We start from the raw sequence: 57,671 nt of genomic DNA on the forward strand, positions 1-57,671 counted from the left end.
ATTCATCAAATACGGGAACCTTAGTGGGAAAATTTTCTGCTATAGTAGACGACAATATTAGAGAAAATGGAAAATTATACAATATAAGATACATGCTTGCTGGGAATCGTTTTCATTATACCAAAGATGCTTTTTATACGAATTTAATTCCAGTAGTTCAATTCAAATTTCGGGATGAAAATCTTAGAAAAAACAAAACTGAGTTTATTCAACTAAGACAAGTTTATGTCCAAAGAGATAATTCACCTTTTACAATAGACACAAATACCGAAAATTATAATATTTTTAATGGAAAATACGGTAACTATCAATCAGAAGGTACAAAACATTTCTCTTTACTAAATGATATACAAATTTCTAATTCTTTTGGGAAAATTTCGACAGAAATACATTATAGAAAACTATTTGAAAATAACCGACAAATAAGTTTTCGTTTTTTTGCGGGAGCTTTCATGTATAGTAGCATCAAATCTGATTTTTTTAGCTTTGGTTTGGATAGACCTAACGATTATATGTTTGATTATAATTTATTAGGAAGAAGCGAAACAACAGGAATTTATAGTCAACAATATGTTTATGCGGAAGGCGGATTCAAATCTAAATTAGACACAAGATTTGCCAATCAATGGATGACAACAGTGAATGGAACATTTAATGTTTGGAATTGGATACAAATTTATGGTGATGCCGGCATGCTTAAAAACAAATACAATAGTGCTAAGTTTGTCTATGATTCGGGGTTTCATCTCAATTTAGTACCTGACTATTTTGAGCTTTTTTTACCAGTATACTCTTCAAACGGATTTGAATTGAATCCTAATAATTATGGTGAAAAAATTCGTTTTGTAGTTACATTAAGTCCAAAAACATTAGTATCATTATTCACCAGAAAATGGTTTTAATATAAAAACGTTAAATTTATTACGAAATTCACAATCAAAACTACCTTAATTATAAATTCATTAGTTTTTTTAAACCAAAACCTTTGATAAATTACTAATAATTAAATAAATCAACACTTCTGTATTGTTTTATAAAACCCTTTTAATTAAATTTGTTGAATTATCAATTTTGATTTGACTTATATGAACACATCAACAACAGCTGAAGTAGTGTCTTTTGAAGATTTTAAAAAAGAAGTAATCAACGATTATAAAATAGCCACAATTAGTAGAGAATGTAGTTTACTTGGAAGACGTGAAGTGCTAACAGGTAAAGCAAAATTCGGAATTTTTGGCGATGGTAAAGAAGTGCCTCAATTAGCATTAGCAAAAGCATTTCAAAACGGAGATTTCCGCTCAGGATATTACCGCGACCAAACGTTTATGATGGCAATTGGTGCTATGAATATCGAGCAATTCTTCGCTGGTTTATATGGTCATACTGATATTAATTTTGATCCAATGAGTGCTGGACGTCAAATGGGCGGTCACTTTGCAACCCATTCATTAGATGAAAACGGAAATTGGAAAAACTTAACCCAACAAAAAAATTCGAGTGCTGACATCTCTCCTACTGCTGGGCAAATGCCGCGTTTGTTAGGATTAGCTCAGGCTTCAAAAATATACCGAAATGTTTCAGGTATCAACCAAACCAACTTCTCCGAAAACGGAAACGAAGTCGCTTGGGGAACTATCGGAAATGCTTCTACTTCGGAAGGTTTATTCTTCGAAACTATCAATGCTGCTGGTGTTTTACAAGTACCAATGGTAATGAGCGTTTGGGACGACGAATACGGAATTTCAGTGCACGCACGTCATCAAACCACAAAAGAAAATATCTCTGAAATCTTAAAAGGTTTCCAACGTGATGAAGAAAATAACGGTTACGAAATCTTACGCGTTAAAGGTTGGGATTACCCTGCTTTAGTAGAAACTTACCAAAAAGCATCTCAAATTGCTCGTGAAGAACACATTCCTGTTTTAGTTCACGTAAGCGAATTAACGCAACCGCAAGGTCATTCTACTTCTGGAAGTCACGAACGTTACAAAAATGCTGAACGTTTGGCTTGGGAAGCAGAATTTGATTGTTTAGCTAAAATGAAAACTTGGTTAATTGATAACAACATCGCTACTTCAGAAGAATTAGAAGAAATTGATAACCAAGCTAAAAAAGACGTTTTAGAAGGTAAAAAAGCAGCTTGGACCAACTTTACAGCTCCAATCAAGGCTGAACAACAAGAATTAGTTGGTTTATTAAATACAATTGCATCACAAAGTGAAAACAAAGTATTTATTGAGAAAATCGCTAATGATGTTGCTTCTATAAAAGAACCAATTCGCAAAGATATTTTAGTTGCTGCACGAAAAGTGTTGCGTATGATTATCAAAGAAAATTCTCGTGCAACTTTAGCGACTTGGATTGAAAATTATACGGAGAAAATCCAACCAAAATTCAGTTCACACCTATTTTCGCAATCGGATAAAACGGTTTTAAAAACGAAAGAAGTAGCTCCAACTTACGATGCAACTGCTGAAGATGTGGATGCTCGTTTGGTTTTAAGAGATAACTTTGATGCTATCTTTTCAAAATATCCAGAAACGTTGATTTTTGGTGAAGATTCTGGAAATATTGGTGATGTTAACCAAGGTTTGGAAGGCATGCAAGAAAAATACGGAGAATTACGCGTTGCCGATGTCGGAATTCGTGAAGCTACCATTTTAGGTCAAGGAATTGGAATGGCAATGCGAGGATTACGTCCGATTGCTGAAATTCAATATTTAGATTATTTGTTATACGCTATCCAAATCATGAGTGATGATTTAGCGACATTACAATACAGAACAGCGGGTCGTCAAAAAGCACCGTTAATCATCAGAACTCGTGGGCACCGCTTAGAAGGCGTTTGGCATTCAGGTTCTCCAATGGGAATGATTATCAATGCGATTCGAGGAATTCACGTTTTAGTACCAAGAAACATGACCAAAGCAGCTGGTTTTTATAACACATTGTTAGAAACTGACGAACCTGCATTGGTAGTAGAATGTTTGAACGGCTACCGTTTAAAAGAAAAAATGCCAACGAACTTAGGCGAATTCAAAACACCTATCGGAGTAGTTGAAACAATTAAACAAGGAACAGACATTACGTTAGTTTCTTACGGTTCAACTTTACGTTTAGTAGAACAAGCAGCAAATGAGCTAGAATCAGTTGGAATTAGCGCTGAAATTATTGACATTCAATCGTTATTACCTTTCGATATCAATCATGATATTGTGAAATCGGTTGCGAAAACGAATCGTTTATTAGTAATTGACGAAGACGTTCCGGGTGGAGCAAGTGCTTACATTTTACAAGAAATTGTAGAAAATCAAAATGCCTATAAACATTTAGATAGCGCACCGCAAACATTAGCTTCAAAAGCACACCGTCCTGCTTATGGAACAGATGGAGATTACTTCTCAAAACCTTCAGCAGAAGATATTTTTGAAAAAGTATATGCCATGATGAATGAAGCAAATCCAACAAAATATCCAAGTTTGTATTAATGAAAGTTGCTGTCATTGATAATTACGATAGCTTTACCTACAATTTGGTTCACTATTTAGAGGATTTGAATGCGGAAGTTACTGTATTTAGAAATGACGAATTAGACCTAACAGATTTAGAAAAATTTGACAAAATACTTTTATCTCCAGGCCCAGGAATTCCGGATGAAGCTGGCTTGTTAAAAGAAATAATTATAAAATATGCTCCAACCAAAAGCATTTTAGGAATTTGCCTTGGTTTACAAGCAATTGGAGAAGTTTTTGGTGGGAAATTAATAAATCTTGAAAAAGTGTATCATGGTGTAGCAACCAAAATATTTATAATAGAAAATGATACACTTTTTCATGATATTCCAAGCGAAATTATTGTAGGCAGATACCACTCATGGGTTGTAAATAAAACAAATTTACCCGAAGGTTTAATTATAACTGCGGTGGATGCAAATGAGCAAATTATGTCTTTAAAACATAGTACTTATGATGTAAAAGCAGTACAATTTCACCCAGAAAGTATCATGACACCTTATGGAAAACAAATCTTAAAAAACTGGATTATCAACTAACTATCTTGTGAAAACTAAAGTATTTCCTTTGCTCAAATTGGCATCAAAAGCATAACCTTCATAGTTAAAACCTTTTAAATCATCAATAGTTTCAGCATTGTTATCTATAATATAACGAACCATTAATCCTCTAGCTTTTTTTGCAAAGAAACTTATCATTTTTAGTTTACCATCTTTGTAATCTTTAAATTCTGGCGTAATTACAGGAACCTTCAATGTTTTTATATCGACAGCGCTAAAATACTCATTACTAGCTAAATTGATAAACAATTCTCCTTTTGAAAGTTCTTTATTTAAAGTATCTGTAATCGTTTTTTTCCAAAATTCATATAAGTTTTTCTTTGTACCTATTTGGATTTTTGTTCCCATTTCTAAACGATACGGCTGCATTAAATCCAAAGGTTTTAAAAGACCATATAATCCTGATAAAATTCTCAGTTTTTCTTGTAAAACCAATACTTTTTCAGTTGATAATGAATAAACATCCAAACCTGTATAAACATCACCATCAAAAGCATATACAGCCTGACGTGCATTTTCTGGAGAAAAAGGTATATTCCATTCTTGATTGCGTTGCCAATTTAACTCAGCTAACTTATCTGAAATATCCATAAGCTCCATCAGTTGCTTAGGCTTTTTCTTTTTTAAAGTTTTCTGAATAGTTACAGCTTTAGACAAAAAAGCCGATTCAGTATAAGTAGTAATCGGTAATTGAGTTTCGTAGTTCAATGATTTAGCTGGCGATATAACGATTTTCATAGATTGGTTTCTTTCTGTTTTTCAAAAATACGAAATTATACAGATGTTGAATGAAGAGAACAATAAGATTTTTTTATATCACAATAAATACCTTTTAAAATAAACTTTATCGCATAAAAAAACTCCGATGAAAATCGGAGTTTTTTTATCTATTGATTCATCGAAATCAGAAATTCTTCATTATTTCGAGTTTTCTTAAATCTATCATGAATAAAGTCCATAGCTTCTACTGGATTCATATCTGCTAAATATTTACGCATAATCCACATTCTATGTATTGTATTTTCATCTAACAACAAGTCATCACGACGCGTACTTGATGAAACCAAGTCAATTGCTGGGAATATACGTTTGTTAGCAATTCTTCTATCCAATTGTAACTCCATATTACCAGTACCTTTGAATTCTTCGAAAATTACTTCATCCATTTTAGAACCCGTTTCGGTTAATGCCGTCGCAATGATACTTAATGAACCTCCATTTTCTACATTACGAGCAGCTCCAAAGAAACGTTTTGGTTTTTGTAACGCATTCGCATCCACACCACCACTCAATACTTTTCCTGATGCTGGCTGAACTGTATTATAAGCTCTCGCTAAACGCGTAATCGAATCTAATAATATTACAACATCATGACCACATTCTACTAAACGTTTTGCTTTTTCTAAAACAATATTGGCAATTTTAACGTGCTCTTGTGGTTCTCTATCAAAAGTGGAAGCAATTACTTCTCCACGAACGCTACGTTGCATATCGGTTACTTCTTCAGGACGTTCATCAATCAACAAAACGATTAAATAAACTTCTGGATGATTGGCAGCAATAGCATTCGCAACATCTTTTAACAACATGGTTTTACCCGTTTTTGGTTGGGCCACAATCATACCACGTTGACCTTTTCCAATAGGAGAAAATAAATCAATAATACGTGTTGAAACAGTACTGTTTCTATCGGCTAAATTGAATTTTTCTGTTGGAAAAACAGGTGTCAAATGTTCAAAAGAAATTCTATCACGAACTACTTGCGGATCATGTCCGTTAATTTTCAATACTTTTACTAATGGAAAATATTTTTCACCTTCTTTTGGCGGACGCACTACACCTTTAACAGTATCTCCCGTTTTTAAGCCAAATAAACGAATTTGTGAAGTAGATAAATAAATATCATCAGGAGATGCTAAATAATTGTAATCTGACGAGCGTAAAAATCCGTAGCCATCAGGCATCATTTCTAAAACACCTTCACTTTCAATAATTCCATCGAACTCATAATCAGGCTCTCTAAAATTTTGCTTTTTATTTTGATGTGGATTCTTATTGGTATTGCCATTGTTCCCATTGTTTCCATTATTTCCTTCATTACCATTGTTTTTCTTGTAATCAGGATGGTTTGGGTTGTTTTGATTGGCTTTATAATTAGGACTTTTAGTTGTGCTCTTATCGTTTTGAGTAGTTTCTGTAACTTCAGGAATTTCAGTTGATTCTGTTGCTACTTTTGGAGCTTCTTCTTTGTTAACTTTATGTGGTAAAGTTTTCTTTTCTTTAAAATCTTTACGAGGTAACTTATTATTAGGATTTGGAGTAAATTCTTTTGGCTCTATTGCCTTAATTTCTTCAACTACCTCCCTTTTTTCAGATTTTGTTTCTATTGGTAAATCTTTTAAAGGTTGAGAAAACAAGTCTTTTTTAATTTGTGGTGACTTGGTTGTCTCTTTTTTAGGTAAAATTCTAGCTCTTTTTTCTTTAGGTTGTTCCGTTGCTGGAATTTCAGCCTTAATTACTTCAGGTTTTGCAGCCTGCAAGTCTAAAATCTGATACACCAAGTCGTCTTTTTTTAACGAACGGTACTTATTGATTTTAGCTACTTTTGCAATTTCTTGCAAATCAGAGAGTTTCATCTCTTTTAATACTTCAATATCAAACATGGATATATTTTGAATAAAATGGTTGGTTGATTAAAAACAAAAAATGATAAGATTTTTTTTGTAGTGTAAGCTGTCGCAGAATGAAGTACTTACGACTAATACCATGCAATAGTACGAATAAATTTGGAAATAACAATAGTTTAAATTAAAAAGAAATACTATTTTTGCTCAATCAAAAAAGAAAATAATGTTACAACGTATTCAATCACTTTATATGGCGCTTAGTGCAATTGTCACTGGAGCACTACCTTTTGTTTTTGAATTATGGACGCTAAAAACTGATAATCAAACTACTGCAGTTTTTATAACTTCTTCAGCATTGTATTTAATGTTGTTTGGTTTGGTTACAATTTTGACCATTATTAGTATATTTAGTTTTAAAAAGAGACAAAATCAATTTGTTTTAAACAGATTGAACATGATATTAAACTTTATTTTACTAGGATTTTTTGTGTATCGCTCGCTAAACGTATCCGGAGAAACCATGGTTTCAGAGAAGGGTATTGGGATGTTTCTTCCTGCAATTTCTATCGTTTTATTAGTCTTGGCAAACAAGGCAATAAAAAAGGACGAAGATCTCGTAAAATCTGTTGATCGATTACGATAAACCTATCATCTTAGTTTATTAGTGCGTTAAAAATCCGAAGCGAAAGTTTCGGATTTTTATTTTTTACCCAACTCAATCACTTCTAAATTTTGAATTTTATCCCCTTCAATTTGAAAACGCAACATTGTTCGTACTTGATGAAATCCATATTTTCCGCATGCGCCAGGGTTCATATGTAGTAAATTCAACTTCTTATCAAATTGCACTTTTAAAATGTGCGAATGACCACAAATGAATAATTTTGGTGGATTTTTAGTAATTTCTGAACGAATAGCTGGATTGTACTTATCAGGATAACCGCCGATATGCGTAATCCAAACATCAACTCCTTCACAAAAAAATCTATTGTTCAACGGAAATTCTATACGGGCTTTGTCATCATCAATATTGCCATAAACACCACGAAGAGGTTTTAACTTTTTAATCGCATCTGTAACTACTAAATCACCAATATCACCTGCATGCCAAACCTCGTCGGCTTCGTTAACGTATTTTAAAATAGCATCATCTATATGACTATGGGTATCTGATAAAAGCAAAATTTTCTTCATTAAAAAAAGTTTTAAAGTAACAAAGTACCTAAGTTGCAAAGTTGGTAAAAAATATATTAGTCAAAGTCCTTTTTTTTGTATTTATTTAAGAAAACTTTGAATTACAATACATCTTTTTCTTTGTAACTTTGCGACTTTGAAACTTTAAACTACATTTTGAGATATTTCATAGAATTTGCCTACAACGGAAAAAATTTCCACGGATTTCAGAGCCAGCCTGACGCTTCGTCGGTACAAGAAACTCTGGAAAAAGCCCTTTCTACACTTTTAAGAGAAACTATCGCAATTGTAGGCGCTGGGAGAACCGATTCGGGTGTGCATGCCAAACAAATGTATGCCCATTTTGAAACCGAATTGGAATTGGATTCTAGTTATTGGTCACATAAATTAAATTCGTTTTTACCGCCATCGATTGTAGTGTATCGTATTTTCAAAGTAGCTGATGATGCCCATGCGCGTTTTGATGCAACTTCTAGAACCTACGAATATTACATGCACACGTTTAAAGATGCGTTTATTACGGATGGAAGTTGGTATCATTCGCATCATTTGGATTTGGACAAAATGAATGAAGCGTGCCAAATTTTGTTTGAATACATTGATTTTGAGTGTTTTTCGAAAGTACATACTGATGTGAATACTTTTAATTGTAAAATTTCAGAAGCACATTGGAAACATTCAGGAAATCAGCTTATCTTTACCATCACTGCTGATCGATTTTTACGTAATATGGTAAGAGCTATTGTAGGAACAATGGTAAACATTGGTTTAGGCAAAATCGAAATAACCGATTTACGCACAATCATCGAAAGTAAAGACAGAGGAAAAGCCGGATTTTCAGTTCCAGCACATGGTTTATACTTAGTAAATGTTGCCTATCCGTACATAAAAGAAAGAGAAAAAATTAATGAGTAAAATAAAAACATCATCGTTTACTAAATTGTTAGCATACGCAAAACCTTACAAAGGAAAACTATACTTTGTAGTTTTTTGGGCGATATTCTTAGCAATTATGACGGCTTTAAGACCTTTTTTATTAAACTTTACTATTGATAATTATTTAGTAGATGCTAAAAAAGAAACTAACATAATCCAACAATATTTTGATGAATTTATGCAATTCTTCTTTTCTGGAAACGACAATCCTACTAATTTGAAAGTATTAGTAATAGTTATGTTTATTGCTCTTGTACTCGAAGGTATTTCTCAGTTTTACTTCACTTATCTAGCCAATTGGTTGGGACAAGACATCATTAAAGATTTACGTAATAAACTATATAACCATATTGCTTCATTTAAAATGAAATACTTTGACAATGAACCTGTTGGAAAACTAGTAACTCGTTCGGTTTCAGATATTGAATCTATCGCCAGTATCTTTAGTCAAGGTTTGTTTATGATTGTAAGTGATGTATTAAAAATGATTATTGTAATTATTTTTATGCTGGTGGTAAATTGGAAAATTACAGGAATTGTTCTTCTAATAATGCCTGTAATATTAATTGCTACAAACATTTTTAATCGAAAAATGAAAGTGGCTTTTAATGATGTTAGAAATGAAGTGGCTAATCTAAATACTTTTGTTCAAGAACGATTAACAGGCATGAAAATCGTACAACTGTTCAATAGAGAAAAAATTGAACATGAAAAATTCAAAGAAATTAACGAAAAACACAACAAAGCTTGGTTAAAAAACATACTGTACAACTCCATCTTTTTCCCTATTGCCGATATTATTTCAAATATTAGTATTGGTTTAGTGGTGTATTTTGGTGCCATTTGGATTATTAATGGCGATACCGACACAACTATTGGGCAATTAGTTGCTTTCAATATGTACATTACCATGTTATACAACCCATTACGTCAAATTGCAGATAAATTCAATGTGATGCAAATGGGAATTATTGCAGCGGATAGAGTGTTTGAAATTTTAGATACCGAAGATAACGTGCAAGATAACGGCACTATTGAAGCTTCTCATTTTAAAGGAACTATCGAATTAAAAGACGTTCGTTTCAGTTACATCAAAAATGAAGAAGTTTTAAAAGGAATCAATCTTCAAGTACAACCAGGCGAAACTATTGCCATTGTGGGAAGTACAGGTGCAGGAAAATCAACCATTATCAATTTATTAAATCGTTTTTACGAAATTGATTCAGGTGAAATTACGATTGACAACCGCAATATCAACGAATATACTTTAGAAAGCCTTCGCAAGCAAATTGCTATTGTGTTGCAGGATGTTTTCTTATTTTCGGACACTATTTACAATAATATTACACTGCATAACGAAACTATTTCAAGAGAAGATGTTATAGCTGCCGCCAAAAAAATAGGCGTGCATGATTTCATTATGACTTTACCTGAAGATTATAATTATAACGTAAAAGAACGCGGTGTAATGTTATCTTCTGGGCAACGCCAATTGATTGCCTTTTTGAGAGCATATGTGAGTGACCCAAGCATATTGATTTTAGATGAAGCGACATCTTCTATCGACACCCATTCTGAAGAATTGATTCAAAAAGCTACTGAAACCATAACAAAAGATAGAACTTCAATTGTAATCGCTCACCGCTTGGCAACCATTGTTAATGCTAGTAAAATCATCGTAATGGATAAAGGCCAAATTGTAGAATTCGGAAAACATAGCGAATTGGTGAATAAGCCAAATGGTTATTATAAGAAATTGTACGATTCGCAGTTTGCTGTGGAGGTTGAATAGTATAGTGTTCAGTATTCAGTGGTTAGTGTTCAGTTTTAGAACGCAGATAACGGGGATTGAAAGGATTATTGTAGATTCTTTTTCTGTTCCTAGTTTCCTTTCTGGTTAAAATAATCACATATTTCCTTTGCGTTTCCTTGCGTAAAACTTTGCGAACTTTGCGTTTAAACTTTTAAAATAATTCCTTAAATTCGCAACTTATAAATAAAACTGAAATACTTTATAAAAATGAAATACGATATCATTGTTTTAGGAAGTGGTCCTGGTGGTTATGTAACTGCTATTAGAGCATCACAATTAGGCTTCAAAGTAGCCGTTATCGAAAAAGAAAATTTGGGTGGAATTTGTTTGAATTGGGGTTGTATTCCAACGAAAGCATTATTAAAATCGGCTCAAGTTTTTGATTACCTAAAACATGCTTCAGATTACGGATTAACTGTTAAAGAATTTGATAAAGACTTCAATGCTGTAGTAAAACGTTCTCGTGACGTAGCAGAAGGAATGAGCAAAGGCGTTCAATTCTTAATGAAGAAAAACAAAATCGACGTAATTGATGGTTTTGGTAAAATAAAACCAGGTAAAAAAGTAGACGTAACTGCTGCCGACGGAAAAGTAACTGAATATTCAGCGGATCATATCATCATTGCAACTGGAGCTCGTTCTCGCGAATTGCCAAACTTACCACAAGATGGTAAAAAAGTAATCGGATACCGCCAAGCGATGACATTACCTGAGCAACCAAAGAAAATGATTGTAGTGGGTTCTGGTGCGATTGGAGTTGAGTTTGCTCATTTCTATAACGCAATGGGAACTGAAGTTACGATTGTAGAATTCATGCCAAACGTAGTTCCAGTGGAAGACGAAGACATCTCAAAACAATTTGAGCGTTCGTTGAAAAAAGCGGGAATCAACGTAATGACGAACTCTTCTGTGGAAAGAATTGATACTGCTGGAAACGGCGTAAAAGCATTCGTGAAAACAGCAAAAGGAGAAGAAGTTTTAGAAGCCGATATCTTATTATCAGCGGTTGGAATTAAAACTAACATCGAAAACATCGGATTAGAAGAAACCGGTATTGCTACCGATAGAGATAAAATCTTAGTTAACGCTTACTACCAAACAAACGTTCCAGGTTACTACGCTATTGGTGATGTAACGCCTGGACAAGCTTTAGCTCACGTGGCTTCAGCTGAAGGTATTTTATGTGTGGAAAAAATCGCAGGTTTACATGTTGAAGCGTTAGATTACGGAAATATTCCAGGTTGTACGTATGCTACTCCAGAAATTGCTTCTGTGGGTATGACTGAAAAACAAGCAAAAGAAAAAGGATACGAATTGAAAATTGGTAAATTCCCATTCTCGGCTTCAGGAAAAGCAAAAGCAGCTGGAACTCCAGACGGATTTGTAAAAGTAATTTTCGATGCAAAATACGGCGAATGGTTAGGTTGCCACATGATAGGTGCCGGCGTTACTGATATGATTGCAGAAGCAGTTGTAGCTCGTAAATTAGAAACCACTGGACACGAAATCTTAAAAGCAGTTCACCCGCACCCAACCATGAGTGAAGCGGTTATGGAAGCGGTTGCTGATGCTTACGGTGAAGTGATTCACTTGTAGTCTTTAGAACAAAGAGAAAAGATTAAAGAAAATAGATTAAATCCGATTTGTGAAAGCAGGTCGGATTTTTTTGTGGATAACTTGGAAAAGGTTTGTAGGAAAATTTGATTATATTTGAGGAAAGTGAACTTTAACAAGCCATTCTTGCCCAATTAACAAGATTTGTGTTTAAAATTTACAAACATTTACAAGTTACAATACATTATATGAAAAAATTACAAAAAATAGAATTAATCGATAAAATTGGTAGAGAACTTCAAGAGAGAATGAAGTTCAGTGAAATTGATAGTTATTTTGAAAGTTACGGAATACCTACCAATCACCAACCAAGTTATAATAGTAAATACGTTTATGTAAGAGAGGTTTTGCCAAAAGTACAAGATGAAATCATATTAGAAATTGCCACCGAATTAGGAATTGAACATAAAGCTGATTATTTAAATTCTAATTTAGTAAAAGAAAGTGAGGCTACATTCTGGAAACCAGGACATTTTAAACTTTTTATTAGTCACTTAGCAAGTTTTAAAGCAACAATTGCAATTTTAAAGACAGAACTTGAAAAATATGGAATTTCATCATTTGTTGCTCACGAAGATATTGAACCAACAAAGGAATGGCAAAGCGAAATCGAAAAAGGACTATTCACAATGGATGCTTTTTGTGCAGTATTAATGGAAGGTTTTAAAGAGAGTAACTGGACCGACCAAGAAGTGGGGGTTGCAGTTGGTAGAAATGTATTGATCATACCAATACGCAAAGGGCTTGACCCCTATGGATTTATTGGAAAATATCAAGGATTTCAAGCAATTGGAAAAAACATAGGACAAGTAGCAGAAGGAATATTTGAAATTATATCAAGAAACGAAAAAACAAAATCAAAATATTTAAATACTCTTGTGGAATTAATTCTACTTTCAAACACAGCTAGCCAAGGAATTGAAAGATTAAATGCACTTAAAAAAATTAAAGATTTACCAAAAGAAAAAATCGAATACTTACAAGAAAAAATAATTGAGAACGAAAATCTTAAACAAACAAAATTTTTAAATCCATTTAACGAAATAGCGTGGAAATATGAACTTGAAGGTTTAAGCCTAAAATCATTTGAAAAAGTAAAAGTACAAGACTATGATGATTTACCATTTTAAGAATGATAACATGAAATTCAAAGAATCACAATAATGACACAACAAATTTTATTACTCATAATGGTTTTAATTGGAGTCTATTATGCACGTAAATATGGAAATAAAGCAAAACGTGACATCGAAAAATTCAATCAGAATAAAGAACAAGATAAGATTAAAAAAACTGATAGCTCAGATTTTTAATCCTTGTCCATAAAGCTAAAAATCCGACTCCATCACAAGTCGGATTTTTTGTCTTTAAGATTCTTTATGAATGGTAAAAATGAGGTTTATGTTCTTTTTACAATACTCATTTTTGCGTTAGTCTGTATCTTTATTTTAATTTCCCTAGGGCATTTATACAATTGCTGTACAGGAATTAACCAATTCCCCTAGGGGAATTAACTCATTTCCCTAGGGAAATTTATTTTTTTGTCCGTATGAATGTAAAAATCAGTACAGAAATGAAGAAAAAACAATTCGCTTCCTCTACTCCACTGAAAAACAAAAACAAAACCGCTATATAAAATTCAACTACAAAACTGAAAATTAAATATTGATTGTCAATATATTACATTTTTTGTAAAAATATATTTATAAAAAATTGTAACTATTTTTTTACTACTGCGTATAATTAGCATATAAAAAATGGAACAATAAAATACCAAATAGGTGTTACTACTCTTAGACTTATTCAAATAAAAATTTGATTCTTCAATATTAAAAAAACTAAGTAAACACAACTTTATTCAATTCCATTCAAAATGTTCATATAACTAAAAAATTTAAAAAGATGACTGAAATTTTATCATTTTGGTGGTTAATTATTTTGATTTTATCCATCGTGTTTTACAAATTTGTTTTAAGAGTTTTCTTTGGTATGGTAATCGTTCCAGAAGACAAAATTGGTTTGGTTACAAAAAAATTCGTGCTTTTTGGTACGGATAAATCTTTACCCGACGGAAGAATTATCGCTACTAAAGGTGAAGCTGGTTTTCAAGCAAAAACACTTGCTCCTGGTTTATATTGGGGAATGTGGATTTGGCAATACGCAGTGGATATGACATCGTTTACTATTATTCCTGAAGGAAAAATTGGATTGGTTTTGAGTAAAGATGGACAAGAAATACCTACAGGACGCATTTTAGCTAGAAAAGTTGATAGTGATAATTATCAAGATGCGACAGCTTTCCTAAATAATGGTGGGCAAAAAGGACGACAAACAGCTTTTATTACAACTGGTTCCTATCGTATCAATACCTTTTTGTTTGAAATAGTAATTGCTGATCAAGTAAAAATATTTGAAAACATGGTTGGTATTGTTACCGCACTAGATGGAGATCCAATTCCACAAGGACAAATTGCAGGTAAATATGTTGATGGGCACAACAACTTCCAAGATTTTGATTTCTTTCTAGAGCAAGGTGGAAATCGCGGTTTACAACCTCAAGTTATGCTTGCTGGTTCGTATTACATCAATACTTGGGCAATTCAAATTGAACAAAATCCAATGACGGATGTGCCAATTGGATATGTAGGTGTCGTAATATCATATATTGGTGAAGACGGAAAAGATGTTACAGGTGATACTTTCAAACACGGAAATATAGTTTCTAAAGGACAACGTGGGGTGTGGATGGAACCTTTTGGTCCTGGTAAATATGCGCTAAATAAGTATACTACCAAGCTAGAACCTGTGCCAACCACAAACCTAGTGTTAAACTGGGCAAATGCTAGAAGTGAATCGCATGATTTAGATAAAAATTTATCGACTATTACGGTGCGTTCAAAAGACGGATTCCCTTTTAATCTAGACGTGGCACAAATTATCCATGTGCCTGCAAATGAAGCGCCAAAAGTAATTGCGCGTTTTGGTAGCATGACCAATTTGGTTTCTCAAGTTTTAGAACCAACCATTGGTAACTATTTCCGTAATTCAGCTCAGGACAGTGATGTGATTTCTTTTTTAAGTACTCGTAAAGAGCGACAAGAATCGGCAAAAAATCATATCAAAACAGTTTTAGATGAATATAATGTAAATGCTGTTGATACATTGATTGGAGATATTGTTCCTCCAGATTCATTAATGAAAACATTAACCGATAGAAAAATTGCGGAAGAAGAACAAAAAACATATCAAACACAAAAATTAGCCCAAGAACAACGCCAAGGAGTTGAAAAGGAAACGGCTATTGCTGATATGCAAAAAGAAATTGTAAGAGCTTCTCAAAGTGTAGAAATTGCACAACGAACAGCAGACGCAACGGTTAAAAAAGCGGAAGGTGATGCAACAAGTTTGAAATTAAATGTAAATGCTGAAGCTGAAGCAACAAAAATGAGAGCAAACGCAGAAGCAGAGGCAACAAAAGCAAGAGCTGGAGCGCAAGCTGAAGCAACAAAACTTAATGCAAGTGCAGAAGCTGAAAAAATTTCGAAAACTGGTCTAGCAGAAGCTGAAAAAATCATGGCTATTGGTAAATCTACTGCAGAAGCTTATCAATTGCAAGTCTCTGCAATGGGCGGTGACAACTTTACTAAATATAAAATCACAGAAGAAATTGGTAAAGGCAACATCAAAGTAATTCCAGATGTATTAATTACAGGGAATAATGGTGCAGAAGGTGGCATTAGTGGTTTATTAGGTATGAAGCTAATGGAATTAATGGACGCCAATAAAAAAGAAGAAAACAAATCTTAATAATTAATTTTAAATCCGTCTAAATTTCTAGACGGATTTTTTTTATTTTTAGTTGAATTCTTAGAAAAGTCTTGTAGCAAAATTGATTACATTTGAAAGATGCTAATTAATAAATAGCTTTTTGTAATAATATAAACGCACAACCGTGGTTTGCTTCAATGGCTACTTCCGGATTTTCCTGCTAAAAATAAGCTACTAAATTGGATGTTTTGCTATATTTGTAATAACTTGATGTTCGTACAAAGGCACTGAGCTCTAGCTACAGAATGTTGCATACAATTTGTACGTTGAACAAAATATAAAAATGGAATTATACTATAGAATAATTGAAATAATTGACGCAAATCTAATTCATTGTCTGATTCCTATTGTCCTGACTTTAATAATTATAAACTACTTATTCAAAGAACGCTTTGAAACTAGAAAATCACTAAGTTTATTTCGTTGGATAATAATTACTTATTCAATGATTACATGGACTTTCTATCTGTTTGGAATGTTTATGAATCCAGAAAAATATTCTTTTATTGACAGAGCAACTGGACCTTATAAAATTGCTTATTGGATAATGTTTTTATGTGCATTATTTTTTCCATTTACTTTATTTTATAAAAAATTAGCAACAAAATTTTGGTATGTTCTTTTAGTCGCTTTTGGAATGAAAATCGGATATTATTTTGAACGTTATGTAATATTTGTAACAAGTCTTCATAGAGATTATAATCCAAGTACTGACAATTCAGAATTTAATAGTTTATCTAATTTCGGAATAGGATTAATTATTATTAAAGGGATAACAATTGCAATTCTGAGCTTAGGAATGTTTGAAATAGTAAAACTGAGAAAAACTGTGCATAAAAGCCGTCTGTAGTAATTGTTAGGTTTTGAGTTACTTCGTAATGTTTTACGAAAATTTAACGAGGAGTTTTAAACTTGTAACCTTTTGTCTTAAATTTACGCAACAGATACAAAACGGCTGAACGTTAATGTCAATATTCATAAACGAAACAAAAACACTATACCTAAACAAAAATGAGATTAAAAGAATTATACCTAATTTTTACATTATCTTCAATATTAAGCTATTGTCAAGATGATGAATATGAAAAGTTATTGAGTTATAGTGATTGTAAAAAGCAACAAAATTTAAGCTTAGAAAAAAGATTGTCAAATTATCCTTTTAACAAAGCAAAAGAAATTAAAATTATATCATTCACTAATATCAATATAATAAGAGATTCTTTAATCGTAGAAACTCAAGATGAAATTCCAAAAACAAATGGAAAAATCGATTTATCCAAAGTAAAAGAAATTGAAACTTTGACGTCTTCTGATATTGATGAACTTTCCGATATATTTTACAACTTTGGTTATAAAGAAAATCCTAAAATTCAGGTTAATATTAAATGTTATGAACCAAGAAATGCAATATTATTTCTAAATGAAAAAGGAGAAATATTTGAATACATTGAAATTTGCTTCGAATGTAAAAAAACAGTTGAGAGTTCTAAAAAAATTAGTCTTGGAGAAATGTGTAATCAAAAATTGGAGATGATTAAACAGATTTTCAAAAAAAGAAATATCAAATTTGGAATAATTGATGAAAAACAACCCTAATAGCAAAAATTCACAATCCATAACCACAAAACAAAATCCGACTCCATCACAAGTCGGATTTTTTTTACTAGTTCTCTTACACATATCCTATTTTATCTGATTAAAAATCACTATATTTGGTTGTAATTATGATGCTTCATGAAAAAATATTTCGCAAACATAATTGAAGTGATAAAATCTTTCTTAAAAGAAGTAGGCGAAATATCCTATTTTGCGGGTCGGTTTTTTAAAGAATTCCTGTTTCCTCCCTATGAATTTAAAGAGTTCTTACGTCAATGTTATTACATTGGCAATCGTTCGCTATTTCTTGTTGGTGTAACGGGTTTTATCATTGGATTAGTTTTTACCTTGCAATCGCGTCCTACGCTACAAGAGTTTGGCGCTGTTTCGTGGATGGCTTCAATGGTGAGTGTTTCTATTATTCGCGAAATTGGTCCTATCATCACCGCTTTAATTTGCGCTGGAAGAATTGGCTCAGGAATTGGCGCCGAATTAGGTTCCATGAAAGTTACCGAACAAATTGATGCAATGGAGGTTTCGGGCACAAATCCTTTCAAATATTTAGTCATTACACGTATATTAGCCACTACTTTGATGTTGCCGCTTTTGGTGATTTTTGGCGATGTATTAGCGATTTATGGTTCTTACTTAGTAGAAAATATAAAAGACAATGTTTCGTTTCAACTGTATTTTAATCAAGTATTCAATATTTTAGAATATAGCGATGTTGTACCAGCAACTCTTAAAACATTTTTCTTTGGTTTTGCCATTGGATTAATCGGTTGCTACAAAGGATATAATTGTAAAAAAGGAACCGCTGGCGTAGGAAAAGCAGCCAATGCAGCCGTTGTATATACTTCTATGCTCCTATTTATAATTGATTTTATTGCGGTTTTTATAACTAATATTTTTTATAAAATGTAATCCATGACAAACGATTCTTCCAAAGCACCCATCATCGTAATCAAAGATTTGCATAAAACCTTTGGCACCAACAAAGTATTGGATGGTTTTAATTTGGTTTTAAATGAAGGCGAAAACCTAGTAGTCATGGGAAAATCGGGTTCGGGGAAATCGGTAATGATTAAATGTTTAATCGGTTTAGAAACTCCCGATAGTGGTACCATCTCGGTAATGAATAAAGAAATCAATACTTTGGAACAAGTTGCCATTGATGAACTTCGCACTGAAATTGGTTTTCTATTTCAAGGAAGTGCCTTGTATGATTCAATGTCTGTGAGAGAAAATTTAGAATTCCCGTTACGAAGACACACCAAAAAATTTGGAAAAATAAAAGATACGACACCTTTAGTTATTGAAGCTCTAGAAAGTGTAGGCTTAGCCAATGCTATCAACTTAATGCCGAATGAACTTTCGGGTGGAATGAAGCGCAGAATTGCTTTAGCGAGAACACTTATTTTAAAACCCAAAATAATTTTATACGACGAACCCACAACTGGTTTAGACCCGATTACTTCAAAAGAAATTATACTTTTGATGAAATCCATACAAGAGAAATACAACACTTCATCAATTATCATCACTCACGATGTCGATTGTGCTAAAGCAATTGCTAACAGAATGATATTATTAATTGATGGAATAAATTATATAGAAGGAACATTTGAAGAATTAAATGCTTCAAACGATCCAAAAGTGCAAGCTTTTTTTAAATAATGAATTATGGAAAAAACAGATAATCAAAAAATACGTTTAGGTTTATTTATCATCATTGGCTCTATCTTATTTTTTGCCGCTATTTATTTTATTGGCAATAAGCAGAATTTATTTGGTAACACCTCAAATTTAAAAGCAGTTTTTGCAAATATTAATGGCTTGCAAGTGGGCAACAATGTTAGATATGCCGGAATTGACATTGGAACCGTTAAAGCTATTGAAATGATTAACGATACTACAGTAACCGTTGAAATGTTAATTGATACCAAAATCATGACGCATATCAAAAAAAATGCAATAGCAACTATTAATTCAGATGGATTGGTAGGAAATATGATTGTTAATATTATTCCTGGTAAAGGAGTTTCACAATTGGTTGCAAATGGAGATTCTTTAAAATCTTATAGTAGAATTGGCGCAGATGCAATGCTAGAAACACTAAATGTAACCAATGAAAATGCAGCTTTATTAACCGCTGATTTATTGAAAATTACACAAGAAATTACCAAGGGAAATGGTACCGCAGGATTATTAATTAATGATACAATAATGGCTCAGGATCTAAAAGAAACCATTCATTATTTAAAGAAAACCACAAAAGGAACTGCAGAATCGGTTGCCAATTTGAACCAAATTATTCTTTCCTTAAATCAAAAAAATAACGTTATTGGAGTTATAAATGATAAAGAAGTTGCTACAAAAATGAAAACCATCATTAGCAATTTAGAAAAATCGAGTGTGGAGATTGACAAAGTAGTAACCAACTTAAATGCAACAGTAGTAAACATAAAAGATGGAAAAGGCGCTTTAAATTATTTATCAAACAATCCAGAATTAGTCCAAAAGATTGATTCAACAATGAATAACATCAATAAAGCCAGTATAAAATTAAATGAGGATTTAGAAGCTCTCAAACATAATTTCTTATTTAGAGGTTATTTCAAAAAACAAGAAAAAGAAAAAGCGAAAAAATAATTTTTCGCTTTTTATCTATTCGTCTTCTGAAAACGTTTGTGCTTTTGAATATACACGCCACTTCTCAACACAATCCAATAAATCTTGCGGAATGGGTGAATCAAAACGTAAAAATTCTTTTGTGATAGGATGTTCAAAACCTAATGTTTTAGCATGAAGTGCTTGTCTTGGTAAGGTTTTAAAACAATTATCTATAAACTGTTTGTATTTTGTAAAAGTTGTTCCTTTTAATATTGCATCGCCGCCATAGCGTTCGTCATTAAAAAGTGTATGCCCTATGTGTTTCATATGAACACGTATTTGGTGTGTTCTGCCCGTTTCTAATTGACAAGAAATCAAGGTTACATAACCAAAACGTTCCAAAACTTTATAATGTGTAACCGCTGGTTTTCCTTTCTCATCACTTTCATGAACCGCCATTTGCATTCTATTGGTATCATGTCTACCAATGTTGCCTTCTACAGTTCCTTCTTCTTCTTCAATATTTCCCCAAACCAAAGCAACATATTCTCTTTCAGATGTTTTTTCGGCAAACTGTTTAGTCAAATATGCCATTGCGTGTTCCGTTTTGGCTACAACCAAAAGCCCAGTCGTATCTTTATCAATACGATGAACCAATCCTGGTCGTTCTGAACTGTTCATTGGTAAATTTTCAAAATGATATGCCAGTGCATTGACTAAAGTTCCTGAGTAATTTCCATGACCTGGATGCACTACCATTCCTGCAGGCTTATTAATAACCAACAATTGGTCATCTTCATACACTATGTCTAAAGGAATATTTTCAGGCGTCAACAATTGCTCATACGTTGGATGCGCTAATACTAAACGCACCACATCGCCTGCTTTTACTTTATAATTGGATTTTACGGCAACATCATTTACTAAAATAGAACCCGATTCTGCAGCTTGCTGTATTTTATTTCGAGTTGTATTTTCAATCATATTCATCAAAAATTTATCCACACGCAAAGGCGATTGCCCTTTAGCAGCTTCAAAACGATGATGTTCATACAAATCGTCTTCTAATTCATTCTCAACCTTATATTCCGCCATTATTCTCTTTAAATTCTTCAGGTTTTACATCTTCAGGATTTGTTTCTTCTGCTGGAGGTAACGTATCTGATGGTTCTTCTGAACTAAATGTTTCTTCACTAAATACTTCTTTTCCGTCGCCTAATACAAAATCTAATATTGAATTCTTTTTGACAATATCACCTGCTCTCAAACGTCTACCGTTTTGATAGATTTGTAATACCACATCTTTTGCAATATGTGGTTTGTATGTAATTTTACCTTCTTTTAATGTCAATGATTTTATAGTAGCTGAAATTTGTCTAAACGTTTTGTCTTTAAATTCTGGAATTTCAATGTTTGTAAATTCGCCAGCATTTAATTTTACATAAATTTTTCGACCATCCTTCACTAAACTTCCAGCTTTTGGATCTTGCTCCAAAATGGTAAATGGTGGATAATCAGCATTAAAATCTACTGTATCCAATAAAAACACTTCTAAATCAATCTCATTTAGTTTTTCTTCAGCAACTTCTAATTTCATTTTAGATAAATCGGGCACTTTAATTTCTTCGCCATGATTGGTTCTAAAATCCAAAAACAAAATCAATAAAAAAGTGAAGGCAGCCACAATAGACGCTGCAATTGCCGCTTGAAGAAAAAACGTTCTACTTGTCAAATATTTAAATAAACTCATACAATAAGATATTTCAGCAAAGATATAAAAATTGAAAACATTATGGGTTTCTAAACACTTTGTTTTCTGCAAAAGTTAAAAACGAAAGTTATTGAAAAATATTTCCTATCGGTTTTAGTATAAATCTGCAAAAATCTCAATAAATAATGTAATTTTGTGTATCACTTTTAGAATTTCAAAATGAAAAACGTTGCCATTATCATGGGAGGTTACTCAAGCGAGTACAAAATTTCGTTAACTAGCGGAAATGTTGTGTTTAACAATATTAATCGTTCAAAATTTAATCCGTATCGCATTCATATTTTTAAAGAAAAATGGGTGTATGTAGACGAAAATGATGCCGAATTCCCAATCGATAAAAACGATTTTTCAGTAACCGTAAATGGTACAAAAATCAATTTTGATGTCGTTTTTAATGCGATTCACGGAACGCCTGGAGAAGATGGTTTGATGCAAGCGTATTTTGAATTAATCAATATGCCACAAACTTCTTGCGATTATTATCAAGCAGCTTTAACGTTCAACAAACGCGATATGTTATCAGTTTTAAAACCTTACGGAATCAAAACGGCTGAATCGTATTATTTGAATTTAGGTGATGAAATCAATGTTGATACAATTTTAGCGAAAGTAGGTTTGCCTTGTTTTGTAAAACCAAATAAATCGGGTTCGAGTTTCGGAATTTCTAAAGTAAAAACTACGGAAGAATTTCTTCCAGCTATTGAAAACGCTTACAAAGAAGACGACGAAATCATCATTGAAAGTTTCCTGGACGGAACTGAAGTTTCGGTTGGAGTTATAAATTATAAAGGAAATATTACCGTTTTACCAATTACCGAAATCGTATCCGAAAACGACTTTTTTGATTACGAAGCAAAATATTTAGGCAAATCAAAAGAAATTACGCCAGCCAGAATTTCGGACGAATTGAAAGTAAAAATCGAAACGGTTGCCAAAAGAGCCTATGAAGTATTGAAAATGAAAGGTTTTTCGAGAAGTGAGTTCATTATCGTAAATAATGAACCTCATATGTTAGAAATGAATACAATTCCAGGTTTAACTACAGAAAGTATTCTACCGCAACAAGCTCGTGAAGCCGGAATTTCATTACCAGAATTATTTGAAAATGCTATTGAATTGGCTTTAAAGAAGTAATAGATGGTTGAAATTCAAGTTCATCACAAACTACTTCAAACTGGAAAAATTAAGAATGGAATTTGTCCAAATTGTAAGAATAGAGATGATTTAGAATATAGAGTTTGCGGCGGAATAAGTCGAATTTTAATTGTTCCAACAGCTCCATTAAGAAGAATAACAAAAGTGTTTTGTAATTCATGTCAAAAAGAATTTAAATTAAAAGATCTTAGTGACGATATAAAACAAGCGGTTAAATATGAGAGAAGTAAAAACCCAATAAAAACACCTATTTGGCAATTTACAGGTATAATTATTTTACTCACAATACTAGCCTTTGGAATTTATACTGGTATTGAAATGACAAAACTTGAGAAAGAATATGTAAAATCACCTTTGAAAAACGATATTTATAAAACAAATATTAAAGGCGAATATTCAACTTTAAAAGTTTATAATGTTACTAAAGATAGTGTATATATATTATTGAATAAATTTTCTTTAGATAGTTACAAAGGTCTTGAAGAAATTAATATTGAAGAAAATTATTCAGAAATAAAAGTTTTATCAAAAAAAGAGTTACAGAAATTATACGATGAAAATCTGATTTACGAGGTTAATAGAGAGTAATTATGAAAAAAGCAATATTTCCAGGTTCATTTGACCCAATTACTAACGGACATTTTGATATTATCAAAAGAGGCGTTTCTTTATTTGATGAAGTAATTGTAGCCATTGGTGTCAATGCTGAAAAAAAATACATGTTTTCCTTAGAAGACAGAAAACGTTTCATTGAAGAAGCTTTCAAAGACGAACCAAAAGTAAAAGTCATCACCTACTCTGGTTTAACCATCGATTTATGTAAAAAAGAAAAAGCTGATTTCATTTTACGTGGATTAAGAAATCCAGCTGATTTTGAGTTTGAAAAAGCTATTGCTCATACCAATCGTGTCATGTCGAAAATAGAAACGGTTTTCTTATTAACAGCGGCTAGAACTTCGTTCATTTCTTCAAGTATTGTACGTGATGTATTGCGAAATGGTGGTGATATTTCGCAATTGGTTCCTGAATCGGTTTTGGATAAGAAATAAACTAGCTTTCAAACACTAGCAACTTTTCTTGGATAATTAAATTCGAAAAGCGAAATTCGGTATTAATCCATTCTAAAGTTTTGGGTTGATAGATGAAAACGTGGGTGAAATCATCTTTGTAATACCAATTTTCAAAAGGTTTTTGATTATTGAAAACTTCTGTTTTACAGTATAATTTTCCTTTCGGAAGTAATAAGCTTTTCAATAATTCAAATTCTTTGTAAGGTTGATGAAAATGTTCCATTACTTCGCAACACGAAACATAATCGTATTTTTGGTTTAAAAGTGATACATCATTCGCAAAGAACAAATCGTAATTCTGCACTTGGAAACCTTTATCGGTCAACATTTTAGCAATAACTGGACCCGTTCCTGAACCAAAATCCAAACCTTTTGCTCCTGGAGCGAAATCTTGTAAAACAGCATTTACAATAGGCGAAACAAACGCTTGATAGCGTTCGTCAAAAACATCATTATTGTGCTTTTCGTAATGTTCTTTCTCTTCTTCAGCGGTTAAAAAAGTATGTTTAGGTCTGAAAATGCCGTCGCAAGTATCACATTTGTAAAATAAATGCTTTGGTTTTTCGCAGAAAACACTTGAGATTCCGTTACATAATGGACAATTCAAATTCATTTTATCCTAAATTTATATCAAACGTAAATTGTCATTTCGACGCAAGGAGAAATCTCATAATTAAATTTACGTTATGTGATTCCTCCTTAGGTCGGAATGACAAAAAAGTTTACTCCTCCTCTTTCTTAATTACCTTTCTTGCTACTTCAATTTTATACTTCTTCCCTTTCATTTTTTCGTCTTTGATGTTTTGCAATAAAGATTTCACTTTTGGATATTTCACAGCTACAAACGAAATAAAATCTTTGACTTCGATTAAGCCAATATCTTCTTTTTCCAATTTTCCTTTTTGCGAAAAGAAACCTACAATATCAATTTTATTTAACTTATTTTTCTTTCCACCACTGATGTAAAGCGTTTGATACAATGGTGCTTTTGGCAACGATTTCGCATTAGAAACATCTAATCTACGTTTGCCATAATCGAAATAATCAGCTTTCTTTTCGGTTTCGTTTACAAGAACGTAAGCGGTTCCGGTGGCTAACATACGAGCCGTTCTTCCGTTTCTGTGGGTGAATTCGTCTTCTTTGGCAGGTAAATGGTAATGAATTACGTGATTCATTTCTGGAATATCCAAACCACGCGCACCTAAATCGGTAGTAATCAAATACGAAACACTGCCGTTTCTGAACTGAATTAAAGCTCTTTCGCGTTCGTCTTGGTCTAATCCACCATGATAAAACGTGGAAATAATGCCTTTTTGAGTCAACATATCATGAATACGTTCCACCGCTTCTCTATGGTTACAAAAAATAATCGCAGCTTCTGAATTCAAAGAACAAATTAATTGAAACAACGAATCAATTTTATCTTTCGATTTCGAAAATACGATACGAATATCTAAATTTTCATTTTGCTTTTCTTTCGGAATAAAATCCAACACTTTCGGATTAACAACCTTAGTATATTTCGGAATTTCCACACCTGAAGTTGCTGAAACTAAAATACGTTTGTTCGCTTTTGTAATTTTTCCAATGATATAAGACATTTCCTCATGGAAACCCAATTGTAACGATTTGTCAAATTCGTCTAAAACATAGGTTTTTACATTTTCGGTAGCAAAACTTCCTCGTTCAATATGATCGGCAATTCTTCCTGGTGTTCCAATTAACAACGCTGGTGGATTGCTTAAGTTTTTGAATTCCGTTTCTATCGAGTGACCTCCATAACACGTATTGACTTTGTAATGCGTACCCATTTTTTTCCAAACTTGCTCAATTTGCAACCCTAATTCGCGTGAAGGTACTAAAATTAAGCATTGCACACCTTTTATGTCTTCTCCTAATAATTGAAAAATAGGCAACAAAAACGCTAACGTTTTCCCCGAACCTGTTGGAGAAAGCAATAACACATTATCTTCATTCAAAATAGCATGTTGTGCTACTTCTTGCATTTTGTTTAAACTTTGAATACCAAGATTCAATAGTACATTGTTAGAATATGGATTTTGACTCATGCGGCAAAGATAAAGCCAATTAATTAAAAATTACGAATTATAAAATTCTACCTCAAAAAGATTCTTTATTTTTGAAAATCAAATACAAATCTGCTATGCGTTTTTTACAAATAAGTTTGCTTTTCTTATCGATTTCTGCGTTTTCACAAAACAATTTTACCACACCTTTTGAACGTGGCAATGGCAATCAATCCACTACTTATGAAGAATGTATTGCGTTTTATGAAAAATTAGACGAAAGTTTTGCCAACATACAAATGATTCACAAAGGCACAACCGATAGCGGAAAACCATTGTATCTGGTACTTTTTTCAAATGAAGGCAAATTTGATTTTGATGAATATTTTACTAAAAATAAAGCCGTAATTTTAATTAACAACGGCATTCACGCGGGCGAACCCGATGGAATTGACGCGACAATGATGTTAATGCGTGATTTGGCTATGGGAAAAATAAAAACGGCTAAAAACACTTTTATTGCGGCTATTCCGGTATATAGTGTGGGCGGCATGCTGAACCGAAATTCGCATTCCAGAGCCAATCAAAACGGTCCAGAAGAATATGGATTTAGAGGAAATGCGCGCAATTACGATTTGAATCGTGATTTCATTAAATCGGATACTAAAAATTCGAGAAGTTTTCAAAAATTGTTTACCGAATTAAATCCTGATATTTTCTTAGACAATCACGTTTCTAATGGCGCGGATTATCAATATACTTTTACATGCATTGCGACCCAACACGAACGTTTGGGAAACAAATTAGGCAATTATTTCATCAACGAACTATATCCTTCTGTGGTAAAGGATATGAACAAAAAGAAAATCGATGTGGTGCCATACGTGAATATTCACGGCGACATGCCTGACAAAGGTTTCGAGCAATTTACTGACACACCACGATATGCCACAGGTTACACGACTTTGTTTCACACTTTAGGATTTGTTCCAGAAACACACATGTTAAAAGTGTACAAAGAACGTGTGAAAGTGACTTATGAATTTATGGTCAGTACAATCAATTTCGCCGATACAAATTGGCAAAAAATCAAACAAATACGAAAAGATGCTTTGAACGAATATCAAGCTGGAATGCAATACCCATTAGATTGGGCAATTGATTCAACGAAAGTGTCTTATATTGATTTTAAAGGCTACCAAGGCGGTTACAAACCAAGCGATATTTCAGGAAAAAATCGTTTATTTTACGATAAAAGCAAACCGTTTACTAAGAAAATTCCGTTTTATGGCAATTATAAGCCTACGAAATTTGTAAATATTCCGAAAGCATATATTATTCCGCAATCGCAATGGCAGGTATTGGATATTTTAAAATTGAATAATATTAATGCACATCGTCTTCAAAAAGATACGGTTATTGAAGTAGAATCGTATAAAATTGAAAGTTATCAAACCTCAAAATCACCTTATGAAGGTCATTATGGACATTACAATACGAAAGTGTCAAAATCAATTCAAAAAGTACAGTTTTACTATGGTGATTATGTGTTTTACACCAATCAACCAGGCGTGAAATATTTAGTTGAAACTTTGGAGCCAGAAGCTGTGGATAGCTATTTTAACTGGAATTTCTTTGACCCAATTTTACAACAAAAAGAATATTTTTCGAGTTATGTTTTTGAAGATTTAGCCAAAGAATTCTTAGACAAAAATCCAAAAATAAAAGCCGAATTAGAACAAAAGAAACAAAACGACAAAGCGTTCGCTGAAAACGGCGCGGCGCAATTAGATTGGGTTTATAGACAATCTCCTTATTATGAAAAAGCGCATTTGCAATATCCGGTTTATAGAGTGAATTAGAGGAAAGAAGAAAGAAAAAAGAGGAAAGAAAAAAGACTGAAGATGAAAATTATTACTTGGAATTGTAATGGAGCTTTTAGAAAAAAATTTGAATCATTAACTGATAAAAATGCTGATATTCATATAATTCAAGAATGTGAAAATCCAGCTGAAACTAAAGATTTAAATTATAAGAATTGGGCATTAAATTATCTTTGGATAGGAGATTCTAAGAATAAAGGAATTGGAATATTTGCAAAAGAAAATATTGAATTAAAACTTCTTAATTGGTCTGATATTTATAAAGATCATAAAGTAAAACACTTTTTACCATGTAAGGTAAATAATGATTTCAATCTAATTGCTGTTTGGACTCATAAAAATAATTCTCCTAATTTCGGATATATTGGTCAATTTTGGAAATACTTACAAATAAACAAATCTCGAATGTCAAACTCAATTATTATTGGAGATTTCAACAGTAATTCTATTTGGGATCAATGGGATAGATGGTGGAACCATTCTGACGTTGTGAAAGAATTAAAAGAAATTGGTATTGAAAGCATTTATCACAATCGTGAAAAAGAGGAAAATGGTAAAGAGACTAAACCAACTTTTTATTTACATAGAAATTTATCAAAACCTTATCACATAGATTATTGTTTTGCTTCTAAAAATCATTTAGAAAAAACAAGCAATTTTGTAATTGAAAATTTTGAGAATTGGAAACACTTAAGTGATCACACCCCTATTATCATTACCTTCAAATAAAAAATCTCTTCTCTTTCTTCTTGTTTCTTTCTTCTAAAATCAAACCACCTTCTCTTCCTCAAACAACAACTTAATATTCTCGTACGAGTTCTCTAATAAAAATTTAATATTATCGGGATGCACCCACTCTACTTTATCGATGCCTTCATCGGCTTGGCCTTGAGGTGTGCCTTCATACTTGGTACGCATTTCAAACCATTGGGTAATTTTTAGTTTGTAGCGACCGTTGCGCTTAAAAATGTGATAGGTTTTTTGTAGCTTTTCAGTAATAACTAATCCTGTTACTCCGGTTTCTTCTTCTACTTCTCTAATAGCCGTTTCTTCAATGGTTTCGTTTTTCTCCATTCCGCCTTTTGCCAAATCCCATTTACCATTTCTAAAAATAAAAAGCACATCACCGTCTTTATTGTAAACCAATCCTCCACCCGCTTTTTCAACAGGTAACTTCGCGCGAAGCGTTTTCATTATCAATTTTTCATCAGGATGATACAGAAAGGCTTTCTGAATTTTATTCTGAAAAATTTTAACAATCAACTTCTTGATATCAACACTTTCCAATAAAAAAAGTTTGAAATCGGTTTCTTTTTGAACCTGATTTGTCAAAAAAAGTGGCTTATCGTTCACAAAAACTTTATACATTTGCAATATGATTTTTAATAACAACACAGCACAACAAACAGCCGAATTGCTTTTACAAATAAACGCAATTAAATTAAATTCTAAAAATCCTTTTACATGGGCTTCAGGCTGGAAGTCTCCGATTTATTGCGACAACCGCATAATCCTTTCATTTCCAGCAGTTCGCAACTACATCCGTGATGAATTTGCCAAACATATTGAAGAAAAATTTGGCAAACCAGATGTCATTGCAGGCGTTGCAACTGGCGCAATTGGAATTGGTATACTTGTTGCAGAAGCAATGGGACTACCTTTTGTATACGTTCGTCCAGAACCAAAAAAACACGGAAGACAAAATCAAGTAGAAGGTTTCTTGCAAAAAGGACAAAACGTAGTAGTTGTAGAAGATTTAATTTCAACTGGCGGAAGTAGTTTATTAGCTGTTGAAGCTTTACGCAACGAAGGTGCTAACATCAAAGGAATGGCAGCGATTTTTACGTATGGTTTCCCAGTTTCAAAAGAGCGTTTTGAAACGGCTAATTTGGATGTTTTCACGTTAAGTAATTACGAAAACTTATTACAAAAAGCAGTTGACAAACAATATGTTTCGGAAAACGAATTGGAAACATTAAGCGCTTGGAACGCTAATCCAGCGGAGTGGAACGTGGAAGTTTAGTTGGGATATGGAAGTTGGAAGTTGGGAGTAAAACTAACTTTTGATTTTTTTCTAACAACCTTTTAAACTCTTAACCTTATAAACCCATAAATAAAAAAATATGAACTTAGAAAGTCCAAAAGTAAACGTAGCAAAATCAGCTGAATATTTATTCAACGCTTTGAACGACGTAAAGAATTTCGAAAAATTAATGCCTGAAAATATCGCAAAATTTGAAGTAATCGATGAAAATTGCTTTGAATTCGGCTTAAAAGGAATGCCAGAAATTAAATTGGTAAAAAAAGGAGGAACTCCAAATTCGCAAATCGTTTTAGGAGCAGCTTCAAGCAAATTACCTTTCACTTTAACTGGAAATTTAAACGCAATTGACGCTGACAACACAGAAGTGCAATTAGCTTTTGAAGGCGATTTCAATCCAATGATGGCGATGATGATCAAAGGACCTATCACCAAATTTATTGAAACATTGGCTCAGAATATGGGGAAATTGTAGTTTCCTGAATAACTTATTAAACACGAATTACATGATTTAATTAATGTAATTCGTGTTTTTTTATGCTCTAAGTTCTCGATACGATTTCTAAAAAGTAAAAATTTGCATTTTTTCTTTTAAAAATCACTCGAAGTGACGGTAGAGTTATTATTGATTATTATTATATTTGGTAATCAAACGATAAAATATGTTATCAAAAACTACCTTCTTTTTTTTATTTCTTTCGTTAGTCGCAGAAATTATTGGCACAGTTGGAGGTTTTGGTTCTTCTGTATTTTTTGTTCCGATTGCAAATTTCTTTTTTGATTTTCATACAGTTCTTGGAATAACTGCCTTGTTTCATTTAGCCAGTAATTTGAGTAAAATTGCTTTATTCAGAAAAGGATTAGACAAAAAATTATTGCTTAACATTGGTATTCCATCCGTAATTTTTGTGATTGTTGGAAGTTACGCCTCAAAATATATACACACCACTTTTTTAGAAATTACTTTAGGAATTTTCTTAGTTGTCATGAGTTTATTTTTCCTAATCAAAGAAAATTTAGTCATCAAACCCGAGTTAAAAGAATCCATAATTGGCGGATCAATTTCTGGATTTGCAGCGGGTTTATTAGGAACCGGTGGTGCAGTTAGAGGAATAACAATGGCGGCTTATAATCTAGAAAAAAGCAAATTTATTGCCACATCTGCTGCAATTGATTTTTTGATTGATTTTACTCGCAGTTTCACTTATTTTCAAAATGGATATATTCACCAACACGATTTGTATTTGATTCCTTATTTGTTTTTGATTGGTTTAATAGGAACTTATATTGGTAAACGTATTCTGTATTATATTCCGCAAGAAAAATTTAAAAAACTATCACTGATTTTAGTTTTATTGGTAGGAATTATTACGATTATTGGCGTTTTTTATTAAAATTAAACTGTTTTCAAAGCCTCAATCAACAAATCAATATCTTCTTTCGTATTAAAATGGCTGAATGATATGCGTAAACTTGGTTTATTTGTTTCCTCAGCTGATAAAAATTCAGCTAAAACGTGTGATGGTTTGATACTTCCGCTTTGACAAGCACTGCCACGTGAAACAGCAATTCCTTTCATATCCAAAGTAAATAACAACATCGAAGTCTTTTCTTCCGATAAAGGCAATTGGATATTCAAAAGGTTATAAAAGGTATTCTCTCCATTGATTTTAACCTCTGAAAATACTTTTTTCAATTGTGAAAAACAGTAGTTTTTTAATTCAGAAATGTAATTGGTGTCGTTTTCTAAATTTGCGCAAGCTAATTCTAATGCTTTTGCCATTCCTACGACTTGATGAACAGCTTCGGTTCCAGCACGCATGCCTTTTTCTTGTTCACCTCCATAAAACAAAGGCTGTAACATCGAATTCTTTTTGATGTAAACAAACCCAATTCCTTTTGGACCATGAAATTTGTGAGCACTCGCAACTAAAAAATCAATTCCCAAATCTTGCACATCTAAACTCGTTTTTCCAATAGATTGCACCGTATCACAATGAAAAAGTGCTTTCGCATACTTGCACAAGTCCGAAACACGTTTGATGTCTAAAATCGTTCCTATTTCATTATTTACATGCATTAATGATACTAATGTAAACTCATCTACTAATAATTTAGCGGCTAAATCTTGATAATCGATATTACCTGTTGGTAAAACGGCAATATATTCCACTTGAATTCCAAACTCTTTTGCTAAATATTCAACCGTGTGTAACGTTGCATGGTGTTCGATTTTAGAAGTAATAATTCGTTTTATCCCCAAATCTTTAACTGCACTTCTCAAAACCCAATTGGTAGCTTCAGTAGCACTTGACGTGAAAATAATTTCTGAAGCTTGTGCATTTAGTAATTTCGCAATGGTTTTTCGCGCTGATTCTAATAACGTTTTTGCACTTCTACCAAAACTATGTGTAGAAGATGGATTTCCATAATCGTTTTGAAGCACATCCATCATTGCTGAAATTACTTCTGGATGAATTGCTGTGGTTGCAGCATTGTCTAAATACACTTTTTTCATTTGAGGCTTTTAATTGTTTTTAGGTCAAATAGAATTTGCACCAGAAATTGGAAAATAATAAAATTAATACAGTGCTCTTTTCAAGTTGCAAAGATACAAATCATTTTATTTTTGAAGTCTTAATTTCTATTTGCATCGAAATTAACAAACTTTAGCAAATTAATAAATTAAAACCTTTATTTTTGTTGCATAAATTCGATTAATAAATGAAAAAACTTATAGTTTTAGCAGCCTCTATTTTCATGCTACAAGCTTGTGATGATGGCGACATTACGTTAGAATCTTTTAATTTTGACACCGTTGCAGTTCAAAATTGTAGCGACAATAATCTTGTTTTTAAGATTAATGATAATGAGTTATTGCTTTTAAATATTCCGGCAGCTAGCTTTGCTAATGAAGAAACACCTGATGGAAGTCCAAGAATCGTAACTGTTAGCGGTTCAAATCAAATTATTTATAGATTATATTCTGGAGATATAGGTTCTAGTACAATTTGTTCTACTCTTCCTCCTGCCACTCCTGTTGTTGAAAAAGAATGGAATGCAACTGGTGGAACCATTGAGATTATAACTAACGCACTTTATGCTTCAGACGGAATTACCATAACGGGTTATACACACAATATTAAATTTGTAAATGTAAATTTTTCAAATTCGGACAACTCATTTAGTTTTACAGAATATATTTTTGGAAATTACGAAACAAATTAAGAGAATTCATTTTATAAAACTAAAGGACTATTCAAAATTGAGTAGTCCTTTTTTTTATTTCTTTAAGTGAAGTTCAAGTAAAATTTTAATCCAAAATCTTACTTTACATTTTGCTTAATATAAACTTCTGTTGCTCCCAAACCATATTTTTGATAGTTTGCATCTTGAAATGAAATGTTGTCATAACGTCCCAATAAAAAATCTAAATCGGCTTTCAAAACACCTTCACCAACACCATGAATAAATACCACTTTAGGCATCCTATTTTTGATTGCAAAATCAAGTTGACGTTTTGCAGTTTCAATTTGTAAAGTTAAAATATCGTAATTGCTCATACCTCTTTTTGATGGTACTAATTTTTCAATATGCAAATCAACTTCTAGGACAAATTCATCCTTACGAGACTTCTTTTCTTTGACAAAATTGCGCTTCTTAGGGGCTTCTTTATCTTTTAAAACAGAAGTTAAACTTTGAGTTGAGAAAAAACCACTTAAATCATTGGAATTATGTGTTTTAACTAATTCATTGACAAAAAATGTCATCGTAAATTTATCGGTAGTTTCTATCGAAATTTCATTGTTTTTTATTGCCACAACTCTTCCCGAAATTGCTTCATCCAAAACTTCAACCTTATCTCCTATTTCAAATTTCTGTGTCATTATCTTCGTCTTTTTTTGAAGGTATTTTTTTCATCAATTGGAATAACCCGTACATAAAAATTGCCATTGCTCCTATCATTAAATATTGATTAGGATTTGGTTTTGATTGTTCAATCATTGCAAAAATTCCAACAGCAGCAAACAATAAAATGTATAAAAATTGCTTCATTATATTTTTATTTAAGAATTCAAAAGTAGTCTTTTTTTTAGGTAAACTTTTAAAAGTAAAACCAAATTTTATCAAAACCTTGATTGAAAAAGATGGACGTGCTTTTCCAATTTAAATTTAATAACAACTCATTAACAAATCGTTTACAACACTTTTTTTGAGTTTGGCACGGCAATTGAAAATACCTAATCAAGCAACCTTTTTAGAAACGAATTTTAAAATGAAGTTGTTAGTTTAATCTTTAAATATTTGTATCATGAAAAAAATTACACTTTTAGTAGTAGCCAGCTTCATACTGGTAGGAAGTATGGCTTATGCGTCAGAAAACCCTGTTTTTTCTGACAAAACAGATAGAAGAGCTTATTCTATCGATTATAGAGATGCAGAACCTATAATTTTTAAAGAGCGAGGAATAGAATTCATGTTGTTTCCAAATGGAGAATTTGATTTTAATACAAGACCATCAGGACCAAGACATACAACAAACGGAACTAGTGGAGCTCCTGGAACAAGAGGATACTATGGCTCATCTGAAAGAGGTGTACGTGTTGAACACGACAACTTTGGTAGAGTAAGACGCGTAGGAAATGTATATATTAACTACGATGCCTTTGGAAGAGTAAAACGTATTGGAACAATTTACATGAGCTACAACAGCTTTGCTGTAACTAAAGTAGGAAACATGAGAATTGTATATGACAGAAGAGGAAGAATTGTTGATGTATATGGCTTCATAAACGCGACAAACAGCGGATACTACTACAATCCAAGAGGTACATACTATTCAAACGATCATGACGACTATGGATATGACAATGATGAAGACTATGATGATGAATACGATGAGAATGACTATTACTACTATCGCAAAGACGGAACAAAAGCAAAAATGTCTGATGAAGACATCAAAGAAATAAAAGTTGAAACTTTAGAAGTAAAAAAAGATAAATAATTGGTTGGTTAGTTTGTTTTTAAAAATCCTGCGGATTCTGGGAAGATGAAGCAGGATTTTTTTATTTAAACACCTTCTTAAAAACAGAATTCATCACAAAATTAATATCTGAAGATATCTTTAAATAATAACTTAATCCTAAATAAAAACCAGATACTAATATTGATTTTAAGGCGATATTTATCACAGGATGAAAATTAAAATCCCAAAAATAAAACACTAAAAAGCTAATTAATACTAAAAACAAAGAAATCAAAGTTTTGTTAGTAAAAGGAAATAATTTCATTTTTAAAACCACAAATAACAATTTGGCTAAACTGTATAAGGTAATTGCTATTAATGTCGCTAAGGCAGCTCCATTTAAGCCAAAATTAGGAATAAAATACATGTTCAATAACACAATGAGCACCACCAATAGCAACCCAAGAATTAAAACAGCTCTGTAATATTTTGAATTAAAAATAATCGCATTATTGTTTCCTAAAATCAAATCGAAATATTTTGACAATCCGATAGTAAATACAACAAATAAACCCTGACTGTATTCAACAGGTAACATCAAATATAATTGGTTAATATTTACTAAAATTCCTAGCAAAATCAATCCTCCAACTACTTGTAACGTTATGGATGATTTTTTATACAAATCGTTCAACTCTTGCCATTTATTTTCGCTCATTAGCTTTGCAGTGATAGGATACGTAATTTGATGCATAGCTCTACTTGGCACAGAAATAACCATTGCAATAAAAATAGCTACAGAATAATAAGCAATATTGTCAATCTTCATATAATGCTTAATCATGTATTTATCAATATCTAAAAGCATATTGGCAATACTTGCAGACAAAATGATAAAAACGGTATAGGTCAAAATTGACTTACTTTGTTTTGGAATTTTAAAATGCAGCACAATTTTCTTGACTTTATTTGCATAAAAAACAATCAATAGTAGACTTATTCCGTAAACTAAAACCAATGAATAAATAAAATCAGATGGTGTAATGTATTCAAAATATACTCCAAAAAGTAAAAGTGTAATTAATATTCGAACGAAAACTTCTTTGACAAAACTTCCAAAAACGGATTTCATGTGCGCGCGCAACCAAGCGTAAAAAATTTCAAAATAGCCCATAAAAATCCCAATTATCGGAATAATCCATACAAATGAATAAATTATTGGATTTTCTTGAGATTCGTAGACAGCAATTGTATCATAAAAGAGATAAAATAATACCATCAAAGGCACAATAAAAAACAACGGAACCAATAACATATACGTTATATAGCTGTTTAGTTCTTGCTCGGTTTTATTGTTCTCGTTGAAAAATTTTATTAGGGTATTTTGAATTCCAAAAGACATAATTGGATACAAAATATTTGCAGCAGACAATACATAGCCTGTTAATCCAAAATAATCTTTTCCTAAAAAATAAGGATACATAAACAGCGTATTCAACGCACCAATTCCAAACCCCAAAAAAGTAGTGATTGTGTTTTTAATTGATTGTTTAATGACAATTCCCATGTTTTGAAGTATGAATTTAGAATTTAGAATTCAGAAGTTTAGCTAACTTTTCAGTTAAGGATTTTCTGCTGTATTGTTGTAAACCAACAGGATACACTTTTAAATTATTTTGTTGAAACTGCTCAAAACACTTCAGAATTTGTTCTTTTAAAGCTTCTAATTCGTCATATTTGAAGAAAGTTCCTGTATTTGTTTCTTTTATAATTTGAGCGAAATCAGCATTTTCTGGTCCGATAGCGATTATTGGTCGTTCTGAAACCATATATTCAAATAATTTTCCAGGAATAATACATTTCGTTTCTTCTGAATCAATTTCTATAAGTAATAAAACTTGAGAACTTCTTTGCTCAATAATTGCTTCATTATGTGGTAAATATCCCAAATGTTTTACAAAACTATCCAAATGAAACTCTTGAATTGCTTGCAAAACCTCAGTACTCACAGCTCCTATTAATTTCAGTTGAAAACAATTAGCAAAATCGGCGTTTTCATGAACCAATTCTGACAAAGCTTTCCACAAAATTCTCGGATTTCTAGCCGATAAAAACGAACCAATATGTGCTAACGTAAATTTTTCATCCAACGGTTTTTTAACTACTTTCTCGACATCATAACCATTGGTAATCACTTCAATTGGCTTTGAAGTAATAGCTTTAAATTCTGTTTTTGTGGTTGGAGAAGTTACTAAAAGTTGGTCACAAGTCGTCATGACTTCCATTTCTAAATTTTTATGCTTTTTAGCTGCCCAAGAACTTAATTTTAATTGTTTGTGATAACCAATAGTTGTCCAAGGATCACGAAAATCAGCCAACCAAGTAATATTTAATTCTTTTTTTAATTGTAAACCAATCAAATGCAAACTATGCGGCGGACCCGTTGTAATGATGGTATCGATTTGATTGTCTTGAAGATATTGTTTCAAGAATTTAACTGAAGGTTTCACCCAAAACACTCGCGCATCTGGTATAAAAACGTTGCCACGAATCCAAAGCATTGCTTTTTCTACAAATGATTGCTTTTTTTGATTTGGAATAATTCCGGAACTGATTTTTTTAGTCTTATTTTTTGAAAAAACCGAAGCCAATCCGTAAGGTTCAAAAATCGGTTGTTTGATGATTAAAGCTTTATCTGAAACTTCACTCATTAATTTCTCATCAATCAAAGGATACGTTGGATTTTCTGGAATATAAACGTGAGGTTCTATATTAAAATCAGGTAAATATTTGACAAATTTCAACCAACGTTGTACACCTGGACCTCCTGCTGGTGGCCAGTAATACGAAATAATTAATACTTTTTTGGTTGGTTTCAAGCTGTATGTTTATTTTACCTATTATTTTTCTTATTCTCCAAATACACTCCTGTTCCTATTAATAAAAGCATTCCTATTGAACTTATTAAAGCAATTGTACTTCCTGTTTTTACTACTTGAGGTTCAAATTTAAATTCGATAGTGTGTTTTCCTGCTGGAACGTTTAAACCACGTAATACATAATTTACTCTAAAAATTGGCGTCTCTTTTCCATCAATTGTTGCTTTCCAACCATTTTGATAATACATTTCAGAGAATACTGCAAAACCATAATTTTTATTATTTGAAACGTATTTTAAATAATTTGGTTTGTGTGATATTAGTTGTATATTAGCTAAACTATCGATTCTAAATGGCAAAGACATTTCAAAGTTTTTTTCATCTTTTTCCTTCCTACTAACAGCTACTTCTTTTGTATTTATTTCATTCAACGCTTTAATTTCTTCATCTGCAGAATTCACTTTTTTTACTTTCTCCACAAACCAAGCATTACCATTCGCAAAAGGATTTGTAATTGGCACATCGCCTTGACCTGTTGGCACAATCACATATTTTACATTTAGCATATCCAAGATAGGATTGCTTTTTGTAAAAGTAAAGGTTTTAAAATCGATTGAACTTCCCAATTCATTGATGTTTTTTTCTACATTATAATCAAATAATTGATCAAATCGTCTTGGTCTTACCGCACTATAACCACCAACAGATTTATGAAAATATGACGTTCTAGCTTGCATTCTACCTTGAATTTCATATACTCTATAATTAGAAGTATCTTTCAAAATATGATTATCAACTTCAGTGGCTTCAAAAGGCATATCTACCTCGCGAGCACTTTTAAATTGGTCTGGATTATTATAAACATAACGCTTATCTACCATAAATAAATCGGCTACCATGAAAAACCCTACAACTACAATAGTCGTTGTTGCTGCTAATTTATTTTTGATAAATAACCAAAGTGCAATTGCGGCCACCGAAATTAATAATCCTGAACGCAATAAATCACTAGTATAAAAATTCATTCTATCTTCTTTAAGTGCATTGATAAAATTGATTCCAAAAGATTTATCTTGACTTTCGCCAAACATCTGAATCAATTGCTCATCCATGGCGCCAGAAAAATTAAAGACCCCTTTTGCTAAAAACAAAATTACTATCAAACCTAAACTGGTAGCAGTTGCTTTCCATAAACTAGACCATTGTTTTTCTTTTTCGGTTGAGAAAAACGACTGTAATCCCATGATAGCCATTACTGGAATACATAACTCCAACACTACTTGAATAGAAGAAACCGCACGGAATTTATCATAAAACGGAACAAAATCGATAAAAAATCGAGTCAAACCGTCAAAATTTTTACCCCACGAAAGCAATAATGATACAATTGCACCCGCAAGAAAAACATATTTTACTTTACGCTGATCATGAAATAATCCTAAAACTGCTAAAAAGAAAACTATGGCTCCAATATAAGCAGGTGCTGCTACAATTGGCTGATCACCCCAATAGGTTTTACCATAATACTCAACTGTTTGTAAAGCTTCAGCTGGAGTAGCTCCATAATTTAGTAAAAATGTATATAACGCAGATTCTTCTCCTAATGTTTCGCTATTGCCACCTCCAAAAAGCCTTGGGGCAATTAAATTAAAACTTTCGGCAATTCCATAACTATATTCTGTAATGTATTCATGTTCCATTGCGGAATTTGTAGTGTTTTTAGAACCATCAGGCTTAAACGTTAGTTCACTTTTTCCACGAATACTAAAATCTGTATATTCTGCTGTGGCCATTAAATTAGTAGCATTTGCTCCTAAAGCTAATATTCCTGCTATCGCAAAAACTCCAAATGTTTTGCCTAAATCTAAATATTCCTTGTTTTTAACTGCTATAACAATATAATAAACTGCCATAATTGCCAATAAAAACAACAAATAATAGGTCATTTGAAAATGGTTTGCATTAATTTCTAATGCAGCGGCTAGCATCGTTACTAATCCTCCTATAATGAATCGCTTTTGAAAAACCAATAAAACACCTGCAACAACCATTGGCATGTATGCAATTGCGTGGGCTTTAGCATTATGTCCAACACCTAAAATTATGATTAAATAAGTTGACAAACCAAAGGCCAAAGCTCCAAAAAAAGCTTTCAATGGATCAACTTTTAACACCATCAATAAGACATAAAATCCAAGAAAATAAAGAAATAAATAGTCAGCTGGACGCGGTAAGAAACGTAAAATATCATCTAATGCACCAATGGCATCATTTGGATATTTTGCGCCTAACTGATAGGTTGGCATTCCTCCAAAAGCACTATTGGTCCAATACGGTTCTTCATTTGACTCTTTTCTAAAATCATTTTGCTCCTTTGCCATACCTGTATATTGAACAATATCAGATTGGAAAATTTTATCACCTTGTAAAACAGGATAAAAATAGATAATTGATACTAAAACAAATCCGATAAGTACCAGTAAATGAGGAACTACTTTGTTGATTTTTTTCATTGGAATTATAATAAAAATAATAAGGTGCTAAAGTAACTAAAAAAAGGATATTGTTAAAATATCCTTTTAGTTTATGGGCAAAATACGATTATTTTATTTCTTCATAATCAATATAATCGCCAACAATTTTCTTTTCCTTTGGTTGTGATTGTGTTGCTTGAGAAGTGTTATTTTGTTGTTGCTCTTGTTGTTGTCTATATTGTTCTTGCATTTTTTCTTGCATTTTATTCACTGCTTTTTGCATTAATATAGGAGCAAAAATGCGCATCAAAAACTTGAACAAATAATAACATAAAATGATGATTGCTATGGTTCTTAACAAACTTGAGCCTGAAGCCATTTCCATATAAAACTGTTTTAAAATTCAAAAATACAGATATTGGTTGGTAAAACTTCAAAATTGTTTCTTAAAATTATTATAAAATAACTATTTTTGAAGATAAATTAAATTATATGAAGTCTCTACAAACACTTTTAGTTCTAGGATTATTGAGTAGCTTTCAATTAACTAATGCTCAATTTACTGACGATATTAACTCAAACCGACCTGGAAGATCTATGATGGCTTTTTCTGTTGGAAAATCTGTATTTCAAACAGAAACTGGAATAAATTATGTAAATGAAAATCATAACACGCTAGACTACAAAGCTAGTGGTTTCATGGCTGAATTTGATTTGCGTTGGGGACTATTTTTTGAACAATTAGAATTAATTGGTGAATTTCAATATCAAAATGATAGCTATACTTCAGACATAATTGACAAAAACAGAAGTGCTTTGAAAAAAACATTGTTTGGAGCAAAATATTTAGTTTACGATCCGTTTAAAAACTATGAAGAAAAGCCAAACTTATACAGCTGGAAAGCAAACCATCGTTTTAAATGGAGACAAATGATTCCAGCAGTTGCTGTTTATGGAGGAGTTAACTTAAACTTTTCAGACAATCCGTTCAATTTTGCACCTGTTGATATTGAAGAGCCTAAAATTAGTCCAAAAGCAATGTTGATAGCGCAAAATCATTTCGGAAGTCGTTGGGTTTTAGTAACAAACATTGCATATAATAAAATAGGAACCGATTTTGCAAGTATTGATTACATTCTTACTTTAACAAGAGGTTTCAACAAACAATGGTCTGGTTTTATTGAAAATCAAGGATTTATGGGCGATTATTATTCCGATGGTGTATTTAGAATGGGTGCAGCCTATTTATTCAATAAAGACATGCAAATTGACGCTTCAATTGGAAAAAATTTAAAAGGAACTCCAAATCTTTTTACAGGTGGAATTGGTTTTTCATGGCGTTTTACCAAAAACTACAAAGAAGTTAAAATAGAAAAAGACAATGGTAGTAAAATGGATAAAAAAATGAAGAAAAAAGGCGAAAAAGAAGCAAAAAAACGCAAAGATGCAGTAGAAGAATAAAATGATAACAATTAAAGAAGCACTTACCAAAAAAGAAATGAAAGATTACGTGATGTTTTCTTTCGAATTATATAAAAATAACCCATATTGGATTCCGCCAATAATTGCAGAAGAATTAGAAACTTTTGATAAGACTAAAAATCCTGCACTACAAACTGCAGAAGCGCATTTCTATTTAGCCTATAAAAACGGGAAAATTGTTGGAAAAGTAGCTGCAATTATCAATTGGGAAGAAGTAAATCTATTAGAAAAAAGAAAAGTTCGCTTTGGTTGGTTTGATGCAATTGATGATATTGAAGTCACTAAAGCGCTTTTAAGCAAAGTTGAAGAATTAGGAAAAAAACACCAAATGGATCACATGGAAGGACCAATGGGTTTTTCTAATTTAGATAAAGTAGGTGTATTGAGTGAAGGCTTTGATGAAATGGGAAATATGATTACATGGTATAGCTTACCATACTACATTACTCATTTTGAACAACTTGGACTAGCAAAAGAAAAAGAATATCAAGAAAGTATATTTTCTTTTAGTAACATTGACCCAACTACTTTTCAGAAATTTAGTGAACTTGTAAAACAACGTTACAATTTAAAGTCTTTGAATTTTACTAAGACAAAAGACATTATGCCTTATGTGGATAAAATGTTTGATCTGTTTAATGAAACATACTCAAAACTCCAATCATTTGTTCCAATAAATGATATTCAGAAGAATTATTTTAAAAAGAAATACATCAGTTTTATCAATCCTGAATTTATAAAATTCATAATGGATAAAAACGATAATATGATTGCTTTTGCAATAGTAATGCCGGGTTTTGCTCAAGCACTAAAAAAAGCTAATGGTAAGTTATTTCCTTTTGGTTTTTACCATTTATTACAAGCTAGAAAACATTCAAAAGAAGTAGTTTTTTATTTAATTGGTGTTACCCCAGAATATCAAAGTAAAGGTGTAACTGCTATTATTTTTGACGAATATTATAAAGTATGTCAAGCCAAAGGGATTGAAACTTGTATAAGAACACCTGAATTAGAGGAAAATCATGCAATCCATAATCTATGGAAAAACTTTAACACGAGAGTTAATAAACGTAGAAGAACGTATAGAAAAGAGTTATAAAAAAAGGGATTCAATTAGAATCCCTTTTTAATTATATAATAAATAAATTACTATTCTACATTTTGCACACTTGCTTCAGCAATTTTAGCATACGTTCCGTTTACTAATTTTTCACGGATAGCTTCAAAAGCTGTTAATGTTTCATTAATATCTTCAATTGTATGCGAAGCAGTAGGAATCATTCTTAATAAAATGATACCTTTTGGAATTACTGGATATACAACAATTGAAAGGAAAATTCCATAATTTTCACGTAAATCATTTACCATAATCATGGCTTCAGGAATTGAACCTTCTAGATATACAGGTGTAATACATGTATTTGTATCTCCAATATTAAATCCTTTTTCTTTTAATCCGTTTTGTAATGCGTTTACGTTTACCCATAATTTATCTTTAATTTCAGATGAATTACGTAACAATTCTAAACGTTTTAACGAACCAATTGTTTGAATCATTGGTAACGCTTTTGCAAACATTTGCGAACGTAAATTATATTTTAAATAATCAATAATATCTTTATCTGCAGCTACAAAGGCTCCAATATTAGCCATTGATTTTGCAAAAGTTGAAAAATAAACATCAATTCCATCTTGACAACCTTGCTCCTCACCTGCACCAGCACCTGTTTTTCCTAATGTACCAAAACCATGTGCATCGTCAACTAATAAACGGAAATTGTATTTTTCTTTCATGGCTACAATTTCTTTTAGTTTTCCTTGTTGTCCACGCATTCCAAATACACCTTCAGTAATGAAAAGAATTCCTCCACCTGTTTCAGTAGCCATTTTAGTAGCACGTTGCAGGTTTTTTTCCATACTTTCTAAATCATTATGTTTGTATGTAAAACGCTTACCCATGTGTAAACGAACACCATCAATGATACAAGCATGAGAATCTACATCATATACAATAATATCATTCTTAGTTACTAAAGCATCAATAATTGACACCATACCTTGGTAACCAAAATTTAATAAATAAGCTGACTCTTTCATTACAAAAGCAGCTAATTCTTTTTCTAATTGTTCATGAAAATTAGTGTGTCCACTCATCATACGAGCTCCCATTGGGTAGGCTGCTCCATATGCAATTGCAGCTTCCGTATCTGCTTTTCTAACTTCTGGATGATTAGCTAATCCTAAATAATCATTTAAACTCCAGTTTAAAATATTTTTCCCTTGAAATTGCATTCTTGGTCCTAGTTCTCCTTCTAATTTAGGGAATACAAAATATCCTTCTGCTTGTGAAGCCCATTTTCCTAACGGACCTTTATTGTTCTGAATTCTTTCGAATAAATCTTTTACCATGATATTTAATAGGTGTTAAAAACGAGACAAAAGTATAAAGAAAAAAGTTTTTATTATAATTTATTGTGTATGAAAATTTATAGCTATAAAAATAATTAGAAAATCTTCTTGTTTATTTCATAAATGGCCTTACATTTGCACCGAACGACACAGAAATGTGGTTACACGTTCATCATAAAAGTCGGGGGCTCCACCTCGGCTTTTGTACTTTTATGACATTAGATACCTCATTAATTTCTCTCAAATAAATCTAAAAAAATTTTATTTCTAATATAAAAAACATATTTTTACAACATAACAATATGTCTATTAGTACAAATAAAATTGCATGAAAAAAATTATTTTAACCACTCTTGGGCTTACACTTTTTTTAGTTAGTTGCTCTACTACTCAAAAAACTGCTTCAAAAACAGTTGATGTTAATGTGTATAAAAACACCATAACGCCTGCCGATTTAAGCAAACACCTTTATATTATTGCAGATGACAATATGGAAGGAAGAAATACTGGAGAACCAGGTCAAAAAAGAGCCGGAGAATATTTAATTAATGAATACAAGAAGATTGGAGTAAGCTTTCCTCCTGGCGCAACAGATTACTATCAAAAAGTACCTTCTGAATTTATGAAACGTGGATTTGCTCCTAAATTAAATGATTCAGAAAACATTTGGACATTTATTGAAGGTTCAGAAAAACCAGAAGAAGTTTTAGTAATTTCAGCACATTACGACCATGTAGGAATGAAAAACGGCGAAGTTTTTAATGGCGCTGATGATGATGGATCTGGTACAGTAGCTTTATTAGAAATTGCACAAGCATTTAACGAAGCTAAAAAACAAGGATTTGGACCAAAACGTTCAATTCTATTCTTACATGTAACGGGTGAAGAACATGGCTTGCATGGGTCTAGATTTTATTCAGAGAATCCATTATTTCCAGTAAAAAACACAATTGCAGATATTAATATTGATATGATAGGTCGTCGTGATACTTTACATCCAAATACAAATAATTATATTTATGTAATTGGTTCTGATAGATTAAGTAGCGAATTGCACACTATCAATGAAGAAGTTAATGCAAAATACACACAATTAGAATTAGATTATAAATACAATGATCGTAAAGATCCTGAGCGCATTTACTATCGTTCAGACCATTATAATTTTGCTAAAAAAGGCATTCCAGCTATTTTCTTTTTTAATGGTATTCATGCAGATTACCATCAATCTTCTGACACACCAGACAAAATTGAATATGATGCTCTTGCTAAAAGAACGCAACTAGCATTTGTACTAGCATGGGAATTAGCCAACCGACCTGAACGAATTAAAGTAGATAGAGATGGTAAATAATCATTCAATCTAAAAAATATTAACTCCGAAATTATTTTTTTCGGAGTTTTTTTTAGCCTTGATAGAAGTGGCATCCTTTTTGTTTTTTCTTTAAAAACAAAAAGATAGAACGAACAGCAAGAATTTGCTCCAAAAAATTTTATCTTTGTCAAAACATCCTTTTTATGAATAAAATTACCTTATTATTTTTATCACTAATCATTGTTTCATGTGGTGTGAAACAAACACAATCTATGTTAAGTAATGGCGATTATGATGGCGCAATTATTAATGCTATAGATGCATTACGAACCAATAAAAATGCAAAAGGCAAACAAGATTATGTCTATTTATTAGAAGAAGCATTCGCTAAAGCTAAACAACGCGATTTAGAAACTTTAAATTTATTAATTAAAGAAAACAATCCTTCTAACTACGAAAGAATCTACAATTTATATACACAATTAAATAACCGTCAAGAACGTATCAAACCTCTTTTACCTCTTCAATTATTGAAAGAAGGTCGAAATGCTATTTTCCCAATGGATGATTATTCTGATGAGTTAATTAGTAGTAAAAATAATCTTTCGGGTTTTTTATATGCAAACGCTAAAAAATTATTAGCTTCTAAAAATAAAATGGACTTTAGACAAGCTTATGATGATTTAGCCTATTTAGATAAATTAAATCCAAATTATAAAGATGTTAGGGCTTTAATGGATGAAGCACAATTTAAAGGGACAGATTTTGTTCATGTGTATACAAAAAATGAAACCAATATGGTAATTCCTGTTCGTCTACAAGATGACTTATTAGATTTTAGCACCTATGGAATCAATGATAAATGGACCGTTTACCACAATAACCGTCAGAAAGGAGTCAATTATGATTTTGGAATGATTGTTAACTTTAGAGAAATTAAAATTTCTCCTGAGCAAGTTAAAGAAAAACAGTTTATCAAAGAGAAACAAATCAAAGATGGCGTAAAAAATCTAATCGATGCAAACGGAAACGTAGTAAAAGATAGTTTGGGCAATCCAATTAAAGTGGATAATATGAAAACTATCACTGTTAGTATTTATGAATTTACTCAGTTTAAATCATGTCAAGTAACTGCTAAAGTAGATTATATTGATTTTAGAAGCAATCAATTAATTGACGCATTCCCAGTAACGAGTGAGTTTATTTTTGATTATATTTATGCTAATTATAATGGTGATAAACGCGCTTGTGAAGAATCATATTACCAATATTTTGATAGAAGAGCAGTTCCTTTTCCAAGTAACGAACAAATGGTTTATGACACCGGCGAAGATTTAAAAGCCAAACTAAAAGGTATTATTACTAATAATAAATTTAGAAGGTAGATTTTGCCCCAACCCTTTAAAGAGTTGGGGTTTTTAATTTATACTCTTAAATAGGCTCTCAAATTTTTAACACAAAGCAAACCATGAAACTTTAACAAAATGTACAGAAAATCTGTAATGCAGTGTGATGAAGATAGTTTACATTTGAATTTGAACTCATAAACCAAACTATATGAAGCAAAAATTCTTAAAAAACTCCCTACTATTATTCCTAATTGGAATGATTATTGCGTCTTGTTCGTTAGAAGAAGATTACTCCAATAGTAATTCTTATCAAAACAAAGTAAAAATTATGCACAAAAGTTTTAATGATTTACTAAAAGACCAAAAGTTCAGTAAAGCTTACAACAAAGTGCAAGCTCAAAAAAACAATGCCGCTAAAACGGTTATGGAAGAACAATATCAGTTTACAATTGCTGATAAACCCGTTAAAATTGTTCAATCAGAAAACGGAACAACCTATACCCTTTTGATTAACAGAACTATTGATGATGCTAACACATTTGAAAACCTAGTAATTAAATATGAAAACGATGGTAGTATCAATGCTACAATTATCAATTATCAGCCGTTTTATCCATTAAATACTATGAATTATTTTACTGGTACTGCATTTAATGGTTTGCAATCTGTTACACCTATTGTGTATAACGATGCATTAGTGAGTACAACAGGAAAAATATCATCAGATTGCTATTCAGTTTGTACGATACTTTGCCATGATTTAACAGAGAGTGGCCCTTATTCTGTGCCACATCCGCCAGGGTCTTCTTGCACAGGAAACAATGTAACCATTGATTGTGTGGTAACATGTTGGGGCGACAACATAGGTGGAGAAGATGCAGGAAATGACATTGGCACAGCAGACAACACCTCTGGTGGCGGAACAGATAGTTCTAACAATTCTGGAAGTGTTTCAACCCCTCCAAATAATTGTGGAAACTGCAATAACCCTATAGAAACAGCTCCTGTTTTAGAGTTGGATGAGGAGGAAGAAGAAATTGACCCTTGTACAGATTTGAAAAATAAATTTGTCTCAAATAGAGAAAACATAAAACCAATAATAGATTCTTTAAAAACATTTTTAAATGAACCTGATGAAAGAAGCGTTTCTTTTAAAATAACAAGAGTAATAGATCAGCCTGATAATTACGAACATTTATGGGAAGTTGGAAATGGTAATACGGCTCCAGTAAGTTTTGGAAGATTTTGGTATGGTTCCATACATACCCACCCTTTTGGATCTGACACAATGTTTTCTTGGCAAGATGTCGATAATTTACTCAGTCTTTATCAGGGAGCAACAGCCAGAAACAAAGGGCTTGTTTTTAATATGATTGTAAGTTCAAATGGAGATGTATATTGTATTAAGGTTGATAATATTGTAAAACTGAAACTTCAAATTGAAAACGACTGGAATATTCCCGAATTGGCAGATTGTGATGATAGTGAAAAAAACGCCGCATTACTTGAAATGATGCAAGAAGTATATTCATCGGATTCAAATAGCGAAAGAGCTTTTTTGAAAAAATTTTCAAACTATGGTGTTTCATTATATAAAGCAGATAGTACGTTGACTAATTGGTCCAAATTATCACTAACTGAACCTGTTTCTGCCAACTCCATTGTAAATAATTCACCTTGTAACTAAAAAAATAAATTATGAAAAAAATAATAACACTTTTACTTTTGTTAAACTTTTGTATAATTAATGCTCAAACTCCTATTATTAATTTGGAAGATAAAGATGGTTCAAGATTAAATGGAGCCTATTATAAAGATATAGATAGTGTCTTTAATAACTATGAAGGTGTTTGGGAATATTCAAATGGTTTGGACACGTTAAAAATTGAATTACGCAAAATAACATTCCAATTTTTAGGTAGGTATTATGAAGATGTTTTGGTTGGAGAAATAAAATATGTAAAAAATGGTGTTGAAAAAGCAAATACATTATCAGAAATAAATGCAAATTATGGAAAAGAAAAAAGACATACAATTTCTGGTAATACTATACTTACTTCTCCACAAAGATTGAACTGTACAGATTGTGCACCAGGGGAAAAAAGGGTATATCTAGGTTTTAAAGATCCAAATCCTTCTATAGGTAGGGCTGGGTACATTATTTTCAAAAAAACAACAGTAGCAAATCAAGAAGCTATAAAAATATTTATAGGATATGCTGGTGTAAGAAAAAGAGATGGTGAAATAATTCCAGAAACTACAATTCCGTATGGTTGGTACACTTTAATTAAACAATAATCCATACAACAACGACTTTTAAATTATAAAAATCGTTGTTGTCTTTTTTTGTACATTTATGTTATGATAAAAAAATTGAAAATAATTATTTTACTCTTGCTTTCTATTGGTTGCAAAGCACAAAGCACTTATCCTTTATCTAATTTTCAACAGAAACATTTAAAGAATAATAATTACATAAAAGATACTGAACACGTTTATGACAATTTTGTGGGTACTTGGCAATGGACAAATGGTACTTCAACTTTTACTATCAAACTTCAAAAAGTAGAATACTGGAAAGCACCAAATGATAATTATTATTCAGATTTAATACTTGGGGGATATCGTTATGAAGAAAACGGAAATGTATTAGTTGATAAGCTAAATTTTACAACCAGTTTTACAATTGACCCAGCAACTTGGGTTGATTTTGCCCAAATGCAAGGAGGTGTTTCATATCCTGACATAAATGAATTGGGTATGATTGTAAACGATTACATCAAAAACAAAAGCTGTATGGCTGAGTTAACTTTGCAAATAGGTCCTAATGGCGAACAACAGCTACAATGGTATTTGCATGATTTTGAAACATACAGAAACCCGAGCTTAGGTCCAAAACCATTAGACTTTTCAATCCCTACAAATGTAGTACTAACAAAACTGTAAAATTTTCAACAACGGCTTTTACAATTCTAAAAGTCGTTGTTTTTTTGTACATTTATGTTATGATAAAAAACACACTTAAAATATTATCGCTTTTATTATTTACAGTAAATGTAAATTGCCAAGTAACTATGATTGTACCACTATCTAGCATAGAAAGTGATTATGCAAATGGGGTTTACATGAAAGACTTAGACAATGAACTACCTTTTTATGTAGATACTTGGGAGGGTGTTTTAAACAACAAAAAATATACTTTTGAATTTGTAAAATTTACACAGCATTTGTTTCAATATGAGTCTGGAGGTGATTATAGCTACAGCGATATGTTAAAAGGTAAATTCAAGGTGGTTGATTTAGCTACAGGTATAACTCTTTATGATAATTTAGCAGCAACTGATTATGAGGATTATACTATTTTCTTAACTTCTCTTCAATCTGGCGGTTCTTTTTCATACGTAGACGCTCAAAATTGTTATAATACTGCTGATTTTCAACTTTATAAAGTATCAGGAAATCCAAATCAACTGCATTACAATCAATTTAGACTAATAAGTTATGCGTACTTTTTTGATTGCCCATATGAAAATCAGGAGGACATACCTATGTTTCTACCAACCGGAGATTTAATATTAACTAGACAATAAAAAAATAAGCGGTTTATAAAACATAAGCCGCTTTTAGTTTTATATATCTAATACTTTTTTTAAACGTTAACAAATTAATCTCAAATCTTCAACAGCAATATCACTATGCGATGCATCATAAACAACTACTCCATTCTTAATTAACAATACTTGTGGCGATTGATGCTGTACATTAAATCGGATTGCAATTTCATTAGAAATAGCTCTATAATTCAATAAATCTAAAAAATAAGGATTTATTTTTTCTTCCAAATTAAAATCATTTTCAAATTGTTTTAAAGCAAATCTACTGATACTACAACGCGTACTGTGTTTAAAAATTAAAACTGCTTTTTCTTCTGACATTGAAACAATTAAATCTAATTGATCCATAGCCGTTAATTGATTCCATTCCATCTTATTGTTTGGTTTTTCTTCTTCAGAAGCCCCAAAAACATTCTTCAAAAAACTCATTTTTGTCTCGTTTTAAGACATTTTGACCTGATTTATTTAACAAATCACTTAAAAACAAGTCAAATTGTCTGATTTTTTACTTTGGAACATATATTGTCCAATTCTAAACAAAAGTAAACAACTTACAACATAATAAAAAACATGAACATTAATAAATTCACAATCAAATCACAAGAAGCTTTGCAACAAGCACAGCAAATTGTACAAAGTTTTGGGCAACAACAGCTTGAAAACGAACACTTATTCAAAGGGATTTTGGAAGTCGATGAAAACGTAACTCCTTTCATTTTGAAAAAACTCAATGTAAATGTAGATCTTTTCAAAAAAGTATTAGACAGCACTATTCAAAGTTTTCCGAAGGTTGCTGGCAGTGATATTATGTTTTCTCGTGAGGCTGGAACCACAGTAACTGAAGCAGAAATCATCGCCAAAAAAATGAACGACGAATTCGTTTCTATCGAACATTTGATCTTAGCTATTTTCAAATCAAAAAGCAAAGTTGCACAAATTTTAAAAGACCAAGGGGTAACTGAAAAAGGTTTGCAAGCAGCCATTGACGAAATGAGAAAAGGCGAAAGAGTAACTTCTGCTTCTGCCGAAGAAACTTATAATTCTTTAAATAAATATGCTAAAAACTTAAACGAATTAGCTAAAAATGGAAAACTAGATCCTGTAATTGGTCGTGATGAAGAAATTAGAAGAGTGTTACAAATTCTTACACGTCGCACCAAAAACAATCCAATGCTGGTAGGTGAACCTGGTGTTGGTAAAACAGCCATTGCTGAAGGTTTAGCACATAGAATAGTTGACGGTGATGTTCCCGAAAATCTAAAAGACAAAATTGTTTACTCATTAGATATGGGTGCGCTAATTGCTGGTGCAAAATATAAAGGAGAATTTGAAGAACGACTAAAAGCTGTAGTGAAAGAAGTAACTTCTGCCGAAGGTGACATTGTACTTTTCATAGACGAAATTCACACCTTAGTTGGTGCTGGCGGTGGCGAAGGTGCTATGGACGCTGCTAACATTCTAAAACCAGCTTTGGCTCGTGGTGAATTACGTGCCATTGGCGCAACCACTTTAGACGAATACCAAAAATATTTCGAAAAAGACAAAGCATTAGAAAGACGTTTCCAAAAAGTAATGGTTGATGAACCAGATACCGAAAGTGCGATTTCTATTTTGCGTGGTATTAAAGAAAAATATGAAACACATCACAAAGTGCGCATCAAAGACGATGCTATTATTGCAGCTGTTGAACTTTCGCAACGTTATATTACTAATCGTTTTCTTCCTGATAAAGCTATCGATTTAATGGACGAAGCGGCTTCAAAATTACGCATGGAAATCAATTCAAAACCAGAAGAATTAGACGTTTTGGATAGAAAAATCATGCAATTAGAAATCGAGATTGAAGCTATTAAAAGAGAAAATGATGAAACTAAATTGAAAGTACTTGGCTTAGATTTAGCTAACTTAAAAGAAGAACGCAACGAAATTTTCACCAAATGGAAATCAGAGAAAGATGTTGTAGATAATATTCAAAATGTAAAGCAAGAAATTGAAGATTTCAAAATCGAAGCCGAACAAGCCGAGCGAAATGGCGATTATGGAAAAGTAGCCGAAATTCGTTATGGAAAAATCAAAGAAGCACAAGAGCGTTTAGATACATTACAAATTCAATTAGCAGAAAACCAAGCAGGAACTTCTTTAATTAAAGAAGAAGTTACTCGCGAAGATATTGCAGAAGTCGTAGCAAAATGGACAGGAATTCCTGTAATGAAAATGCTACAAGGCGAAAGAGAAAAATTACTTCGTTTAGAAGAAGAATTACACAGAAGAGTTGTTGGACAAGAAGAAGCTATTGAAGCCGTGAGCGATGCTGTTCGTAGAAGTCGTGCAGGATTACAAGATATGAAAAAACCAATTGGTTCGTTTTTATTCTTAGGAACAACTGGTGTTGGTAAAACAGAATTAGCCAAAGCTTTAGCCGAATATTTATTTGATGATGAAAACGCTATGACCAGAATTGACATGAGTGAATATCAAGAGCGTCATTCAGTTAGCAGATTAGTGGGTGCGCCTCCAGGCTATGTGGGCTATGATGAAGGTGGACAATTAACAGAAGCTGTAAGAAGAAAACCATATTCTGTAGTATTGTTAGATGAAATTGAAAAAGCACACCCTGATACGTTCAATATCTTATTACAAGTTTTGGACGAAGGCAGATTAACTGATAACAAAGGTCGTGTGGCTGATTTTAAAAATACAATTATCATCATGACTTCTAATATGGGAAGTGGTATAATTCAGGAGAAATTCGAAAACTTAAAGGGTTCTGTTGATGCCGCAACAGAAGCTGCAAAAGTAGAAGTCTTGGGTTTATTGAAACAAATTGTTCGTCCAGAATTTATCAATAGAATTGACGAAATTGTAATGTTTACACCTCTAACCAATGCAAATATCAAAGAGATTGTTGGCTTACAATTAAAAAGTGTTATTAAAATGTTGGCACATCAGCAAATCACAATGGATGCCACGCCTGAAGCAATTGATTACTTGGCAGAAAAAGGTTTTGACCCACAATATGGTGCTAGACCAGTAAAACGAGTAATTCAACGAGAAGTGCTAAATCAACTTTCTAAAGAAATTTTGGCTGGTAAAGTTACTGTTGACAGCATCATTTTGTTAGATAGTTTTGATGGGCAATTGGTATTCAGAAACCAAAACTAATTAAAGTAAGTAGTTTTTTTCATAAATTAGGTTTGTTTAGTTAGTCCCAATAGATTATTATGTCTATTGGGACTTTTTTTTATCAACTAAAGCTTGAAAAAAATGATTTTTTTATTTAGGTTTACTACATAAAATCATATTATGAAAAAACTTCTTACCCTCGTATTGACAATTCTATCTTTTACAGCTTATTCACAAGAATTAAAGTTTGAAAAACCAAACTATAACAAAATTGAAAAAGAAATTGAAAAAAAATCTTCAAGTTATTATTATGAAAAACTTAAAGAAAAATTCAATTCTTCAGATTCTACTATGACTTTAGAAGAAAAAAGACATTTATATTATGGCTTTTCTTTTCAAAAAGAATATTCAAGCAGTTATCATAATAAGGCTAATGATAGTTTAATGAATATTCTAAATAAAGAAGATTATTCGACAGATGATTTTAAAAAAATTATAGAATTTGGTAATCAAATTTTATCTGAAAATCCATTTGACTTAAGAGTATTAAATTATCAACTCTATGCTTATGAAAAAATGCAAGAGAAAGATAATTATATGAAAAAACTAACTCAGTTTACTATAATTGTAGATGCTATTTTAAGTAGTGGTGATGGTACTAGCAAAGAAAATGCTATTTACGTAATTAATGTTTCACACGAATATGATATTTTGAATATAATTGGTTTCGAATTTGGTGGCAGCCAAAGTCTCATTGCTGGTCAATATGACTATCTCAAAGTAAAAGAAAATAAGTTTAAAATAGATGGATTATACTTTGACATTAGTCCAAGTATCAAAAACATTGAAAATATGTTTAAAGATTAATATCTCTTTTAATAAAAAACCAATTAAAATTATGAAAAAACTATTTTTATTAGTCCTATTAGCCATATCAATCGTTTCCATAGCGCAGGAAAAAAATGTAATAAACGACATAAAAAAAATAAAAAATAAAGAATTAGCTAAAGCTTTTGCAACACAAGATATTGTTTTTGATGAAATTGAAAATTTTTTAATTTCCGAAGAAATTACCAAGAATGATTCTTTACAATCAAGTATAGAAAAATTGTCTGAATTATATAACTCAATTAGTAAAAATAATAGCGCTTTTTATGCCTTAAAATTAAATAAAAAAGAATTTGAGTTATTAGATAACTATTATATATACCGATTACAAAAAATTGATTCTTTATACAAACCATTTTTAACCAAGCAAACCGCTTCAAATAAACAGAAAACTGATGAATCAAAGACTACAAAAGTTGAAGAGACAAAAGTTGAAGAGACAAAAATAATTGAATCCGCTCCATCTCATGAATCGTGCATCAATTCTGAATTAGATGTGAACAAATGTTTTCAAAATATCATTTTAAATAAAGTTAGAAATAATTATAATGTACCTGAATATAGAACTATTGGTGTTCCTCAATTAAAACTTTTTCTTAATCTAAACATCAATAAAACCGGAAAATTAGAAACCAAAAATATTCTACGCTCTAGCGGTTATTTTGAATATGACATGGAAGCTGTTCGTGTTATGAGTATTATTAAAAAAAATATAACTTTTATTCCTGCTTATTCAAATGGTAAACCAGTTAATTGCTCATATATTATCCCAATAAACGTTGCAATTATTGAAGATTAATTTTCAAAAAAACATATATAATCCTCAATAATCTTGAGGATTTTTTTTGCCTTAAAGTCTATCAAAAAACATTAAGTTAAGTAAAATGATTTTCATTGTTAAACAAGTTTCTAATTATAAATTACTAAATTTGAATAACTAACCAAAAACGCATTATTATGAACAAGATTGTATTAAAAAACGCATTATTTGGAAGCATTATTGTTTCTGCATTACTGGCATTTGTTACTATATATATGAAAGCAAATCCAGAAAAAGAAGTAAGTATGATGGTTGGATTTTCTGGGATGATTCTTGCTTTTTTCTTTGTGATATGGGGAATTAAACAACAGCGAGATGCAGATCATGGAGTAATTTCTTTTGGAAAAGCTTTTAAGACCGGTTTTTTTATAACTCTCATTATTTCAACAATTTACGTTTTAGTTTGGCTAATTATACTTTATAATTATTTCCCAAATTTTGCCGAACATTATACTAATATGGCTATTCAAAAAGCAAGTCCAGAAGAAGTTGCAAAAGTAACCGAAGAAATGAACTCTTTTAAAGAAATGTACAAGAATCCAATTTGGGTGATCTTATTTACATATATGGAAATTTTACCTTTAGGAATTGTTTTTTCATTGATAAGCGCATTATTTTTAAAGAAAAAAACAAACCTATTCTAATGAAACAACCACAAATCTTTATTCCGTTATTTTTCATCGGACTAATCCTTTCAGGAATTAATCCAAAGGAATATTTTACTTGGTTTTTAGAAGTATTACCTGCTGCAATAGGCTTTGCTATTCTAGCTTTTACTTTTAAACGTTTTCAATTTACCAATTTTACATATTTTTTCATTCTCATTCATTGCTATATTTTATTCCTTGGCGGACATTACACATACGCTGAAGTTCCACCGTTTGAATGGATAAAAGAAACGTTTAATCAAAGCCGAAACAATTATGATAAAGTAGGTCATTTTGCTCAAGGTTTTATTCCAGCTATGATTGTGAGAGAATTATTCATTCGTAAAAAGGTCGTTTCAAACCAAAAATTTTTCAACTTCATTGTTGTTGCAATCTGTTTGGCAATTAGTGCTGCATATGAATGGTTAGAATGGGGCGTTTCGATTTGTACAGGTGAAGGTGGTGATGCTTTTTTAGGAACACAAGGCTATGTTTGGGACACACAATCTGATATGCTATATGCAACTATTGGTGCAATTTGTATGCTGATTTTCTTTAGCAAGAAACACAATAAAGCAATTCAAGAGCAAACTCAATAACAAAATACAAACTATAAAATGTTACAACTCAACTTCTCTCCTTTTCCAATACTAGAATCAGAGCGTTTACGTTTTAGAAAGCTAACAGATAATGATGCTCCAGAAATTTTAGTACTTCGAGGCAATCCAGAAACTATGAAGTTTATTCCAAGACCATTGGCTACAAGTATTGAAGATGCTTTGAATCACATCAAAATCATTAACGACAAAATAGACGAAAACATTGACATCAATTGGGCTGTAACCGAAAAAGGAAGTGACAAATGCATCGGAATTATGGGTTTTTACAGAACGCAACCAGAACATTATAGAACTGAATTAGGTTACATGATTGCACCCGAACATTGGGGAAAAGGTTATGTAACTGAAGCGGTAAAAACATTATTAAATTTTGCTTTCAATTCCTTAAATTTTCACTCTATTGAGGCGGTAATTGACTCAAGGCATAAAGCTTCGGAACGTGTTTTACAAAAAGCTGGTTTTGAAAAAGAAGCCCATTTTAAAGAGAATTTTTATTATAACAACGAATTTACCGATACCGTAATATATGGTTTATTAAAACGAAATTTTATAAAATAAAATATATGACCGAATTTGAAAAACAATTCCGCGAAGTTCAAGAACTTCTCAAATTTAATGACTTTAATCAAACCATAAAACGAGTAATCGATTTTACTTTAGATACCGAAAACATTGATTTTTATACAAAAACCAATGAATTTTTAAATTGGCTAGATAATAATGAAAAAGAAGACGATGATAAAAAAACTCGTTTAAAAATCTTGTTAGATGAACTTCACTCGTTTTTAAGCAAAAAAGAATGTCACAATCATCAAACCATTATTTCGGTTAAAAATCTACAA

Annotated in this window: 57 protein-coding genes (2 of these 57 only partly in view); 40 read left to right on the forward strand and 17 right to left on the reverse strand. The window is 31.7% G+C overall.

Annotated features, from left to right (window positions below):
• The 3 genes from G4L40_RS05895 to G4L40_RS05905 all read left to right on the forward strand — a co-directional run.
• Positions 1-902 carry the end of a M1 family metallopeptidase gene (locus G4L40_RS05895; protein ID WP_166236268.1) on the forward strand. It extends 1,849 nt beyond the left edge of the window, so 902 of the gene's 2,751 nt are visible here — the last part of the coding sequence; its start codon lies beyond the left edge, outside the window; the stop codon is at positions 900-902.
• 183 nt (positions 903-1,085) lie between these two features.
• Positions 1,086-3,488, forward strand: coding sequence for an alpha-ketoacid dehydrogenase subunit alpha/beta (locus G4L40_RS05900; protein ID WP_166236270.1), 2,403 nt, complete (start codon positions 1,086-1,088; stop codon positions 3,486-3,488).
• Positions 3,488-4,051 carry an anthranilate synthase component II gene (locus G4L40_RS05905; RefSeq protein ID WP_166236272.1) on the forward strand — a complete coding sequence of 188 codons (564 nt, stop codon included), beginning with the start codon at positions 3,488-3,490 and terminating at the stop codon, positions 4,049-4,051. The genes G4L40_RS05900 and G4L40_RS05905 overlap by 1 nt, the downstream gene beginning before the upstream one ends.
• On the opposite strand, the gene yaaA is transcribed toward G4L40_RS05905, so the two are convergent.
• Complete coding sequence (gene yaaA, locus G4L40_RS05910) at positions 4,052-4,810, reverse strand: peroxide stress protein YaaA (protein ID WP_166236274.1); 759 nt, start codon at positions 4,808-4,810, stop codon at positions 4,052-4,054. It lies immediately after the preceding gene.
• A 149-nt stretch (positions 4,811-4,959) separates the two neighbouring features.
• Positions 4,960-6,735 (reverse strand): transcription termination factor Rho, encoded by a 1,776-nt coding sequence (rho, locus tag G4L40_RS05915; RefSeq protein WP_166236276.1) that lies wholly within the window; start codon positions 6,733-6,735, stop codon positions 4,960-4,962.
• 187 nt (positions 6,736-6,922) lie between these two features.
• On the opposite strand from rho, the gene G4L40_RS05920 reads away from it, so the two are divergent.
• Entirely contained in the window at positions 6,923-7,342 is a 420-nt protein-coding gene (locus G4L40_RS05920) for a DUF4293 domain-containing protein (RefSeq protein ID WP_166236278.1), read from the forward strand.
• A 56-nt stretch (positions 7,343-7,398) separates the two neighbouring features.
• Here G4L40_RS05920 and G4L40_RS05925 read toward each other — a convergent pair whose 3' ends face one another.
• Entirely contained in the window at positions 7,399-7,893 is a 495-nt protein-coding gene (locus G4L40_RS05925; RefSeq protein ID WP_166236279.1) for a metallophosphoesterase family protein, read from the reverse strand.
• Between the two features lie 156 nt (positions 7,894-8,049).
• Here G4L40_RS05925 and truA point away from each other — a divergent pair, with 156 nt between their 5' ends.
• The 11 genes from truA to G4L40_RS05980 all read left to right on the forward strand — a co-directional run bounded on the left by truA (position 8,050) and on the right by G4L40_RS05980 (position 20,332).
• Positions 8,050-8,808, forward strand: coding sequence for a tRNA pseudouridine(38-40) synthase TruA (gene truA / locus G4L40_RS05930; protein WP_166236280.1), 759 nt, complete (start codon positions 8,050-8,052; stop codon positions 8,806-8,808).
• Positions 8,801-10,621, forward strand: coding sequence for an ABC transporter ATP-binding protein (locus G4L40_RS05935; RefSeq protein WP_166236281.1), 1,821 nt, complete (start codon positions 8,801-8,803; stop codon positions 10,619-10,621). The genes truA and G4L40_RS05935 overlap by 8 nt, the downstream gene beginning before the upstream one ends.
• A gap of 228 nt (positions 10,622-10,849) precedes the next feature.
• Positions 10,850-12,238, forward strand: coding sequence for a dihydrolipoyl dehydrogenase (gene lpdA / locus G4L40_RS05940; RefSeq protein ID WP_166236282.1), 1,389 nt, complete (start codon positions 10,850-10,852; stop codon positions 12,236-12,238).
• Between the two features lie 206 nt (positions 12,239-12,444).
• Positions 12,445-13,386, forward strand: a complete 942-nt coding sequence (locus G4L40_RS05945; RefSeq protein WP_166236283.1) for a toll/interleukin-1 receptor domain-containing protein — start codon at positions 12,445-12,447, stop codon at positions 13,384-13,386.
• Positions 13,387-13,419: 33 nt separating this feature from the next.
• A complete protein-coding gene (locus G4L40_RS05950; RefSeq protein WP_166236284.1) occupies positions 13,420-13,569 on the forward strand; it encodes a hypothetical protein in 150 nt (49 codons plus the stop codon).
• 589 nt (positions 13,570-14,158) lie between these two features.
• Positions 14,159-16,063: an SPFH domain-containing protein gene (locus tag G4L40_RS05955; protein WP_166236285.1), complete on the forward strand. Its 1,905-nt coding sequence runs from the start codon at positions 14,159-14,161 to the stop codon at positions 16,061-16,063.
• Positions 16,064-16,367: 304 nt separating this feature from the next.
• On the forward strand, positions 16,368-16,934 hold the full coding sequence (locus G4L40_RS05960; protein ID WP_166236286.1) for a hypothetical protein: 567 nt from the start codon (positions 16,368-16,370) through the stop codon (positions 16,932-16,934).
• Positions 16,935-17,095: 161 nt separating this feature from the next.
• Positions 17,096-17,680, forward strand: coding sequence for a hypothetical protein (locus G4L40_RS05965; protein WP_166236287.1), 585 nt, complete (start codon positions 17,096-17,098; stop codon positions 17,678-17,680).
• 138 nt (positions 17,681-17,818) lie between these two features.
• On the forward strand, positions 17,819-18,604 hold the full coding sequence (locus tag G4L40_RS05970; protein ID WP_166236288.1) for an MlaE family ABC transporter permease: 786 nt from the start codon (positions 17,819-17,821) through the stop codon (positions 18,602-18,604).
• 3 nt (positions 18,605-18,607) lie between these two features.
• Positions 18,608-19,357, forward strand: coding sequence for an ABC transporter ATP-binding protein (locus G4L40_RS05975; protein ID WP_166236289.1), 750 nt, complete (start codon positions 18,608-18,610; stop codon positions 19,355-19,357).
• A gap of 6 nt (positions 19,358-19,363) precedes the next feature.
• Positions 19,364-20,332, forward strand: coding sequence for an MlaD family protein (locus tag G4L40_RS05980; protein WP_166236290.1), 969 nt, complete (start codon positions 19,364-19,366; stop codon positions 20,330-20,332).
• Positions 20,333-20,347: 15 nt separating this feature from the next.
• On the opposite strand, the gene G4L40_RS05985 is transcribed toward G4L40_RS05980, so the two are convergent.
• Together G4L40_RS05985 and G4L40_RS05990 are read right to left on the reverse strand one after the other, a co-directional pair.
• Positions 20,348-21,388 (reverse strand): RluA family pseudouridine synthase, encoded by a 1,041-nt coding sequence (locus tag G4L40_RS05985; protein WP_166236291.1) that lies wholly within the window; start codon positions 21,386-21,388, stop codon positions 20,348-20,350.
• The gene (locus G4L40_RS05990; protein ID WP_166236292.1) at positions 21,375-22,043 is read right to left on the reverse strand and encodes a PASTA domain-containing protein; all 669 of its coding nucleotides are present in this window, start codon (positions 22,041-22,043) and stop codon (positions 21,375-21,377) included. The genes G4L40_RS05985 and G4L40_RS05990 overlap by 14 nt, the downstream gene beginning before the upstream one ends.
• A 180-nt stretch (positions 22,044-22,223) precedes the next feature.
• On the opposite strand from G4L40_RS05990, the gene G4L40_RS05995 reads away from it, so the two are divergent.
• Genes G4L40_RS05995 through coaD form a run of 3 tightly spaced genes read left to right on the forward strand, consistent with a single transcriptional unit; the run spans position 22,224 to position 24,268 of the window.
• On the forward strand, positions 22,224-23,198 hold the full coding sequence (locus G4L40_RS05995; protein ID WP_166236293.1) for a D-alanine--D-alanine ligase: 975 nt from the start codon (positions 22,224-22,226) through the stop codon (positions 23,196-23,198).
• A 3-nt stretch (positions 23,199-23,201) separates the two neighbouring features.
• Positions 23,202-23,807, forward strand: a complete 606-nt coding sequence (locus G4L40_RS06000) for a hypothetical protein (protein WP_166236294.1) — start codon at positions 23,202-23,204, stop codon at positions 23,805-23,807.
• Between the two features lie 2 nt (positions 23,808-23,809).
• On the forward strand, positions 23,810-24,268 hold the full coding sequence (gene coaD / locus G4L40_RS06005; protein ID WP_111567539.1) for a pantetheine-phosphate adenylyltransferase: 459 nt from the start codon (positions 23,810-23,812) through the stop codon (positions 24,266-24,268).
• A 1-nt stretch (position 24,269) separates the two neighbouring features.
• Here coaD and G4L40_RS06010 read toward each other — a convergent pair whose 3' ends face one another.
• Together G4L40_RS06010 and G4L40_RS06015 are read right to left on the reverse strand one after the other, a co-directional pair.
• Positions 24,270-24,902 (reverse strand): class I SAM-dependent methyltransferase, encoded by a 633-nt coding sequence (locus G4L40_RS06010; protein WP_166236295.1) that lies wholly within the window; start codon positions 24,900-24,902, stop codon positions 24,270-24,272.
• A gap of 109 nt (positions 24,903-25,011) precedes the next feature.
• Positions 25,012-26,358, reverse strand: a complete 1,347-nt coding sequence (locus G4L40_RS06015) for a DEAD/DEAH box helicase (RefSeq protein ID WP_166236296.1) — start codon at positions 26,356-26,358, stop codon at positions 25,012-25,014.
• A gap of 95 nt (positions 26,359-26,453) precedes the next feature.
• Between G4L40_RS06015 and G4L40_RS06020 the strand changes: the two genes are divergently transcribed.
• Together G4L40_RS06020 and G4L40_RS06025 are read left to right on the forward strand one after the other, a co-directional pair.
• On the forward strand, positions 26,454-28,178 hold the full coding sequence (locus tag G4L40_RS06020; protein WP_166236379.1) for a M14 family zinc carboxypeptidase: 1,725 nt from the start codon (positions 26,454-26,456) through the stop codon (positions 28,176-28,178).
• 42 nt (positions 28,179-28,220) lie between these two features.
• Positions 28,221-28,928, forward strand: a complete 708-nt coding sequence (locus tag G4L40_RS06025) for an endonuclease/exonuclease/phosphatase family protein (protein WP_166236297.1) — start codon at positions 28,221-28,223, stop codon at positions 28,926-28,928.
• A 39-nt stretch (positions 28,929-28,967) separates the two neighbouring features.
• Here the strand turns inward: G4L40_RS06025 and G4L40_RS06030 are convergent, their stop codons facing one another.
• Positions 28,968-29,567: an NUDIX hydrolase gene (locus tag G4L40_RS06030; protein ID WP_166236298.1), complete on the reverse strand. Its 600-nt coding sequence runs from the start codon at positions 29,565-29,567 to the stop codon at positions 28,968-28,970.
• Positions 29,568-29,574: 7 nt separating this feature from the next.
• Between G4L40_RS06030 and pyrE the strand changes: the two genes are divergently transcribed.
• The 3 genes from pyrE to G4L40_RS06045 all read left to right on the forward strand — a co-directional run bounded on the left by pyrE (position 29,575) and on the right by G4L40_RS06045 (position 31,634).
• A complete protein-coding gene (gene pyrE / locus G4L40_RS06035) occupies positions 29,575-30,222 on the forward strand; it encodes an orotate phosphoribosyltransferase (RefSeq protein ID WP_166236299.1) in 648 nt (215 codons plus the stop codon).
• Positions 30,223-30,322: 100 nt separating this feature from the next.
• Positions 30,323-30,715 (forward strand): hypothetical protein, encoded by a 393-nt coding sequence (locus G4L40_RS06040; RefSeq protein WP_026725027.1) that lies wholly within the window; start codon positions 30,323-30,325, stop codon positions 30,713-30,715.
• Positions 30,716-30,902: 187 nt separating this feature from the next.
• Positions 30,903-31,634: a sulfite exporter TauE/SafE family protein gene (locus tag G4L40_RS06045; RefSeq protein WP_166236300.1), complete on the forward strand. Its 732-nt coding sequence runs from the start codon at positions 30,903-30,905 to the stop codon at positions 31,632-31,634.
• Between the two features lie 2 nt (positions 31,635-31,636).
• On the opposite strand, the gene G4L40_RS06050 is transcribed toward G4L40_RS06045, so the two are convergent.
• Positions 31,637-32,758 (reverse strand): cysteine desulfurase family protein, encoded by a 1,122-nt coding sequence (locus G4L40_RS06050; RefSeq protein ID WP_166236301.1) that lies wholly within the window; start codon positions 32,756-32,758, stop codon positions 31,637-31,639.
• A gap of 206 nt (positions 32,759-32,964) precedes the next feature.
• On the opposite strand from G4L40_RS06050, the gene G4L40_RS06055 reads away from it, so the two are divergent.
• A complete protein-coding gene (locus tag G4L40_RS06055) occupies positions 32,965-33,468 on the forward strand; it encodes a hypothetical protein (RefSeq protein ID WP_166236302.1) in 504 nt (167 codons plus the stop codon).
• 98 nt (positions 33,469-33,566) lie between these two features.
• Here G4L40_RS06055 and G4L40_RS06060 read toward each other — a convergent pair whose 3' ends face one another.
• Together G4L40_RS06060 and G4L40_RS06065 are read right to left on the reverse strand one after the other, a co-directional pair.
• Positions 33,567-34,127, reverse strand: a complete 561-nt coding sequence (locus G4L40_RS06060) for a Smr/MutS family protein (protein ID WP_166236303.1) — start codon at positions 34,125-34,127, stop codon at positions 33,567-33,569.
• Positions 34,111-34,296, reverse strand: a complete 186-nt coding sequence (locus G4L40_RS06065) for a cell envelope integrity protein CreD (protein WP_166236304.1) — start codon at positions 34,294-34,296, stop codon at positions 34,111-34,113. Before G4L40_RS06065 ends, G4L40_RS06060 begins: the two co-directional genes overlap by 17 nt.
• 256 nt (positions 34,297-34,552) lie before the next feature.
• Between G4L40_RS06065 and G4L40_RS06070 the strand changes: the two genes are divergently transcribed.
• Positions 34,553-35,248: a hypothetical protein gene (locus G4L40_RS06070; RefSeq protein WP_166236305.1), complete on the forward strand. Its 696-nt coding sequence runs from the start codon at positions 34,553-34,555 to the stop codon at positions 35,246-35,248.
• 61 nt (positions 35,249-35,309) lie between these two features.
• Here G4L40_RS06070 and G4L40_RS06075 read toward each other — a convergent pair whose 3' ends face one another.
• The 4 genes from G4L40_RS06075 to G4L40_RS06090 all read right to left on the reverse strand — a co-directional run bounded on the left by G4L40_RS06075 (position 35,310) and on the right by G4L40_RS06090 (position 40,947).
• Complete coding sequence (locus G4L40_RS06075) at positions 35,310-36,776, reverse strand: lipopolysaccharide biosynthesis protein (RefSeq protein WP_166236306.1); 1,467 nt, start codon at positions 36,774-36,776, stop codon at positions 35,310-35,312.
• 16 nt (positions 36,777-36,792) lie between these two features.
• Positions 36,793-38,088 (reverse strand): glycosyltransferase family 4 protein, encoded by a 1,296-nt coding sequence (locus G4L40_RS06080; RefSeq protein ID WP_166236307.1) that lies wholly within the window; start codon positions 38,086-38,088, stop codon positions 36,793-36,795.
• Between the two features lie 14 nt (positions 38,089-38,102).
• Positions 38,103-40,601: a YfhO family protein gene (locus tag G4L40_RS06085; RefSeq protein WP_166236308.1), complete on the reverse strand. Its 2,499-nt coding sequence runs from the start codon at positions 40,599-40,601 to the stop codon at positions 38,103-38,105.
• 88 nt (positions 40,602-40,689) lie between these two features.
• Positions 40,690-40,947 (reverse strand): DUF4834 family protein, encoded by a 258-nt coding sequence (locus G4L40_RS06090; RefSeq protein WP_166236309.1) that lies wholly within the window; start codon positions 40,945-40,947, stop codon positions 40,690-40,692.
• A gap of 107 nt (positions 40,948-41,054) precedes the next feature.
• Here G4L40_RS06090 and G4L40_RS06095 point away from each other — a divergent pair, with 107 nt between their 5' ends.
• Both G4L40_RS06095 and G4L40_RS06100 read left to right on the forward strand, forming a co-directional pair.
• Positions 41,055-42,023, forward strand: a complete 969-nt coding sequence (locus G4L40_RS06095) for a transporter (protein ID WP_166236310.1) — start codon at positions 41,055-41,057, stop codon at positions 42,021-42,023.
• A gap of 1 nt (position 42,024) precedes the next feature.
• On the forward strand, positions 42,025-43,143 hold the full coding sequence (locus G4L40_RS06100) for a GTP cyclohydrolase (RefSeq protein ID WP_166236311.1): 1,119 nt from the start codon (positions 42,025-42,027) through the stop codon (positions 43,141-43,143).
• A gap of 50 nt (positions 43,144-43,193) precedes the next feature.
• Here the strand turns inward: G4L40_RS06100 and G4L40_RS06105 are convergent, their stop codons facing one another.
• On the reverse strand, positions 43,194-44,453 hold the full coding sequence (locus G4L40_RS06105) for an aminotransferase class I/II-fold pyridoxal phosphate-dependent enzyme (protein ID WP_166236312.1): 1,260 nt from the start codon (positions 44,451-44,453) through the stop codon (positions 43,194-43,196).
• A 328-nt stretch (positions 44,454-44,781) separates the two neighbouring features.
• Between G4L40_RS06105 and G4L40_RS06110 the strand changes: the two genes are divergently transcribed.
• The 6 genes from G4L40_RS06110 to G4L40_RS06135 all read left to right on the forward strand — a co-directional run bounded on the left by G4L40_RS06110 (position 44,782) and on the right by G4L40_RS06135 (position 50,707).
• The gene (locus G4L40_RS06110) at positions 44,782-45,807 is read left to right on the forward strand and encodes a M28 family metallopeptidase (RefSeq protein WP_166236313.1); all 1,026 of its coding nucleotides are present in this window, start codon (positions 44,782-44,784) and stop codon (positions 45,805-45,807) included.
• 164 nt (positions 45,808-45,971) lie between these two features.
• A complete protein-coding gene (locus G4L40_RS06115) occupies positions 45,972-47,153 on the forward strand; it encodes a hypothetical protein (protein ID WP_166236314.1) in 1,182 nt (393 codons plus the stop codon).
• Positions 47,154-47,325: 172 nt separating this feature from the next.
• A complete protein-coding gene (locus G4L40_RS06120; RefSeq protein ID WP_166236315.1) occupies positions 47,326-48,804 on the forward strand; it encodes a hypothetical protein in 1,479 nt (492 codons plus the stop codon).
• Positions 48,805-48,815: 11 nt separating this feature from the next.
• A complete protein-coding gene (locus tag G4L40_RS06125) occupies positions 48,816-49,415 on the forward strand; it encodes a DUF6705 family protein (protein ID WP_166236316.1) in 600 nt (199 codons plus the stop codon).
• A gap of 75 nt (positions 49,416-49,490) precedes the next feature.
• Positions 49,491-50,063: a DUF6705 family protein gene (locus G4L40_RS06130; protein WP_166236317.1), complete on the forward strand. Its 573-nt coding sequence runs from the start codon at positions 49,491-49,493 to the stop codon at positions 50,061-50,063.
• A 59-nt stretch (positions 50,064-50,122) separates the two neighbouring features.
• Positions 50,123-50,707, forward strand: a complete 585-nt coding sequence (locus G4L40_RS06135) for a hypothetical protein (RefSeq protein ID WP_166236318.1) — start codon at positions 50,123-50,125, stop codon at positions 50,705-50,707.
• Positions 50,708-50,773: 66 nt separating this feature from the next.
• Here the strand turns inward: G4L40_RS06135 and ytxJ are convergent, their stop codons facing one another.
• The gene (ytxJ, locus tag G4L40_RS06140) at positions 50,774-51,160 is read right to left on the reverse strand and encodes a bacillithiol system redox-active protein YtxJ (RefSeq protein ID WP_166236319.1); all 387 of its coding nucleotides are present in this window, start codon (positions 51,158-51,160) and stop codon (positions 50,774-50,776) included.
• Between the two features lie 141 nt (positions 51,161-51,301).
• Here ytxJ and clpB point away from each other — a divergent pair, with 141 nt between their 5' ends.
• The 7 genes from clpB to G4L40_RS06175 form a co-directional block, all read left to right on the forward strand.
• The gene (gene clpB / locus G4L40_RS06145) at positions 51,302-53,893 is read left to right on the forward strand and encodes an ATP-dependent chaperone ClpB (protein ID WP_166236320.1); all 2,592 of its coding nucleotides are present in this window, start codon (positions 51,302-51,304) and stop codon (positions 53,891-53,893) included.
• A gap of 141 nt (positions 53,894-54,034) precedes the next feature.
• Positions 54,035-54,721, forward strand: a complete 687-nt coding sequence (locus G4L40_RS06150; protein ID WP_166236321.1) for a DUF4919 domain-containing protein — start codon at positions 54,035-54,037, stop codon at positions 54,719-54,721.
• A gap of 31 nt (positions 54,722-54,752) precedes the next feature.
• Entirely contained in the window at positions 54,753-55,541 is a 789-nt protein-coding gene (locus G4L40_RS06155; RefSeq protein WP_166236322.1) for an energy transducer TonB, read from the forward strand.
• Positions 55,542-55,699: 158 nt separating this feature from the next.
• The gene (locus tag G4L40_RS06160) at positions 55,700-56,206 is read left to right on the forward strand and encodes a DUF4199 domain-containing protein (RefSeq protein ID WP_166236323.1); all 507 of its coding nucleotides are present in this window, start codon (positions 55,700-55,702) and stop codon (positions 56,204-56,206) included.
• Positions 56,206-56,808 carry a DUF2238 domain-containing protein gene (locus tag G4L40_RS06165; RefSeq protein ID WP_166236324.1) on the forward strand — a complete coding sequence of 201 codons (603 nt, stop codon included), beginning with the start codon at positions 56,206-56,208 and terminating at the stop codon, positions 56,806-56,808. The genes G4L40_RS06160 and G4L40_RS06165 overlap by 1 nt, the downstream gene beginning before the upstream one ends.
• An 18-nt stretch (positions 56,809-56,826) precedes the next feature.
• Positions 56,827-57,387: a GNAT family N-acetyltransferase gene (locus tag G4L40_RS06170; RefSeq protein WP_166236325.1), complete on the forward strand. Its 561-nt coding sequence runs from the start codon at positions 56,827-56,829 to the stop codon at positions 57,385-57,387.
• 5 nt (positions 57,388-57,392) lie between these two features.
• Positions 57,393-57,671: the start of an ABC transporter ATP-binding protein gene (locus tag G4L40_RS06175; RefSeq protein ID WP_166236326.1), read on the forward strand. It continues 864 nt past the right edge of the window; 279 of the gene's 1,143 nt are visible here — the first part of the coding sequence; it begins with the start codon at positions 57,393-57,395; the stop codon falls past the right edge of the window.

The organism is Flavobacterium celericrescens, from assembly GCF_011392075.1.
In the GTDB taxonomy this organism is placed as follows: Bacteria; Bacteroidota; Bacteroidia; order Flavobacteriales; family Flavobacteriaceae; genus Flavobacterium; species Flavobacterium celericrescens.

Excerpts from the sequence above, each read along its gene's own strand:
- G4L40_RS06000 (WP_166236294.1), top strand. The coding sequence starts at position 23,202 with ATGGTTGAAATTCAAGTTCATCACAAACTACTTCAAACTGGAAAAATT.
- G4L40_RS05900 (WP_166236270.1), top strand. The coding sequence starts at position 1,086 with ATGAACACATCAACAACAGCTGAAGTAGTGTCTTTTGAAGATTTTAAA.
- G4L40_RS06010 (WP_166236295.1), bottom strand. The coding sequence starts at position 24,902 with ATGAATTTGAATTGTCCATTATGTAACGGAATCTCAAGTGTTTTCTGC.
- G4L40_RS06020 (WP_166236379.1), top strand. The coding sequence starts at position 26,454 with ATGCGTTTTTTACAAATAAGTTTGCTTTTCTTATCGATTTCTGCGTTT.
- G4L40_RS06160 (WP_166236323.1), top strand. The coding sequence starts at position 55,700 with ATGAACAAGATTGTATTAAAAAACGCATTATTTGGAAGCATTATTGTT.
- ytxJ (WP_166236319.1), bottom strand. The coding sequence starts at position 51,160 with ATGAGTTTTTTGAAGAATGTTTTTGGGGCTTCTGAAGAAGAAAAACCA.
- G4L40_RS06170 (WP_166236325.1), top strand. The coding sequence starts at position 56,827 with ATGTTACAACTCAACTTCTCTCCTTTTCCAATACTAGAATCAGAGCGT.
- G4L40_RS06070 (WP_166236305.1), top strand. The coding sequence starts at position 34,553 with ATGAAAAAAATTACACTTTTAGTAGTAGCCAGCTTCATACTGGTAGGA.
- G4L40_RS06085 (WP_166236308.1), bottom strand. The coding sequence starts at position 40,601 with ATGAAAAAAATCAACAAAGTAGTTCCTCATTTACTGGTACTTATCGGA.
- rho (WP_166236276.1), bottom strand. The coding sequence starts at position 6,735 with ATGTTTGATATTGAAGTATTAAAAGAGATGAAACTCTCTGATTTGCAA.
- G4L40_RS05990 (WP_166236292.1), bottom strand. The coding sequence starts at position 22,043 with ATGAGTTTATTTAAATATTTGACAAGTAGAACGTTTTTTCTTCAAGCG.
- G4L40_RS05905 (WP_166236272.1), top strand. The coding sequence starts at position 3,488 with ATGAAAGTTGCTGTCATTGATAATTACGATAGCTTTACCTACAATTTG.
- lpdA (WP_166236282.1), top strand. The coding sequence starts at position 10,850 with ATGAAATACGATATCATTGTTTTAGGAAGTGGTCCTGGTGGTTATGTA.
- G4L40_RS06025 (WP_166236297.1), top strand. The coding sequence starts at position 28,221 with ATGAAAATTATTACTTGGAATTGTAATGGAGCTTTTAGAAAAAAATTT.
- G4L40_RS05960 (WP_166236286.1), top strand. The coding sequence starts at position 16,368 with ATGGAATTATACTATAGAATAATTGAAATAATTGACGCAAATCTAATT.
- G4L40_RS06135 (WP_166236318.1), top strand. The coding sequence starts at position 50,123 with ATGATAAAAAACACACTTAAAATATTATCGCTTTTATTATTTACAGTA.
- G4L40_RS06105 (WP_166236312.1), bottom strand. The coding sequence starts at position 44,453 with ATGGTAAAAGATTTATTCGAAAGAATTCAGAACAATAAAGGTCCGTTA.
- G4L40_RS06100 (WP_166236311.1), top strand. The coding sequence starts at position 42,025 with ATGATAACAATTAAAGAAGCACTTACCAAAAAAGAAATGAAAGATTAC.
- G4L40_RS06095 (WP_166236310.1), top strand. The coding sequence starts at position 41,055 with ATGAAGTCTCTACAAACACTTTTAGTTCTAGGATTATTGAGTAGCTTT.
- G4L40_RS06155 (WP_166236322.1), top strand. The coding sequence starts at position 54,753 with ATGAAAAAACTATTTTTATTAGTCCTATTAGCCATATCAATCGTTTCC.
- clpB (WP_166236320.1), top strand. The coding sequence starts at position 51,302 with ATGAACATTAATAAATTCACAATCAAATCACAAGAAGCTTTGCAACAA.
- G4L40_RS06075 (WP_166236306.1), bottom strand. The coding sequence starts at position 36,776 with ATGGGAATTGTCATTAAACAATCAATTAAAAACACAATCACTACTTTT.
- G4L40_RS05950 (WP_166236284.1), top strand. The coding sequence starts at position 13,420 with ATGACACAACAAATTTTATTACTCATAATGGTTTTAATTGGAGTCTAT.
- G4L40_RS06050 (WP_166236301.1), bottom strand. The coding sequence starts at position 32,758 with ATGAAAAAAGTGTATTTAGACAATGCTGCAACCACAGCAATTCATCCA.
- G4L40_RS06125 (WP_166236316.1), top strand. The coding sequence starts at position 48,816 with ATGAAAAAAATAATAACACTTTTACTTTTGTTAAACTTTTGTATAATT.
- yaaA (WP_166236274.1), bottom strand. The coding sequence starts at position 4,810 with ATGAAAATCGTTATATCGCCAGCTAAATCATTGAACTACGAAACTCAA.
- G4L40_RS06065 (WP_166236304.1), bottom strand. The coding sequence starts at position 34,296 with ATGAAGCAATTTTTATACATTTTATTGTTTGCTGCTGTTGGAATTTTT.
- pyrE (WP_166236299.1), top strand. The coding sequence starts at position 29,575 with ATGATTTTTAATAACAACACAGCACAACAAACAGCCGAATTGCTTTTA.
- G4L40_RS06115 (WP_166236314.1), top strand. The coding sequence starts at position 45,972 with ATGAATAAAATTACCTTATTATTTTTATCACTAATCATTGTTTCATGT.
- G4L40_RS05985 (WP_166236291.1), bottom strand. The coding sequence starts at position 21,388 with ATGGCGGAATATAAGGTTGAGAATGAATTAGAAGACGATTTGTATGAA.
- G4L40_RS06030 (WP_166236298.1), bottom strand. The coding sequence starts at position 29,567 with ATGTATAAAGTTTTTGTGAACGATAAGCCACTTTTTTTGACAAATCAG.
- G4L40_RS05955 (WP_166236285.1), top strand. The coding sequence starts at position 14,159 with ATGACTGAAATTTTATCATTTTGGTGGTTAATTATTTTGATTTTATCC.
- G4L40_RS05980 (WP_166236290.1), top strand. The coding sequence starts at position 19,364 with ATGGAAAAAACAGATAATCAAAAAATACGTTTAGGTTTATTTATCATC.
- G4L40_RS05920 (WP_166236278.1), top strand. The coding sequence starts at position 6,923 with ATGTTACAACGTATTCAATCACTTTATATGGCGCTTAGTGCAATTGTC.
- G4L40_RS06110 (WP_166236313.1), top strand. The coding sequence starts at position 44,782 with ATGAAAAAAATTATTTTAACCACTCTTGGGCTTACACTTTTTTTAGTT.
- G4L40_RS05975 (WP_166236289.1), top strand. The coding sequence starts at position 18,608 with ATGACAAACGATTCTTCCAAAGCACCCATCATCGTAATCAAAGATTTG.
- G4L40_RS06055 (WP_166236302.1), top strand. The coding sequence starts at position 32,965 with ATGAAAAAACTTATAGTTTTAGCAGCCTCTATTTTCATGCTACAAGCT.
- G4L40_RS06120 (WP_166236315.1), top strand. The coding sequence starts at position 47,326 with ATGAAGCAAAAATTCTTAAAAAACTCCCTACTATTATTCCTAATTGGA.
- coaD (WP_111567539.1), top strand. The coding sequence starts at position 23,810 with ATGAAAAAAGCAATATTTCCAGGTTCATTTGACCCAATTACTAACGGA.
- G4L40_RS05965 (WP_166236287.1), top strand. The coding sequence starts at position 17,096 with ATGAGATTAAAAGAATTATACCTAATTTTTACATTATCTTCAATATTA.
- G4L40_RS05945 (WP_166236283.1), top strand. The coding sequence starts at position 12,445 with ATGAAAAAATTACAAAAAATAGAATTAATCGATAAAATTGGTAGAGAA.
- G4L40_RS06045 (WP_166236300.1), top strand. The coding sequence starts at position 30,903 with ATGTTATCAAAAACTACCTTCTTTTTTTTATTTCTTTCGTTAGTCGCA.
- G4L40_RS06090 (WP_166236309.1), bottom strand. The coding sequence starts at position 40,947 with ATGGAAATGGCTTCAGGCTCAAGTTTGTTAAGAACCATAGCAATCATC.
- G4L40_RS06150 (WP_166236321.1), top strand. The coding sequence starts at position 54,035 with ATGAAAAAACTTCTTACCCTCGTATTGACAATTCTATCTTTTACAGCT.
- G4L40_RS05995 (WP_166236293.1), top strand. The coding sequence starts at position 22,224 with ATGAAAAACGTTGCCATTATCATGGGAGGTTACTCAAGCGAGTACAAA.
- G4L40_RS06040 (WP_026725027.1), top strand. The coding sequence starts at position 30,323 with ATGAACTTAGAAAGTCCAAAAGTAAACGTAGCAAAATCAGCTGAATAT.
- G4L40_RS06060 (WP_166236303.1), bottom strand. The coding sequence starts at position 34,127 with ATGACACAGAAATTTGAAATAGGAGATAAGGTTGAAGTTTTGGATGAA.
- G4L40_RS05970 (WP_166236288.1), top strand. The coding sequence starts at position 17,819 with ATGAAAAAATATTTCGCAAACATAATTGAAGTGATAAAATCTTTCTTA.
- G4L40_RS05925 (WP_166236279.1), bottom strand. The coding sequence starts at position 7,893 with ATGAAGAAAATTTTGCTTTTATCAGATACCCATAGTCATATAGATGAT.
- G4L40_RS05935 (WP_166236281.1), top strand. The coding sequence starts at position 8,801 with ATGAGTAAAATAAAAACATCATCGTTTACTAAATTGTTAGCATACGCA.
- G4L40_RS06165 (WP_166236324.1), top strand. The coding sequence starts at position 56,206 with ATGAAACAACCACAAATCTTTATTCCGTTATTTTTCATCGGACTAATC.
- G4L40_RS06015 (WP_166236296.1), bottom strand. The coding sequence starts at position 26,358 with ATGAGTCAAAATCCATATTCTAACAATGTACTATTGAATCTTGGTATT.